Source organism: Nostoc sp. (assembly GCF_036917615.1).
Taxonomy (GTDB): Bacteria; Cyanobacteriota; Cyanobacteriia; order Cyanobacteriales; family Nostocaceae; genus Nostoc.
On sequence record NZ_JBALCZ010000058.1, the window covers coordinates 1 to 57,671 of the forward strand.

Here is a 57,671-nt window from a genome sequence, read left to right on the forward strand (position 1 = left end):
AACAGAATATTAGGAGAACGAGCCGAGAATATTGAATTAGCCATCGCTGCTTATAATCAAGCACTCGAAGTTACAACCAAAAGCGCCTTTCCAGTCGATTGGGCAACGACGCAAAATAATCTGGGGATTGCTTACCGTAACAGAATATTAGGAGAACGAGCCGAGAATATAGAAGAAGCCATCGCTGCTTTTAATCAAGCACTCGAAGTTACAACCAAAAGCGCCTTTCCAGTAAATTGGGCAATGACGCAAAATAATCTGGGGGAAGCTTACCGTAACAGAATATTAGGAGAACGAGCCGAGAATATTGAAAGTGCAATCGCTGCTTTTAATCAAGCACTCGAAGTTATAACCTTGAGCGCCTTTCCTCAATACCATGCAGGAACTTTGTTAAATCTCGGCAGGTTATACCAAGACGAAAACCAGTTTAACTCAGCTTACAATACCTTTGTTGCAGCAATAGAAACAGTGGAAGCTTTGCGGCTTGCAATTGTTTCTGGCGAAGAAGCTAGGCGCAAACAAGCAGAAGAATGGAATCAACTTTATCAACGCATGGTAGAAGTTTGCCTAGCATTAGCAAAAGACACTGAGGCAATAGAATATATTGAACGTAGCAAAACCCGCAATTTAGTCGAACTGTTAACCAAAACAGCATCAGCAAATCAAGAAAATCTGTCTTCAATTCTTAACAGCATCCACTTTGGAGAAATTCAAAACCTTTTAGACAACGAAACTGCGATCGTTCAGTGGTATATCTTCACTGATTGTTTTCGCGCTTTCATCATCACTGACAACAAATTGATCATCTGGCAATCCAAGCAACAAGACTTAGAAAATCTGGAAAATTTGATTGATAATTACCTCCAGCTTTACGGCAGCGATAAACCAAAGTGGCGTTCTCAGTTAAGCGATCTACTTATTCAGCTAACTAAAATCCTCCATCTCAATCAAATAGCTTCCCTCATTCCCTCTGATTGCGACAAGTTAATTCTTATTCCCCATCGTTATTTACACCTCTTATCTTTCCACGCTATTCCCCTATCTGCTAACGACTCCTCAACACCAGAGTATTTATTTGATAGATTTCCTGGTGGTGTGAGTTATGCACCTAGTTGTCAGCTGTTGCGGTTTACTCAATTCAAAGCTAAAAAACTAGATGATTCACAGTTAAATCAACAAAGTTACCTCTTTGCTATTCAAAATCCTACAAATGATTTAGAATTTACCGATATCGAAGTTGAGACAATTGCCGCAGGCTTTCAACCCCAGCAAATTCTCAAACATCACCAAGCCACCAAAACAGCATTAACAGCACAACCAACAAATCAAAATCTCGCCAATTCTCAATGGCTACACTTTTCTTGTCATGGATATTTTAATTTTGGTTTGCCTCTCAAATCAGGCTTACAGCTAGCCGATGCAGTGATTGCTGAAATTCCTGCTTATAGCAACTCATCTCGCTACCTACGAGTTGATGACGAAAAAGCAATAGATTTAGATAAATGCCTCACCCTAGAAGATATCTTTCAATTCGACTTAAATAACTGCCGCCTTGTTTGTCTTTCTGCTTGCGAGACAGGCTTTATTGATTTTGATAAATATATAGGTTTGACAACTGGCTTTATTCGTGCTGGTGCAGCCAATATTATTAGTAGCTTCTGGGCAGTGAGTGATTTTCACACAGCTTTATTAATGATTAAATTTTATGAGCTTTTGCCTAATTATCAATATAATATGCCTTTAGCACTTAATCATACCCAGCAATGGCTACGTCAAGCTAATCAAACACAAATAATATATTGGCTTCAAGGTCTAGATAAAATGGAACTAGCAAAAAAACAGCCAATTATAGATTATTTAAATAAGCAATACAAACCAGAACAACAGCCATTTAAAAAGCCAGAATTCTGGGCAGCATTTGGTGCTATATCACCTGTTTTAGGCAATAAACAATAGGCAATTGCTCATTGCCCATCAAAATCAAATACAATAATATGCAATCAACACAAAAATAAACCAATGGAAGCCGATAAACTCATTCAAGCATTTACCCAAGTTGTGCGAAATCAAGATTATGTTTTCTCATCAGAAGCCATTACAGCCATTCCAGAACTACAAAAAGAACTTGCCGAATTAGAAGCCCAACCACCAGATTCATTTTCCGAAGCAATTCGCCATTGGTATATTGAATATGAAGATGTTAGAGACGCTGTACTAATTGAAGAACGAGAAATAGAGAAAGTTAGTAAAACCAAGCCAGAAATTCAAGAAAATACTCAAGAAAATCGTTACAGAGTTGTGCAAGACGAAATTCAAAAACTGCACCAAAGAAAAATAAATCAGTCTCATCAACCATGAAAATCTATGCACCTAATATTCATTTATTCGCCTTTCAACTTTATAAAAGCGCCAATATTGACGGAACACCAACAGATAAAAACTTTCTTTGGAACACTGGTGATGAAATAGTTGACATAACCTTACACCAAGATTTACATCTCCACCAGCGTATTGATGTAAATAAAGAACCAAATAGCCCTCGTGTAGATTTACTCAAAGAGACAGAAGTTATCGATGATAACTACTCTGTCTCTTTTGACGGTATTACCCTAGACCAAAATCAAAACTTACTAATTAAAGGTTTTGCTCATCCTTTACGACTTTACGACAGCTACAGTTTATGGCTAAATCTACGTCGTCCAGAAAAAGAAAATAACAATCATACAGATGATGTAGATATCTCATTTCTACGTAAATTAAATCCAGACAACTGTCTTACCGTTAAAGATAATCCTTTATTAATCGGTCAAACTCTGCTAATTACTGGTTGGTTAACAGGTGCAAAAGAAAAAAAATTATCCAACAAATAGCAAACGAGTGTTTAAAATCTGTATTTCCTGATAACTATCTTCTACCGCAATTGAATCGCCAAGGTGAATTATTTGGCAGTCCCATATTTGAATATGGTTTATTTAGTCAACTGTCTAACTATCAGCACGTTTTAATTTGGTTATTTGCCGACGAACAAGCAGATGATAAATTTAATCAATGCTATCGAGAATTAGTAGATTTATTTTTCTTCCGCGCTAAAGCCGTAAAAGCTTACAAAGATAGTAGACAAATTTACAAACAACTAGATTTGTCCTATCGCGATATTGAAACAATCATTGAAAAAATACCTAAATTAGATAATACTCAATCTACCAAAACAGTAAATTTAACCTATTTAAAAGACCTACTAAAAGCTTTACCCCAATCGTCATTAACATACACCCGTCTGCTGCGAAATATAGAAGAATATCAAAATACTATTGCGATTAATGCCTCTAACTACGCCGAGAGATTACAGCAGATTCATGATATAACAGGTGAAAACATCAAGTTTCTAGAAATCTTCAGTCAAAGAAACTGCCTCTTCTTCCAACAACAAATCAGTGCAGATTTAGGTTATTTCCGCCACGGTTCGGAATTATTGAGTAAAGCCATAGACTCAATTCGTGGCATAGTAGAAATAGAACAAGCCGAACGCGATCGCTCTTTAGAACGCACCATCCAAGTACTAGGTGCGGCCTTTGGTGGTGGTGCAATAGTTTCTGGTGTAGTTAGCCAATACATAGATAAACCTTTCGCACCAACTAATTTTAAGTACCCAGTTTCTCCCCTAGTATTATCCTTGCTGTGGAGTTTTCTAGCTACCGCCTTTTTTGGTTTAATGGCGTATTTCTTGATTAAATTCAGACGAAGGGGAACTAAAGGAAAGTGAGTGGGGTTAGAACAAGTTATCTTAACTCACGCTATATCAACAGTAGGAATAATTCTGCTGTGCGATCGCACATTTTCGACAACCAGAAAAATTCACGCTATTTTGGGTTGATATGCGATCGCTCTTTTGAGTCAAAGCCTCGAACTATCACTCAAACTCAGTTTCGCAGAAAGTTTTTAACCAATCGATACAATTAGCGATCGCCTTCGTCGGTAGAGACAACCAAAAACTATAATGAATGCATAAAGCAACCAATATAGATAGGCAAGATTAGGAGAATCTAAACAATGCAGGCTCATAGCAGTTCAGAGCAAAGGCTACTTGAAAAAATTCAAAAGCTACCTCCCGAACAAGTTTTGCTAGTTGAAGATTTTATTGATTCTCTGAAGAAGCAAAATACAGACCATAGCCTTACCTTTGCAGCAGCAAAACTTTCTGAACCAGTTCTGCTTAAAATCTGGGATAACCCTGATGATGCAGAATATGACACACTACGAATTTGGTCATGTTAGCTATTTTGGGTTGATATACGATCGCTCATTCGAGTCAAAGCCTCAAACTATCACTCAAACTCAGTTTCGCAGAAAGCTTTTAACAAATCAATACAATTTGCGATCGCTCCTAAATGAGCAATTTCATAGCCATGTGTATTTTGTGTGGGAAACGCCAAACACGCAGCACGCCCAACATGCCCAAATTTCATCGCAATCGAAGCATCACTACCAAACTGGCTCAGTATCGTTAACTGCATCGGCATATCCAACTGTTTAGCACAGTGGCGCAGTTGTCTATTTAGCCCTTCATCATATATCCCATAAGCATCTTGAGATAAAAGTACAGGACTTTCCCCATCTTTAACAGGATATTCCTCGGATAATGGACAAATTTCTAAAGCAATCAAGGCATCCAAGCGTTGATTTTGAGTAAAAAATAGCGCCCCAATTGCCCCCACTTCTTCTTTTGCTGACGCCACCAGATAAACATCAACAACTGGCTGTTTCAGATTTTCAGCCAAAGCTAACAGAATCGCAACAGAGGCTTTGTTATCCAAGGTGTAACCGGCAATATGATCCTTTAACCGAATTGGACGCTTGCGATGTTTACCGATTACCATTTTAGTTCCAGGTCGAATGCCAGCTGCTTCTAATTCAGCAGATGTGAGCTTGGTTTCAATCCAGGTATCTTCCCACTTGAGAGTAGTATCTTCCTGCTGGACTTTTTGAGGAGATTCATGGGAAACATGGCGGGAACCAAAGCTGAGAATACCGCTAATGGTTTGGTTATCTCCGAGTAAATCTACAACTCCTTCGCCGTAAACCCACGGAAAAGAGCCGCCGAGTTTGCGGACTTCCACACAACCTTGATCACCGAGACTCTTGACAATTGCGCCAATTTCGTCTTTGTGTGCTGTGATCGCAATCGCTCGGTCTGGATTTTTCCCTGGAATTTTCGCAATAATATTATCGGCGCGATCGCACCAGACTTCCACACCCAGCGCCGCAAATCGTTGGATCAACAACTGGTTAATCTCAGCTTCTGCACCACTAGGAGAATGGTGCATGACTAATTCTTCAATAATTTCAAATAAGTGATCGTAATCCGACATCAATACAATTAGTTTAATTTTCAACTGTTATATGAAACAATTGTGCATCAACTAACCGACCTGTTGACACAAGTGCTGACCTTTTTTGTTGACGCTTCAGCACTCCTACTGCACCAAAAGCACCAAGGGCTAAAATCCCAAAGTTTATTGAGGGTTCAGGTACAGACTTAGCCTCAATCGCCGCCAGTGCAGTGTCTGCTATCACCTTATGAGCGGCGGTGGTTGGGTGGACACCGTCCCAGATAAGAAACTTGTTGTTTCCTGGGTCACATATATCTGGTCTAGATAGACAAGACTCGGTTACATTTGTAAAACCCAATGCACTAGCCTGATTAAATAAAGAATAAATATCAACAGAGATGATGTTGAGATTCGGGTTTTGGTTCAAAGCGCTCACAGTGTTTGCTAAACCCAAGTCAAACTCGCTACTCGATTTGCTAAGGCTTGTAGGGTTGCGACCATTGATTTTAGCTGCTGGTAGCTGTCCTAAATCTGGCAAGTTAAACACCAAAATATTTTTTGCGCCGGCTCTTATGAGAGTATTCAACGCCACGGATATATTATTGATTGGCTTGGTCGAGTCTTTGGGGTTAGGAAAAAGGAAATCATTCGCACCTCCCCACAATGTATAAAGTGCATCTGGATTAGCAGTTTGATTATTTGCTTTCAAAGTTTCAGCAAAATCAAGGACTTGTTTGAGCACTCCCGGTAAATTTGAATCGGGAAGGACAGCATTACCTAAACCAGAGCTAGCACCACCGATAGCGAAGTTTATTCCTTGGGTAGAAGGTGTGGGAAGAATAGTAGTGAATAAAGTAGGCTTTAACCCTAGCTGATCTCCGATATAATCTACCCAGTTCGGTCCATCAGAAAAACGTCCTTCAAAGTAAGGTGGGTTTGGAGGGAATCCTTTATCAGTAAGATTATATATATTGCCTGTATCGGAAAGACTATCGCCAAATACATAAAGCTGATCAAAACTCGCAGCCGAAGCTTTGGTCGGCAATATGAAAGAAAATAGAACAAATCCTGCTGCGACAGCTTGTTTTTTCATATTTGTTTTATCCATAGTATTTTTGAGTTTGTTTAAAAGTAATCAAAGGGCGATAGTCTAACAATTTGTCTTGTGAGTTACTTCAAAACTAAGTACGTCTATTCAGTTAATTTACGTTATTTTACTTAACTATGCCTTAAAAATTCATCAAACACAGGTAAAAACGCTGAAAATACTTAGATTTATATTTTCTTGATAAAAAATAGGTATATTACAAAGAAATAGCAAAATTTACATGCTAAAAGGTGAGAATTGCCCACTTTTATGCTGTCGATGGACTAACCACAACAGAATGGCGTAATCCTTCATAGACATCGGTTTAACTTCGCTTTAATTTCAAAGCCTCAGCAGCCGATACACCCTCACCTTGAGTGCCGAAATACCACAAAACTGTAGCAGCTTCAGCACGAGTTACTGGTTTTTTGGGTTGAAACAGAGTCGTATAACCAAATACCCGCCGAATATTCGATTGTTCGCCATTCTGGTAATCAGCCAACACTGCTCTTAAAGCCTTAGGGTCAATTCGTGCTGCATCTTGGAAACCCCAGGTTTGTTTGACCGCATCTAAGTTAGCAGAGGGTAAAGCTTGGCGAGTATCTAGGGGTAATTTCCACAGCAGCAACGCCTCCCGCGTTAGGGGTGCATCAGGACGAAACAAAACTACTGTAGAATCTCCAGACAAAGGGCTGGGAATTAAGCCAGCTTCAGCTAATCCCTGAATTGTTGGAAAATCAGGATCTTTTGCTGACACATCACTAAAAACTGGTTGAGTACTTTCTGATGCCAAGCGAATTTGTTTAGCTGGATTCCTGGCATACATAGCATTGTTAGCAGCAATTAGCCAACGGGCGTATTCCCGATTTGTAACGATTTTACTAGGTTCAAACTGGTTAGTTGTGGTAGTAAAGTTGCTCTTAGTTGCCTTTGGTTCTAGAGACAAAACACCTAATGCAGCTAAGTCTTGGATATGTTGCCGCCATTCTGGCGGTACCTTATTTAGATCGTTGAATTCCTGAGATTCAGTTGTGGCTGTAAGAGTTGTTTGGTTATTAGCCGTGCTTGGTGGCTGTGCTGCCAAGTTTGCGGGTGGTACCGGGCCAATGAACTGTGGATTGCCTGGTTGAGGAACGGCGTTAGTAGTTTCGTTAGGACTTATAGTTGGGGTAGGTTGTGCCGTTGCAATACTATTCGGTACGTACTCAATCAGTAATTCAGTGGCTGTTTGGGGTTGATTGGGTGTGGCGTTAGTAACTGATTTAGGCTGAATGGAAACCTTCAACAGCAAATCGTTACGACGTGCCTCAAAAGCACCTCCCGCATCATCTGTTGGCTGTTGCAAAATCTGCCAGTTATTTGTTTGAAACTGGCTGTTATAAAAGCTAGCAATAAAGTTGCTAGGGTCAGAACTCAACCAACGAGTTGAGACTCTGTTTTCTGAGCCGCTAGCAGGTGTAACTTCCTGGAGTTTGGCATTGGAATATAGTGGGATATCTTTGGGAAAATCAGCTGGTAACTGAACTGTTGATTCGTTTTGCTGTGCTTGCGGTTGGTTACTTTGAGATTCTCCAAAGACAACTGGATTGCTTTGCAGCTTAGAATCTGCCGCCAAAGATTGCTCAAGGTTTTTGGCGACTGGACTATTAGCACAGGCTGTTAACGAAGTGAGTAGAACAGCCCAAATTAGAAATACAGCTGGACGTTTACAGGGAAGCACAGGAAATCACAAATTGAGTTTCAATTCTTACCCTAGCGCAGACTGTTGATTAAATGGGGTTGGGGATTGGGTATTAGGAAAGAAAAAGCAGGGAAGCAGGGGAGAATCGAATGTCACCTCTGCTCTTCTGTTCCTCTGCCTCTTCTATCACAAAAAGACACTACCGACTCACGGCGTCTTCTTCGCAAATGTCTCTGGTGGTGAAGATGATATCTCAAAAAATTAGTAAACGGTAGCAAAAGCTACCGTGTTTGTCTTTGTTTTACAGCCATTAGGTTTTATTCCCATGCTTATTTATAGAGTTCCCTAAAATTTTGGCAAACTAACATTTTCAGAAAAAAAACACAAATAAATTTGGAATACCTGCTAGATAAAAGTTTTCTGATTTGGGTTGCTCTAAGCTAGTACTCCACCACAAGGATTATGACTAGTTAAGGGAGTTCGTAGTAAGCACTTTAGTGCTTAGATTAGGGCTAGAGCCACCCATTACTAAATGATCAAAATTAATGTGACAGACTCTAAATTGTGAATCAATTTTTCAGATAGTTCTGGAAATATTCAATTGGTGGAGCGGATAAGTAATTGAGAACTCGTCAAAAAACAGCATAGCTAGCAAAAGCTTTAATCTCCTTCCAGATGCACTAGTTGTAATGCGATGCCTACGGCGGGCAAAGCCTACGCCAAGCAACTCAAATGATAGACTAAGACTAAAGCCCCCCTTAGCCTCACCCAAGGAGGGGAATGGATAAAGTTCGCTAACGCTGGCTTCTAATCGATTCTGGAAATTATTCATCTGAGGATGGTAAGCTGAGTAAGGCAATAACTGGAAAATGCCAGTGTTAAGCAATTCCAGGAACTTAGCGTAAGTTCGTTATTATTGGCGACTGGGGTCATAGGCAAAGCAATCAAGTGTCGCAGCAGTTTCTCTAGTATCTCTAAAGTGATTTTCTGGGAAAAGTGCTACTTGTGCTGTAAGTCAAGAGTTTCTTGGCAGCCTCGAAAACAGTAAGTGCTGACTCTAAAAGTGCGTAGTTTACCGCCGTAGACATCGCCTCTATGTTATCCAAAGCTTTCCCTCAGACAACCCATCCCCTGTTCTTCTGGGATAGGGCAGCGGTTCTTAAAGGACAAAGCTGGGCACAGGGTGCGCTTGGCAAGTATAGAGACAGTACATAGTTAGCTATGACTGTTTTCCCAATCCTACTAATGATTGGGTAGAGGCAAAAAAGACACTTTCTCGGATGCACTGGCGGTTGAGAAAACCCTCTACAAACTTAGTCTGAACAGTTAACAGCTTCCTGATAGATTAGATACAATTAGCATCTGCGTTTGCTTGGGTGATCACTTGTTCAAAGCGAGTACTCGAATTGACATGGTGCTGCATTAGCCGATTTGACATAGTATTAAACCTTTCACCTGCTGGCTCTGGCGGAAATTTTGATTAAGGGCTAATTAAGACTTATATTCAAGGGGCTTGGGTGTTTCTTGAGATGAAGTTAGCCAAAAAGGGGCAAAAGGCTGAAAAAGATATGTCTGATGTCAAAAATGCAGATCTGATAAAGTATGAAAATCTAAAATAGATATTAAATTCAAGAAAAAACAACGGCCATCGACAACCGTCAGTCCATTTTACTTTCTGTAAAGCGTCACCGGGTTGTTACCAGTGCTGAAACACGATTACATGCAAGTTTCCCAGGATCAGCCTATTTATTCTGAGGCTCCACTCCAGCTGTTACTGTTTGTCGATGGACGCCCAAAGTCCCGACAACAGGTACAGCGAATACGTGCTTACTTAAAAGAATTGCAGGCTGAGTATAGTTTTGAACTTCAAACTATCGATGTTGGACAACAACCTTACTTAGCAGAACACTTTAAATTGGTAGCAACGCCAGCTTTAATCAAAATCCATCCGGAACCACGACAGGTTCTGGCTGGGAGTAATATAATAGCGCAATTGAAAAACTGGTGGCCTCGCTGGCAAGCCGCTGTAGACGTCTACTTAAAATTACAGGAAGACTTACAAGAAAGTATAGACGAGAATCCTAAAGTAACATTACCCAAATCCACTATCCGTTCAGTTGCTGTTTCTGCCGAACTAATCCGACTCTCAGACGAAATTTTTCGCTTGAAACAGGAAAAAGATCACCTCCAAGAGCAGCTACAGTTTAAAGACCGAGTGATTGCTATGCTGGCGCATGATCTCCGTAATCCCTTAACTGCTGCCGCGATCGCGATCGAAACTCTCCAATCTAACTACAATTTAGATACAGGTCAATTCCAGCGCCTCAAACCATCCATGACGGCGCATCTATTAAAACAAGCACGCAATCAAACTAAGATCATTGATCGGATGATTGCCGACCTTTTGCAGGTAGGTCGTGGTAAAGATACAGAGTTTCCAATTATACCACAAAAAGTACAGCTAGGGAAACTGTGCTTAGATGTACTGGAAGAATTGGGTGATCGCTACACCGCCAAATCCCAAGAGGTAGAAACGGATATTCCCAATGACTTACCATACGTATATGCTGACCCAGAACGCATCCGCCAAGTGCTGGTAAATTTGTTGGATAATGCGATCAAATACACCCCAGAAGGTGGCAAGATTAGCGTTGCCGGATTGCACCGCACTACTCAAAAAGTTCAGTTTAGTATTGGCGATACTGGGCCGGGTATTCCTGTAGAGAATCGCGATCGCATCTTTGAAAACCACTTCCGCCTGCAACGGGATGAAGGTACAGAAGGTTATGGCATTGGTCTTTGTTTATGCCAACGCATCATCCTGGCACATTATGGTCAAATTTGGGTGGACTCTGCCCCCAATAACGGAGCATCGTTCCACTTCACACTGCCAGTTTATCCTTCTTAGGTATTGGCCAAACAAGGCATTAGATAGGGTGGGACTAATGACAATTAAGAACTTGAGATCAAGCGATCGCGCCCCCCGGCCTTTGCTTGGTAGAGTGCTTTATCTGCCAGCACAATCAAATCTGAAGGTGAGGATTCCCAAGTGGGGACAACAGTCGCCACGCCCATACTGAGGGTGACATGCTGACTCACCACAGATCCGTCATGAACAATTTGCAAATCTTTGATTCCCGCTTGTATCACTTCGGCAACGTGAACTGCACCAGATGCAGGGGTGTATGGCATAATCACAGCAAATTCTTCGCCACCATAACGCGCTACTAAATCCTGATGTTTTTGTGCCTTAAGGCTTAAGACAGCACCCACCTTTTGTAAACAGACATCCCCCGCGGGGTGGCCATATTTATCGTTATAAAATTTAAAAAAGTCGATATCACACAAAATCATTGACAAGGGAGATTCCTTTTGTACGAGATTAATCCACTGAGTATTGAGATAATCGTCAAAGCGGCGACGATTAGCCAACTCAGTTAAGCCATCTACATTGGCTAGGCGCTCTAAAGCTTGGTTTGCTGCCTCTAATTGTTTGTATACTTGCGCTTGCTGTAGCAGTCCGCGCAACCGCTGGCGCAATACTGGCCAGTGAATTGGCTTAGTGACATAATCAGTCGCCCCTGCCTCAAAAGCACGGTTTACGGATTCCTCATCGTCCAAGCATGTGATCATCAATATGGGAGTGCGCTTCCATATGTTGGATATCACAGTATTGTTAAGGGAGGAATTAGTATCAAAGGTTGCAACGGCTGATCTTAAATTATTCTTGGCAATTTGGCGCAAGCGCTCACAGCAGGTAAAGCCATCCATCATAGGCATTACAGCATCTAGCAAAACTATATCCGGTTTGATAGTCTGGTATGCATCTAAACATTGCTTACCATCATTGACCTCTATGACTCGATAACGTTCTTTTTCCATAACTTTACGCAAGAATACTCGGATGTTCTTGTCATCATCAGCCACTAGAATCAGTGGCCGTTGCTCAGAACCAGAAGATGGGCTTATGCCTGACATGAGTTGCCTTCCACTTGCGGGACTATCCTGAAAAAGGCCGTGCAACTTAATCGCATGGGGGCGATCGCTCTTTTCATCAATGCCAGGATTTGCGGCAAAGGTGTGTCTGGCTTCACAATCAACTGTTTTTTGACAATAGACTGCTCAATGTTAGTGAGCCAAGCAAGCGGTAGATAACTAAGTTGCATAGACAATCTATAATTGGAACACGAAGGCAATTGTTACCTTTTTGTTCGGCTATGGTTATGAGAGGAGATGTTACTTTTATATTTCCCCATTGTTAAAGTCAAATTGCAATTTTTTTGAAAATTGCAAATGCACACCTTAATTATTTAGTTCTGTAGTTAGTTTAGAAACCTAGTGAAACAAGGCAAAATAATTGCCAAAATGCACTCAGAAGATAACTAATACTGAATACTTATATCATTTGGCTTAAATTTATTTAGTTTATTCGGCAAGGGTTGCTGAGGTTTAGTATAATTACATAAAATTTAGATTAAACTTCATGCAAAGCTTTATTTTCAAGTGAATCTGGGTTAATAAATTAAGTAAAAATTCTTATTCAATTCTATTCAGAATATTCAGTGTAATTAAAAAATAGGTTATTTTTTCGGAAAGACAGCAATTTAGTAGCTAAGGTTAGATAAATATAGATATATTAAATTAAGATTAATATTTTGAACAACTAAATCTATAATTACTTCACAGACAGAACATAAAACCGCTAGATTTTTGACTACATAAACAACTAAAAGTTATTACAAAAAAAATAAACCCTATTTACATTTACTAAATATTTAAAATGCCAGACCCCTTAATGTATCAGCAAGATCACTTTGTAGTTCTAGAAACAAATCAACTAGAACAATTTCTGACCCCATCAGAGTTATTAGAAAAGCTCAAAACAACTCTCCAACAACTCATAATTCAAGATTTGCCGCCTGACTTACAAAAGTTTGATACAGTGGAAGCTCAAGCACAATACTTACTTGACACCAGTTGCAAATTAGATATTGCTCCTGGGGAATATTTGCAGTGGTATGCAGTTCGTTTAGAAAAGTAACTTTTTGGTCAGTAGTCAAGAGGAAAATGAGTTAACGAAGAAGCAAGGAGAAGTATGAGCAAAGCGCAAAGTCAGATCTGAGGCAATACGGTTCGGGTAAGACTCGATCCCCCCAACCTCCCGATAAATTGGCTTACTCAAAATGGCTATATTTCCCCCTTTTTAAGGCAATACAGTTCAGTTAAGGCTAAAACTCTTTGCCAAAGTCAATTTTTTTAACGAACCGCCTTCTCTACGAGAGGCTTCCGCCAACGCGCAGCGTCTCGTAGAGAAGGACGCAAAAAGAAGAAAGAAATGCTTAACTGAATCGTATTGCTTTTTAAGGGGAGCCAGTCGGCATCACCAGTGAAAGTGAAATATTGCACTCCACGCTTAATGGATACAGAGCTTCATTCCCCCAGAACTTAAGTTCTGGGGGAATGTCGATTAGCGCTGCACTTTGAGTGTTACAAAAATGTGGGTAACGACAAGCCATAAAGGCATGGAGTTTAGGTAACGATAATTTTTGTTCTTGACTATTGACTAATGACTAGTGACTCTTTTTGAGTATTGATCAGCGCTAGCTCAATTGTATTTTCAGATGGCTGCGTTATTTGAATCTCCAATCCAGGACCAAAATAGTTGGTCATTTTTTCCTGCTTTTTTTGCCACACATCAATTGGTATTAGCGGTGAATCAAATTCTAAAATTAGGGTATAGTTCCCATTAACTTCTGTTTCTCGCAACCCTGTGACTATTGGGCGTTCCTGGTCTGTGGGACTCAAACCCAGAAAAGAAAGTGTTGTATCTAGATGAGCATCTTGACCGTAGCAATATCGGGTGATGTCTTTGCGAATTTTATTTTGAGTAACAGTTGCTTGCTGCTGGCGCAGTATTAATGCTGAGGGTGCCGTAGTTTGGCTAAATGGTACTGGCTTAAGTTCATTAGCTTTCAGCGCCAGCCCTCCCAACAATAGAGGAATCCCGTAAAAAAATCCGACAAGATTGAGTGTGGCATTATTAGCAGCATAGGCGACGAAGCCAATGATGGTTAATATGCTGCCGAGAGTTAAACCGAGTGTTCCCAAAGAGATTTGGCGTAACATGAGCTTAAATTAGTATAAAGTCTGAATACCTCAGTTTTATTATCATCGGGTATGAGTAACAAATTAGGGAAGAACATCGTCACCAGGCGGTAGTATTCAACCAACTCAAAATTGCCAGGTTAATACTGACACAAAGAGAAGTCAGGAGCTTCTGGCTTCCTTAGTTCAGAACTTCTCCGATCGCAGACGCTGCACCTAAACTTGCTTTAAGAGTAAGGGTATGGGAGACATGGAAAGTTTCTCAGGCAGAAAAGTTAGTGTAGTGGACTACTAAGAGCGTATAGTGCCCCAGAATGTTGGGTTTTGAGTTAACTTTAAATTTAAAGGTAGTTAAAGATTAGGAAAAAAATAATGGATATACAGACTATAAAAGAACGAATTGTTGCAGTTCAAAGTAAACGCGAGTACCTGTTAAGCCTACTTGAGCAACCAAACCTGGGAACTTTGAGAGTTGACGTAAATCAGGCTTTGGAAGAACTAGATGAGTTAATTGATGAATTTAGACGAACCATTCCGGTAGAGTAGAAATTATCAAAAACTGCGTCGGTCTAACCGTCAAGTTCAGGCTATACCGACGCTCCTCAGTACTATCATGTCCTCAAATCCCCAGAATTGAAATAAGCCTGAGTTGGCGAAGCAACATAGCTGTATCATTTATCCTGCAAGTGAACCATCTGCTGCACGCTCACCTAACTGCCTAACTAAGGCAATAAGTTCACTTGTCGGTACATCTTTTTTGCAAACGTCATCAAAGCTAGACATTGCCTTTGTCCCTGGAAAATTTACGTCTTCCACTGAGGAGTAAGCAAGGATCTGGGTGTTCGGAGATATAGCTTTAATGTGACTAGACGCACTCCAGCCATCCATGACTGGCATCTGTAAATCTAGAACAATCACGTCAGGATGGCAACGTTTAACCATTTCTATAGCTTCTTCACCATTACTGGCTAAACCTACTACTTGAATATTTTCCTGGCAAGAAAAAACTAATTGTAAGGTTAAACGAGTCAGTTCATGGTCATCAACTACTAGAACACGCAAGGTAGAAAGCTCACAGGATAACATTAACATTCAGGGGAATGATAAATTTATTCAGAATAACCTTTCCAGTTTATGGGAACAAGTGCCAGCACTTACTCTATCCTATGGTTGAATAACTTGTGTGAACCCATGACAAACAACTTAGATAACTTCTCAAAAAATTCAAGTTTTCTAAAAAAAACTAATTTGAGCTAGTAGTTATCAAGGTATAAGTAACTTATTTTTTAATCAATCCGGTTTGAGGCTACACCAGTTGAGCGTAATGCCATATTCATCAGAATTTTTTGTGAATTAGCCTCTGGAGAATCATCATAGGGACGTCGTTGAATGTAAGTGCCATCGGCTTGTAATTCCCAAGCTTGGCGATTATCTGCGAGCATAATTCCCATGATTTCTTGCAAATCTTTGGCAATATCAGGGTCTTTCACTGGGGTAATTACTTCCACTCGGCGATCTAGGTTGCGGCGCATCCAGTCAGCACTACCGATATAGATTTCCTCCTGTGTATTGTTATGAAAATAATAAATCCGAGAGTGTTCTAAAAAGCGACCGACAATGCTGATTATGCGAATGTTTTCACTAATGTCTTTGAGTCCTGGGCGCAAACAACAAACGCCCCTGATAATTAAGTCGATTTGCACTCCGGCGCGGGAAGCTTCATATAAAGTAGCGATAATTTCTGGATCGACTAGGGCATTCATTTTGGCAACAATGCGCCCAGAAAATCCATTTTGAACATTTTCGATTTCGCGGTGAATTAGTCCCAAAAAGCGATCGCGCATATTCACAGGCGCAACCAGCAACTCTCGATAAGACTTTTGTCGTGAGTATCCTGTCAAGAAATTAAATAAATCTGTGATGTCAGCAGCCAATTCTTCACGGCAACTAAACAATCCCAAATCTGTATACAGCCGTGCCGTTTTCTGGTTATAGTTACCTGTGCCAATATGCACGTAGCGACGTATCCGGTCTTTTTCCCGCCGTACCACCATGACGGTTTTACTGTGGGTTTTCAGTCCCACTAGACCATAAACAACATGAACTCCAACTCTTTCTAGTCGTTTTGCCCAGTAAATATTATTCTCCTCATCAAATCGCGCTTTTAATTCCACCAGTACAGATACCTGCTTACCATTTTCGGCAGCGGCAATTAAGGCGTTGACAATGGGCGAGTCCCCAGAAGTCCGGTAAAGGGTCATCTTGATGGCTAACACATTCGGATCGTAGGCAGCATGGGTAATAAAGCGCACCACTGTAGCCGAAAAGGATTGATAGGGATGGTGTACTAGCAAATCCTTTTCCCGAATCACAGCAAAAAAGTCTTTTCCTTCGTCCGTTTCCAGGACATCTCGATTTAAACTTGGTTCCCTGAGTCGTTGCAGGCGTAATGGTACAACAGATTGGCGTGGTGGATCTTTGAGTTCCGGCAATGGCAAGGCCATAAAAGACATCAAATCCCGCAGTCCCAAAAGACCGTCTACTTCATAAAAATCACTTTCTGTTAATTCCAAATCATGTAATAATCGCGATCGCACTATTTCAGGAGTTTGGGACTGAATTTCTAGCCGGACTGGACTCCCACCCAGCCGCTGTTTTCGCAATTCCTGTTCGATCGCTAACAATAAATCATCTGCCTCATCTTCTTCTAAAACCAAATCGGCGTCACGGGTAATGCGGAACGGATGATATTCTTGAATGTTCATTCCTGGAAATAGAGATTCCAAGTTATGAGCGATCGCTTGTTCTAAAGGTACTCCAATCCAGTGGGCAGGTTTTTCGTTGTTCTGATCTCCCAATTCCGGCGGTATCGGTAAAAATCGTGGCAGAACACTGGGGACTTTAACTCTGGCAAAGAATTCTTCTTCGGTGTCTGGGTTTTTGACCACAACAGCCAGATTCAGACTGAGATTAGAAATAAAAGGAAAGGGATGACTAGGATCAACAGCCAGGGGAGTCAAAACTGGAAAGACTTGTTCCTCAAAATAACTGTTGAGATGAGTCCGCTGTTTTTGATTCAAATCTATGTAATTCAGGATATGAATGCCATGATTTACTAGTAAGGGACGAAGTATTTGCTCAAAATGTTGATGCTGTTTCTTTACATGAGGAGTGAGGGTAGACCTAATATCATCTAGTTGTTGTTGTGGTGTTCGACCATCGGGAGTTAACAGGCTGACTTTCGCCTCTACTTGTTGCTTTAAACCAGCAACGCGCACCATGAAAAACTCATCCAAATTAGAGCTGAAGATTGCTAAAAACTTCAGGCGTTCCAGAAGAGGCGTGCGATCGTCGCAGGCTTCATGTAACACCCTGGCATTAAATTCTAGCCAGCTTAACTCTCGGTTAAGATAATGTTGTGGATCGTTAAGATTGATGGGGGTAGCGCTTTTCTTAGATTTTGCCATAATACCTAAGGGCAGGCAGATGTGGGCCATTTAACTGGGGGACAATAAACATAGTAAGTTAAATGGTGCTTGAGGCGAAGGAGCTTTTCGGCGAGTAGGAAAAGGGAACTTCATTTGTCCTTAGTTTCCTTGGTTGTTGTGGCAAACGGCAATTGCAGATTTTGGTCGTAGAAGAAATCTTTTTCAATAGACTTCTTGCAAAAGTTGGAAAAAGGTGAAAGGTACTTTGGCAAGAGGTCTAGGACTTACGCAAAACTATACGCGCTTTGGGGCAATTGATGAATTGCCCCTACCTGAAAATCAGAGTTTTAGCTATTGTTTGCCTAAGTCCTCAGGTCTAATGATGAATTTACAGTCATTGCGTTGGCGCAGCCTTCCGGTAGGGTGCGGAATATAATCAAGCGTACTCCTTCTCTACGAGACGCTCGGCAAACAAAGAAGCAAGCTACGCTGCGATATCCAAAGCGAAGCGAAAGCTTCATTTGGCAACTCTTGGAGACGCTACCGCGTAGCTTGCTTCTCCAAAGGAGTACGCTTCATACCCTACGGGAAGGCTGCGCCAACGCAATTACGTTGTGTAATTATATTCTGCCCGACTACTTATTTGTGATGCCATCTTGAGACGAAATTCGCAAAATCTACTTACCAACCAAAACTGGATTTAGACGATAAAGACCAAATTCGTCAATTGCAGATGCAGAAATTATTTAACCCTCAGCATTGATCAGTTCTACCTCTATTTCTGGTATTTGCTTACCTGCGGTATCCGTAATTAGCCTTGCTAAATTGTATTATAAACTTTAGAGTTTTTACTGGACTTTTAGACTACATATTGCTGTATGTTTAATACATAGACCCAGGGAAATGATAAGTACGATTCCTACTTAATGCCGTGTCAGATACCTTTAATTTTCTGCCAATCTACCCCGTAAAAGCCACTCTTTGTCTTAGTTAAAAGAAGTTCTAAAGAGTTAGGGTTGGGTGTTATCAATTTTACGGACACGGTATTAACAATAGATGTCAATTTTTCAGCAAGTACATCAACTATTTGGAGAATTAACTATATGATGTTACGTCGTTTTGCTTTAGCTTCTGTTTTACTAATTGCTAGTTCAGTTACTCCGGCAATGGCAGCACCTCTAAATACTTCTAACCTTTATGTCTCAGCTAATGTTGTTGCTAATTGCATTATCAATACCAATGCCGTCGTTTTTGGCGACTATGATCCAATAGTAGGTAATAGTTCTGCTTTTGGTGCTGATTTAGATCAAACTGGAACTGTGACAACACTTTGTACATCTGGTTCTGAAGCGAGCATTAGCTTAGATCAGGGTTTAAATGATGCTACTGGTACTCTTACTGCCCCTGAACGTCGCCTGAGTTCAGGAAGCAGCAACTACTTATCGTACAATCTGTACTCAGATTCAGCTCGTGGTACTGTTTGGGGAAGCACAGGTGTGGCACCTGCTGGTGACGACGGTACACTGCAAACCACTACTGTTTTTGGTCGAATTCCGAAAGGCCAAAATGCAGTTAAGGGTAATTACTCTGATACCGTGGTAGCTACTGTCAACTTCTAACACCAAATACTTTCAGTGTTATTCCTGAGGTGCAGTACCACCCCACAAGATTGGATAATTTATTTCTTGGAGTTGCCTAAGTCCTGATAAGATTGCAATCCTAAATTATTCGTGAACAATCAAATCCCCGACTTCTTAAAGAAGTCGGGGATTTCAACGTTGCGATTTTCACAAATCAAATAGGATTGCTATAGCTTTACCTGAGTGGAAGCATCTCACCTGACTTTTCACGGTATCTGGAAAACCTCTCTCTAAATTCCTCTCCTTATAGGAGAGAGACTTTAAATTTTACCCCTTGTCGGCACGGGAAGGGGGTTAGGTTTTTCGTGGGCTTTTCCATAGAATCTGAATTGTCAAAGATGTTCGCCGCCTGAGTTTCGCTAAGGCGGAATATTTCAACGATTCATTGATTCTTTATAAAAGCTCGAATTTATAGAGTGTTTTTATTGATTTTTCAGTATTACTACTAATGTCAATTTAGTATCTCCTTCATTAAATTACAGACTTGGATGAGGTAAAAATTCAGCGTTTTATTCCTTGTGAGGAGGCAAATGGGAGTATCCAAAATTGCTACAGCTTTGCAGTGTTAAATAAAATTGTTAATCAATTGTTATGTTTTTCTTTAACAAAAAAAATTCAATATTTTTGAGTTTCATGCTGAGTTTGGGGCTAATTGTAATAGAAAAAGCTGGCGCGAGTACCTTCGGAGTCTTTCCGATTCAAGTCTCATTTTCTTCCAAGGTATCGAGTCAAGTTCTCACTGTACGCAATAACAGTAATGAGACTTTACGCTTTCAACTTCACACCTATATTTGGAAGCAAAATGCTAAAGGTGAGATGCAGCTTGATACTACTGAAGACATAGTAGCTTTTCCCGGCTTATTTTCCTTAAAACCTGGACAACAGCGCCTCGTGCGAGTTGGGACATTAACCCCTGTCAGTTCCATCGAAAAAACTTACCGTATTTTTATTGAAGAACTTCCTCCCGAAGCAAAACCTAATCAACAGATGAATGGAATCCGCATTTTAACAAAAATAGGAATTCCTATATTTATTCAACCTAGCAACCAAGTTTTAGAAGGAGGTGTGGAAAATATTGTTATTAGCAAAAATCAGATAAATTTTCAGATCAAAAATAGAGGAAACGTTCACTTAATTGCTCAGAAAATACGGGTCAAAGGTCTTGGTGAAGCAGATAAAAGTATTTTTGACCGCCAACGAAATGGTTGGTATGTTCTTGCTGGTTCATCTCAGCCCTATGACATGAAAATCTCTCAACAGGAGTGTAGCAAGACTCGAACTTTAGTAATTGAGGTCAAAACAGATAATAAAGTTTTTACAGAAAAGCGTGAAATGCCCAAGGATGCTTGTAGTGCCTGAAATTAAATGTGAAGTTAAACACTTTTAAAATCCAGAGGCTAACACAGTAGACATAAGAGTGATCACGTAGGCACAATTCATGAATTGTGCCTACTAAAGATTTCGGGCAACGCATAATTAATTTCTGGAAATGTCTAGTTAAATCCTCAAAAGATGGCTCTAATTTTTATGCTTTCCACGTAGGTCAACTTTGTTTGTGTATTAGCGAATTATATTTGCTAAAGACTTTTAAAACATCTTCTTAAGGAAAGTTATTTAGTTAATGAAAAATTGGCATTCCCTACAATTCCTTGGGAGCCTCACTTTTTGTTTAGGTTATAGCCTTGTAATATGCCATAAAGTTGTAGCACAAGACCAAAAAGCTATCTTAGAACTGACTGTTAACCAGGTTTCCCAAGGAGAAGTTTTTGTTATATTACGGCAGAACGATATTCTCGTTCGTCCCTCAGACTTACAAAAAGCCCGATTGCAAGGTTTCTCCGGTATTCAGGAAACCATAAATAATGAAATTTATGTCTCTCTGGCTTCACTAGCTCCCAATGTTAGCTATAAATATGATGAGAATAGCCTAACTTTGAGCATAACAGCCCAACCTCAATTACTAGGTTCTACCTCAGTAAACTTAGGAAATGAGCCACCAAAAAATATTGTCTATAGCAAAGACACGAGTGCTTTTTTAAACTATGCCTTTAATGTGCCGCTCAACGGGCAAGCATTTGATAACTATACCTTCTCTGGGGAGTTTGGGCTAAGTTTGAAGGGCAACCTACTCTTTAGCAGCTTTTCGCGCCAAGGAGACGGCTCCTTTCTGCGAGGATTAACAAATTTTACTATAGATGATCCCAAAAAATTGAATCGATGGGTAGTTGGGGATAGCTTTGCTAATACTGGGAATTTAGGCGGCGGAGTGTTTTTCGGAGGTATTAGCTTATCACGAGAATTTGGACTTAATCCTTATTTTATTCGCCAACCAACCTTTGCACTATCTGGTGCTGTTCTCAACCCTTCTACAGTAGAGGTTTTTGTCAATGGTCAACGAGTTAGTCAGCAACAATTGCCCCCCGGTCAGTTTCAACTAAATAATCTAGTATTACCTGTGGGTAATGGTTCTACAAGTCTTGTTATCCGCGATTCTTTTGGTCGAGAACAGGTAATTAACTCACCATTCTATTTTTCTACAGGGCTTCTCAAGCCAGGGCTATCTAGCTACAGTTTTAACCTGGGTTTTCGTCGGCAGAATTTGAACTCTGATAGTTTGAATTATGGATCTCCTGTCTTCCTGGGTCAGTATACCCAAGGTATAAGTAAATCCCTAACCTTAGGAGGGCGTTTAGAAGCCTCGAGTAATTTAATCAGTGGCGGTTCTACTATCACAACTGCACTGCCTTTTGGTGCGCTAGAACTATCTTTAGCCGCCAGTAGTGAATCAGGAGTTCCGGGTGCAGCTGGATCAATAGCTTATAATTACTCTGGTCGAACTTTAGGTTTCGGTAGTTCCCTGCGCCTATTCAGTGACAAATATGCCAACTTAAGCTTAAGTGCGTTAAACGATAGACCAAGGTTAGAAACTAATGCCTTTATATCTGCAACGCTAAGTCGTAACTATAGCTTAGGTTTACAGTATGCCTTATCTGAATTTTCGCGATCGCGGACAAAGGAATCGAATTTTTCTATTTAATACTATTCGACTGAGCGATCGCTCAAACTTATCTATAAATCTTAGCCATTCTTCTCAAGCTACAGAGTCTTCAATAAATGAGATATTTATTGGGTTTAATTATTCTCTGGGTAACGCCACTAGTGCCAACCTAACTGAGGGCATTAGTAATAAAAAAGCTGTAACTACGTTATCTTTGCAACAATCTCCTCCTCTTGGGGAAGGCTTTGGCTACCGCTTGCAGTTAAGTCCCAGCGAAGAACAACTGCCAGGTAACGGTACTTTAAGATATCAAGCTCCCTTTGGTATTTATGAGTTAAATTATGATCACAACCGCAACGGCGAAAATGCAACTACTCTCGCCTCCGGTAGCATTGTAGCAATAGGAAACAATATCTTCTTTACCCGTCCTGTCACAGGAAGCTATGCACTCATTCAAGTGCCAACAGTTGGTGGAGTGCGGGGTTATATGAGTAATCAGGAAATTGGGCGAACTAATTCCAGGGGCAACCTTTTAATACCAAACTTGCTACCATACTATGGCAATAATATCAGAATTCAAGATGAAGATATTCCACTAAATTACAGAGTTGATGCTAACGAAAAAGTAATTGCGCCTAGTTTCCGAGGTGGAGCAATTGTTCGCTTTCCTATACAACGTATTCAGAGTATCATCGGCAATATTTTTATAGAAGTATCAGGAAAAATTATAATTCCTGTTTATGGTCAGTTAACTGTAAATGTAAATGGCAATCAAATAAATTCACCTATTGGTAATCAGGGAGAATTCTATTTAGAAAATATTACTCCTGGCCGCTATATAGCTAATGTAGAATATGCACAAGGTATGTGTACTTTTGATTTAAATATTCCACAGTCTGAACAAAAAATAGTTAAGTTAGGAAGCTTAAAGTGCATACATAATTAGGGAAATTAAATATAAACTATGATAAGTAATAAATTTATATTAATGTTAGGAATTATTTTTAACTGCACTACTGTCTTACCTGCTTTATCCGAATGCAATGTAACCATTAGTAGTGTGAATTTTGGTTCTTACGATGTTTTTGATGGTAGTAACGAAACATCTACTGGCAGTATATTTTATAATTGTTCTTCGGCAACTCCAGTTCCTACCTCAATTACTATTGACCTCAGCCAAGGTAATGGTCTTTCTTATACTCCCCGGAAATTGACATTTGGAAGTAATTATCTTAATTATAATCTTTATTTAGACGCAGCAGGATCACAGATTTGGGGCGATGGAACAAACAGCGATCACTATATCAGTTCTACTTTAACGGATACTGTAACTATTTATGGCATAATTCCAGCTCGGCAAAATGCCAAGGTTGGAAATTATACAGATTCCATTACAGCTACAGTTAATTTTTAACATCAGCACTGAAGTAGTAATTGGTAAAACTTGCGCCGTCACTCTCCCACTCGAAGGTAAGTCTTCAAAGTATTTAGGAACCAAGTAATATTTCTGTTTTACGTAGTGTTGAAGCCAACGTGGAGAGATTCCAGTGACGCGGGCGATCGTCGCCAATGAAACTCGTTAAAGTAAGAGTTTATCAATACTACTGATAAAATATTATACCTACGCAATAATTTTTCCGGTTATATCTAAATCCGCTTGGGTTAAGGATTTTTGATATTGATTTTAGGTATGTAAAGACGTTGCAATGCAACGTCTTTACCAAGGATTTTGGGTTTAACTTAACGGTATTGGGTTATATCTTAATTAAGAGTATTTTCTTTGAAAATAATTGATAATATCATATCTCTTTTCTTCTCTGCTAACTCGCTTACCCAAAGCATTTTTCGCGGCATTGCAATATGTTTCAAGCTACTCGTCGCCGTCTTGCCGTCTGGTATACTACCATCACTGCTGTATTACTACTATTATTCGCCAGTGGAGTATATTTATATGTCCGCAGTACATTGATCGAGCGGATTGACGATACCCTCAATCATGTGGTGGAAATTGTAGAGCGATCGCTTGTAGTTGAGCCGATCAATGGTGATGTAGACAAGTTTCGCATTAATGTAGAAGCCAGTTTTCGTGACAATACCGACACCGTAGAAGATGACCACATCGACCTAGAATGGTTTAGTCCGACTGGTGAATTACTTTGGTCAACGCTATCCGAACCACTAAATATTCCCATTCATGCCAACCGCACTGGTGAAACTGTGCGCGTAGTCAAGGAAGAGAGGAAAAATTCAAAATTCAAAATTCAAAATGACGCTCTCTACGAGACGCTGCGCGAACGCAGACTCGCTAACGCTGCGCTAACAAAATTTAAAATTCCTGATTCAGCACTCCTTACTCCTCACTCAGTACTGTTGTTGCGACAAGTCACACAACGGGTGCAAATGGGACGGCAAGTATTAGGATATTTGCGTGTAAGCCATCCCTGGTTTGAAGTCACTAAACCCAGTCGCCAGTTAATTTTTGATTTGGCGCTAGGTATTGGGTTAATGGTGCTTTCTGTAGGCGCAAGTGGCTGGTTTCTTTCGGGTAAAGCGATGGAACCTGTAGGAGAGTCTTACCAACGCCTCAAACAATTTACTGCTGATGCTTCCCATGAACTTAGAAGTCCGATTACTTTGATTCAAACCAATGTGCAAGTCGCCCTTGCTGACTTGGATTTAGCAGACGTAGAAGCGACTACTTCTTTGCAGTATCGGCAACAGTTAAAAGTGGTGGAACGGTTAACGCAGCGTTTGGGTAAATTAGTCAATGACTTACTGTTCCTCGCACGGCAGGATAGTGGTATTAGCAAAGATATCTTTTCACCTTGTCCACTGGACGCTTTGCTGATGGAGGTGGTTGAAGAACAACAATTGTTAGTCCCTGAAAAAGAAATTACCCTTTCTCTAGATTTAGTTGATCCTCCCGCCTGGGAAACTAGCCCCGAATTACTGGAAAATTGGTTTACGCTTATGGGCAATTGGGATCAACTGGTGCGGCTGTTCACAAATCTAATTGCTAATGCCTTACATTACAGTTTTGCCGGTGGACGGGTGAAAGTGGAATTGGCGCGGATAGAGGGAATAAACCGCGTTTCTGGACTACGTTACACGAGTGCCCAGTTGCAAGTTAAAGTGAGTGATACCGGAGTTGGAATTCCAGCAGAAGCATTACCACGCTTGTTTGACCGGTTTTATCGGGTAGATCCGGCACGGACTCACAGGATTGGGAATACAGCTACAGCCAGCGCTACGGGTTCAGGATTGGGATTAGCGATCGCTGCTGCTATTGTCGAATATCATCAGGGTCATATTCAAGTTGAAAGTATCCAAGGCATTGGCACCACGTTTACTGTCACTTTACCAATAACTCTTGAGTCTTAATTCGGCAAGAAATATTTATCTCCTGTGATAGATGTAAAATTTCAGTCCACTCAAGTTAAGTTTAACTATTACCCAGGAAATTTATTTTCTAGCGGGATGTTAAACAAGACAATTTGACTGTTAAAAAATGTGGCTAATCACAATGATTAAAGCTGTGGTCTTATTTAATGATGAGGTTTTCAGTCTTGAGAATGAAATATATTTATTTTTTTAGATGATTTTAGCCTCCTTGGCTAGATACGAAAAATGGAGTGGTTTGTTAAATAGTAGAAATAAATGTACTCAACGACTGATAAGCCCTAATTTAATTTACTGCTTGAGAAATCATTTAAGAAAGAAAAGTTTGAGTTTTCTAGGAGTCAAGAATGAATATAAAGTCTCAAAAGTTCCGCAAATCTGCTGAGTTATTTGGCGCTATTTTGGGGGGATTAGTGATTAGTCTGCCAGCCATTTCTCAAGCAGTAGCACAGGAGTCTACTTCCAAGATTAACCCTTGTCCTAAGATTTTCTACGAAGAACCACATAACAGTCGGGTTATAGTGCCGCAGGGATGTCCTCCCAACGCGCTAACAAAAAGACTAGCTGATCAAGGGCTTCTTCCTGCCCCTGCGACCCCATCACAAGAGCAAACAAGATTGGGTGTCGGTGGTGAAGCTGCACAACCAAGTGTTATACCAGCACGCCCAGTTTCTGGTGATCAAGCCCAACAGCCCTCACCAGGGGCGGCTTCCACTGACCAACCACCACTACTACAACCACCCCAAACCCCCAGTGCTACGATCACACTGGCAAATGGTAAGCTTAATATCAAGTTGATAAATGAGACTGCCGCTAATGTAACTTTCCAAGTGATTGGCGATACGGCACCGCGATCGCTAGCAGGTAAGTCAGATGTAACACTGCAAGCTCTAAGCGCACCAATAACGGTGACATTTGAACGAGAAGATCACGGGCAATTGATAGTGACTCCACAAGCTTCTTCAGAGCCAGGAAGCTTGGAAGTTACATTTAAGGAAGCCACTGAAGCAGCACAGGGTAGAAGTACTATGAGAATTGAACGAAACGGTTCAGTGTTCTTGAATTAGTAGGGGCAAGGCGTGGGTTAAATTTTAGCTGTTTTCAATTCAGTAGGGTAGTACAGCTAGCTGTGCTACCCTACTTTCAACGATACAAAAGATTTCCGATGCCGTACTCCTACTTTCGCTGAAGCATTTTAGTCAGCTTATTCAGCAATTGCACTTTTTGTTTGCTGTCTTCCAATGTCCGTGCCAGTATAATCGCCCTTTCGTAAAAATTGCGGGCAGTTGGGTAATTACCTTGTTGCTCGTATAATTTAGCATAGGACTCAAAAGATTTTAATTGTTCTGGCAAATTTTGCAATTCTTTAGAGAGTGTTAAACTTTGTTTTAGTAAATCAAAGACCCGTTCGTAGCGTCCTACAGGACTGTGAATTGTTAGGCCTCTGCTGCATGTCCTTCACCACACCTTTTATGCCAGATAAACCTGCACCAGAAATTGAACTGATACGCGCGGCGTACGCTGCCTTCAACGCGCGAGATATTGACGCCGCCCTCGCCACAATGACTCCTGACGTGGCTTGGCCAAAAGCGTTTAAAGGCGGTTATGTGCATGGACATCAAGCAATCCGCGCTTATTGGACGGAGCAATGGTCCGAGATCAATCCGCACGTGGAGCCGGTTGCCTTTTCCTCGGAGGATGCCGGGCGTATTTTAGTCGATGTGCATCAGGTCGTGCGCGACCTGGCTGGAGCCGTTCTTGCCGATGAGCACGTTGGTCATCGTTTCACCATTAAGCATGGCTTGATTCAAACCATGGAAATCTGTCCACCTCCATTGTCCGGCCACTGAGCCTAACAAGGCGCTGCAACGAACGGCGGGGTGGTGTCTGTCGCAAAGAGGTTGCTTTTCCTCCCACTACGTCTCGCCACAGTAGAGTTAACACCACTGCTACCATCAACGGTAAATTGAGAATTCTGTCTCTTAAAATTACCCGTAAAGTTGCGGGTTTAAGTAGAAGGTTTAAAAAGAAGTTTTAATTTTTTAGATTTAAGACAAGCACTATACAAGTTTATACTTAAGTTACGATTTAGCAAAATCTTCCCCAAAGTATATGGCACGGATATCTGTGGGTAATTTGTCCTCTAGCAGACGATAGCCTTCGTGGAGTAAATTGGCTACTTCACTTGGAGCGATCGCTTCTCCTTCGGCTTGCAGATAAGCAGCAATTCTAGTTTCGCTCCAGTGGAAAGTTTGAACCATTAACACGATCAATCGCAAAACTGCTGGTAGTTGGTCTAACGCCTGTTCTACATAGCACCATAGCGGTGGCGAAGTCGCTTGGAGAGAATAATGAATTGCTTCTGTAGGTGGTAACTTAATCTCATTAATACAGAAAGCCGTCATATTAATTAACCAATTTTGCATGGTTAAGGCTGACTCGTCTGATTCCGAGTCAGTTAAATTTAGTCCACCGAGTTCGTAGTAGATATGCCGCCAGGTGAGGGCAAACAGATAATCTGCCTGCACAGGTGATCGCGCCGAATGCCGAATTAAGGTATACACTATGGGACTATAGCGGCAAAAAATCACCGTAAAGTACTTTCCAGCATCTGGATAGCGCTGAAACAGAGTCAGTAGTTCATGGTCACTGTGATGAAACAGCGACTTCACCAGGGGGTGATTAGCTTCGGGAAAATGAGGAATTTGCACAAGCCTTTGAGTTGATAGTTGTTAAAATAGTTTTGGGAATTGCACTCCCGTAGTTAATCGCATAATATCTTGGTGTTGCTCAGTTTGTAGATGAGACTCAGACTACTTGAGTATTGATAAACTAGAAACAAAGACTTAATTTTAGTCTGAATTGACAATCATAAAATTGACTCCCTTATAGAATCCTTATTTGTTCATGGTTATAGCAGTTAGTGTGATATCGTTCCTGCTCAGTCCCCTTACTTTAGGCTCCTTTCTGCCTTCTCTGCCCTTAGATAGCCTGTTCTCCACTCAAGGCATTATGGTGATGCTGCTAGCAGCTTATGCTGGTGCCATGTGGATGTTTCTCACCAGTGCCCCAAAAGTACACACTGTAATGGTGTCAGATTTGGAGATTGCCCGACAGTTGTATGAAGGGCTGCTAGATTTGCCAGCAGCTGAGGTGCCCTTGCACTACTACTACAACTACGAACAAACTATAGGCGCAACTGGCATTGATCCACTATATATGTCTACTGGGCCGAGCTTGTCTAGTAAAATGATGAATAATGCCAACGATGGGCTGTGGTATCAATTGAAGAAAAACACTCAGCTACACGTCATTACAGGCGCGAGTTTAGGTAACAAAAATCAGCAACGCCACGTTTGCTTTGACAAGGACTGCCTGGAAATGATTTTAATGCGAGTCGAAATGCGCGGTTTGAAATTCAAGATTCGTAACCAAAAGCCGCTGAATTTTTTAGTCAAGGACTATGAAGGGCGGGTTATTGAGGTGGCTGAAGTAGCGAATTAGTGATTAGATTTTAGATTATTTTAGGTTGGGTGGTGCGTAGCTTGCCGTCGTAGGCATCGCACCACCCAATATTTTTTTATATAGCTAGGCGTAAATAAATTCTAGTTTGTAGTAAGGACTTTAGTGCTGATAAACTTTGTTATGAGCGATGAATCGCTCACTACGAACCTTTAATTATTTACGCCGACTTACTTAATTACCCCAATACTGTTTTATCAGCGTAAACCTTGGCAAATAAAAGCAGCCCAGTAAACTGGATGCGAAAAGGGAAATTCATTTTCTTTTACTGTCGTTTGACCATATATTTCAAGGTCATCTTTTCTGAGTTCGCGTAGCTTAATTTGAGCTTGTTGTAAAGCTTTGGGACGGCTTTTACCTTCTTGTCGCTGCTGATAGTAGAAAATGGAAAACAGTGCTGTTGCTAATTCCTTGACTGACCACAGTGAACTGACAACGCTTCTAGCAGCTGCACATAAAAAGCCTGTGGAAAGAGTGAAAATATTATCAGTTAAGTCTGGTGTGCACAAATTAGTTTCACAGCAAGAGAGAAACACTTCTACAAGCTGAGGCAAACGCCAACCGGGTGTCATCAATTCCCCCAAAGTAATATCACCATCTGCTAATTTTAAATAAGATTCTAAAGGATTATCGAGGCGAGATACAGCATGGTGGCAAGAATGGAGTACATTAACTTGTTTTGCTAATTGCCGATAGTTATTACAAGTGCCTTGACTGGTACCGATTAATCTTTTTTCTTGGGGAATGTTGAATAGTTCGGCAATTTGTTCACCTTCAAACCTAGTTAGAGGTAAGTCATCCTTTGTATCTTCCACAGTGCCATATTCTAAAGAATTTGCATACAAAGTTTCTACACTTGGGCGTTGCTGACAAAATTCTAAAATTTGACAACTAGGAGTGTAACGGATTAGAAATTTATCTCCTAAATATTCCTGATATTCTCCTGTAGGTAAAGCAGCAAAGGGAATCTGATGCAGTAACAGGTGAGGTACTAAAATTAATTCTTCTATTCCTTCAAGATGTTGGGATATGAGTTTAGGTATTTGCAGGCGTTCAGCTAATTCGCGGAGAATACTGTCAATTTGAGTTTCCCATTTTTGGGAATCATTCATATAAGGCAATAACCAATTCTGGTTAATCCAGCCTTGCAACGTATTTAACCCTTGTCCTGTGCAGGTGTGGAAAGTAATTTTGTTTTGCTGGACGATAAAAATATGGGTGTCGCTGTTAGTAGTGTAGAAACTGAGGATAGCTGTATTGGGTTGGTCAATTAGCTTTTGAATTTCTGACAAGCTGAGGGGTTTAACTTGAATTTCTCCTGCTAATACGGGGTCTTCGCGTCTGAGATTTTCCCAAACTTGTTGTTTTTGGGTTTCTAAAAGTGCGATCGCTTCATTATAAGCTTGGAATGCAGCGCGTGTTTCACTGCGATTATTTTCAGATTTATGGCTTTGGCATTCTTGGTCAATTTGTCGTTGCAGTTCTTCACACTGCTGCAATAATTCTTGGACTTTTGGGGGAATTTCTTCGCCTTGAAAGAGGTTGTAGCTTGCCATTAAGTCTACCAGACGTTTGGAACGCGATCGCTCTGAATATTCAAAAGCTTTTTCTATTTTTCCAGCATTGATGCAAGCTTGCACCATGCTTTCGTAAATGCCGATAGATTCTTCTAAAATATTTTGACGACGTGATTCAGATTTTACCCAACTCCGGCTAGTCTCTACTGCTTTAATCGCAATACTATAGCCTTTAATAGCTTCGTCCCAGTATCCAGATTTAAAAGCTGTATTACCAAGATTGCGAGAAGCCCTAAGTGATTCATTAGGGTAAGCTGTGTGTGTATTAATTTCTAAGGCTAACCAATAATAATTTATTGCAGAAGTTGCTAATCCTTGATCACGATAAGCATTACCTAAGTTATTCTGAAGTATGGCATATGTAAATGGATAATTCTCACGAGTATAAAATTTTAAAGAATTCTGATAAGCTTGAACTGCTAAATTAAAATTTTCTTGCCGATCTCCCTGAAGCCTTTTATCATATGCAATACCCATATTAAGTTGAGTATTTGCCCATTCTTCAGGAAGTGATTCTTTTTTCAATACACCTAATAGTTCATTGTAAATATCTATAGCTAATTCCAAATTATTTGAGCGTTTATGATGTGGAGTATCACAGTAAAGAAATGCGAGATTACTTTTAATAATAACCCATTTTTCAGTAAAACTATCTCGTGTAAAAATTTCTAATACTGCATTACAGATTGATACTAATTTATCTAAATTTACATAATTATAATCTTTTTTTATATTTTTGATTTTTGCAGAGTAAAGAAGAATCAAATTAGTTTGTGTTTCTGCCCACTCTATAGGATATTCTTCACGAGAATAAATTTTTAAAGCATCCTGATAAGCTGTGATTGCCTTTTCTCGATTCTCTATAGGATCGCCATAAATGCGATTACCATAAGCATTTCCCAAATTAAGTTTAGATGTTGCCCACTCTATAGGATATTCTTCGCGAGTAAAAATGATTTCAATAACCTCAAAGCATACAATTGCAATATCTAAGTTGTTAGCTATGTTTCCCTGTGGAAACTGTCCAATTAATGTACCAAAATTACCAATAGCTGCTGCTACTGTTTGTGCCTTATATAGACTTTCTCCAGCAAAGTAATTTTTAGACCAATAGCGCAACGAGTCAGCAAAATTTAAATCTAGTTTGTCTAAATTATCTTGCAGTAAAGGATAAACTGTCTTCTTATCACCCGAACTTTGTGAGGTTTTCACCAATATTTCCAATAAAAAATCTATAACTTCCTCTCTCATAATTAATTTGCCAATAGTTAATTAATTGAAGGTATTTTGCTATTTACCAAAAAAATAACACTTATAAGAATCATTCCAAAACATGTATTAACTTCTCCAGCAATTCTTCAGCTAAATCCAACAATTCAATTTCATCAATTTCATTACTGGTTCCGCGATTACTTTCTCCACACGCCACATTAGCAGCTAAAACATTTTTGACAGCAAAAATCCTGTCTTCTTCCGAAAGACTCAAACATTTTTCTAACTCAGCCGCAATTTCTTGGATTGTCCTTGAACCCAAACGCGCTCTCACTTTCACCGCTACCGAATCGTCACTTTCCAGCAGTTTTACCAAAGCTATTCTCAGTCCATCATCCTCGCTGGAAAACTTTTCAATCGCTACACGCACATATTCCCGCACGCTCATGTTTGCCGCTAATGCCTTTTGTGCAACTACATCTGGTACATCTACCAGCAATACACCTTTGTTATCACTAGCTTGATATAATTCATCCCCTTGTTTGACGGCTATCAGCAAATCTGCACCCAATGCGTGTAAATAGTGCAACACTGATTCCAACTCATGTTCCTTTAAGGCTGACTCCAGTTTGGACACCGCCGCTTGCTTTACTCCTAGTTTTTCCGCTAGCTGCGCCTGAGTCAATCCTGCTTTATTACGTATTTCCCGCATAGCATCTGTGAGATAAAGACGCAAGTACTCTAACTTTCCCGACAGAATCACCTCTGGTTCGTCGCTGACTTTCTGCTGCAACCAAGCTTGAAAATTAGGCTTTTTCATGATTGTTCCCTCTGCTGCAATTCATGCAATCTCACTCTTGCAGGTTCTTTGTCTCTATATTTGATAGCGTTGTCGTATTTCTTCATAAAGGCGTGCAGCACCACAAACCTCTGAGGAGTAGCAGCCGTTAAGAGAAACCGTGGATTATGTTCGCTCTTAGTCATACGTAACTCATACAAATCATCTTCCAGTTTCTCAAAGATGCCACTGGTAAGTGATGCGAGTGCTTTGTTGCACAGGTAGCCAAGATTAACTTGCAGACGTTTGGTTTCGGAAGCACTCAGTAATGGTTTTGGTGGATTTTCTGGTTCTTCCTTTTCGGGAATCATCCTGATGAAAAAAGCCAGCAAATCTTTGGGGATTTCCCCATTGACATTTAGATAAAGTTCCCAAGTCCAGATCACTTCCTACCTCACAGTATAGTATTCCTTATAAAGAATGTCAATCCTGTTATTCCTTTAAAGGAATATCATATAGATTACGGGAGTGCAACTTAGGCAATAAAAATGGTGCGTTAGGCAAAGCCATAACGCACCCTAGTTGTTTATATGCTTAAGTAGGTCAACTCAATTGTTCAAATTTAAATTTCCCTTTAATAAATTTGTTAAAATATTGACCTTTAGACGGTGCATTGTCTAAGTCTTCCTTGACACTAGGAGGTACTTTGAAATATTCGTAAACACTTCCACTATCAAATTCAATAGTCAGTGTTTGAGTTTTTGGATCGTGGCTAAATTGCTTAATAACGCTGCCTTCGGGCTTGAGGAGAGGGAAGGCGATCGCATCCCGAATACTGGCACAATCAGTTAATAACATTACCAACCGATCAATCCCAATCCCTAAACCACCTGTAGGCGGCATACCGTATTCTAAAGCTGTCAAAAAGTCTTCATCTACACCTTGGGCTTCCAAATCGCCAGCAGCTTTTCTTTCAGCTTGGGCTTCTAAACGTTCTCTTTGCTCAATGGGATCGGTAAGTTCTGAGAAGCTATTGGCAGTTTCTCGCCCTACTATAAATAACTCAAATCTTTCCACCAAACCAGGTTGAGAACGGTGAGGTTTTGCTAGGGGCGAAATTTCTACAGGGTAATCAATTACAAAGGTAGGTTGAATTAAATTAGCTTCTACCTTTTCTTCAAAGGCTAAATTTAGTAACTTACCAATTGATTGGGCTTCATCTATGCCAGGAATGCCAACATTTTTACTTGCTGTTTTTGCTTCTTCCAAAGTTTGGAAAGAATTAAAATCCAAACCCGTAAATTCTTTAACTAAATCGTGCATTGTCAACCGCCGCCAAGGTGGTCTTAAATCTATAGGTTCCCCTTGGTAGGTGATTTCCAGCGTGCCAAGTACCTCTTGGGCGACAGTAGTAATAATCCCTTCTGTCAGCGCCATCATATCGTTGTAATCGGCGTAGGCTTGGTAAACTTCAATCGTTGTAAATTCGGGATTGTGTCGAGTCGAAATTCCCTCATTGCGGAAAACCCGCCCCAATTCAAACACCTTTTCAAAACCACCCACAATCAACCGTTTGAGATGAAGTTCTGTGGCAATTCGCAGATACAACTCCATTTCTAAAGTGTTGTGGTAGGTGATAAATGGACGCGCATCTGCACCCCCAGTCTCACTTTGCAAAACCGGTGTTTCAATTTCCAGAAAATCCCGTTCTTCTAAATAGCGACGGATACCAGCAGTAATTTGGGCGCGACGGCGGAAAGTTTGCCGCACTTCCGGGTTTACAATCAAGTCAACGTAGCGCTGACGGTAGCGCTTGGCAACATCCGTTAATCCATGCCACTTGTCGGGTAGGGGCAACAGGGATTTAGTCAGGATAGTATATTGTTTAACGTAGACAGATAACTCGCCCTTTTCAGTCCGTTTAATAGTACCTTTGGCTCCCAGGATGTCGCCTGCATCTGTAAGTTGTTTCAAGTGATTGAAGGCATCAGCATCAATATCTGCCATACCTTCTTGGATGCGATTTTTATCCAGATAAAGCTGAATTGTGCCGGTTTCATCTTGCAAGGTGAAGAAAGCCAATTTACCGAAAACGCGACGCGCCATAATGCGTCCGGCTATAGCAACTTCTAAATCAACTTCTTCACCGCTGGCTAAATCAGCAAATTGTTCTTGCAATTGGGCTGCATGATGGGTGGATTCCCAACGATATGCATAGGGATTCGTGCCTAGCTGCTTGAGCTGGTCTACTTTTTCCAGCCTAGCGGCACGGATATCTTCTTCCGACATGGTAACGAACTCTCATAGGGCAAGATTAATTATAGATGCTGCAATCAAGTGGGGCGATTATCTGCAATCTTTACAAACTTCAGATTTGGTGTCGCCATCAAACACTACCAAAAATTTGCCATCGGGTATTAAGCGTTGAATAACCTGCAAATACCCATCAGCATCCGATTGTGTTCGGAAACGAGCCACAACAACTCGTTGCATGTTGGCAAGTAAACGCACAACTAACCACCTATTGAGATCGTCTCGATAGGGCATAATAGATTAAGTCTCCATTGAGTTTGGAGCAACAGCCAGTGCCGAACTTTCCACGGGACGCACTGGCTTTTTGCTTTAGTCAAATCTTATAAAATAAACCACAAAAGATACAAAAAAGTTTCATATATCTATTTTTAAAGCTATTTTTACTCAAAAAAGAAACAAAAATATGCCAAAACGGTTTCCAATCGCCCCCTTAAATGAACATGATGATGACTGGCTAACCGTTTGGGCATGGTTAAACGATTGCAGCAAGGCGGCTCAAGGTGCTTCAGTCATCAGCTTTGGAATTAGGGAAAGGAAATCTGAAATTGAAAGAATGCTGGAGTATATAGCGAAAAAGCGAGGGATGACTCCTGAGGAACTGTTCAAAAGCATTCTGGATGGAACTGCTGACAGCAGTGGTAATGAGCCAGGTAGTCAGGAATGAAGGTGTCGAAAGTAATATTGCTCAGTTAACGGGTAGCCGTCATGCTCAATAGGACAAGATTAATTTATAAATGCTGCAAAAGTTGGCAGTGAGAAATATTTGTCCTTGAGGGCGCGTGCGATCGCCACTCAAAAATAATTAGGCGATCGCTTCTCTTAAGGACAAATTGCAGAAAACATATCATTGATTATCTTTAACTATAATTAAAGATTTTACTCTGCAATTCCAAGCTTTATTTTTGCTTCAATTTTAGCGAATGCCTAGATGAAACAGCCTTCATTTTCAAGTTAGTAAATTGCACGATCGCCTTTACCAACTCTTGCTGTTCTGGTTTCAATTTCAATTTTTCTAGGGCTTGATTGATATTATTACCAGCCCGGAGATTGTGAGTAAGTTGGGCACGTTGCGATGTATTTAAAACTGCCTCAATTTCCCTGTTTCTTCTCTGACGCACAGCCTGGAGTTGTTGGCTTTGTAAGGGAGTCAGGTTAATCTCCGACGAGGTGGAGTAGGTTGCAGTTTTAGTAGTTTGGGTGAAAATAACACCAGAAGTAGTATGGAATTGAACGGGTGCAGCTAAGGCAATTCCCGGCATGAAAAGGACAAAAGCTAGAATAGCAGCGAACACAGAAAGCCGTTTTGTCAAGTGAATTGCCATATTCAGAAATGCATACATCTAATTTAATGCTGAGATATAGTTAAGCAATTTTCAAGTCTTAATTTTGAATCTTGGACTTGTCCCACGCCAAGAGGATGGTAGTCCAGCTAGAAAGTATTATCCGCTTTCAGGGAATCCAAAAAAAACTAGAGTGGCAAAGTTAACTGGATTAGCAGTACTTTCAGTTTATCCAAGTAAGCAAAAGGAGTTTTACTTTTGCCAAAATCTAGAATCAAATCCAAGTTTGTACAAAATTATCGTTTGACTATTCATTTCTGTTAATCTGTCAATGCATAAGTCCTGATAAAATTTGGTTGCTGGAATTCTTAACAACCAAAGAGATATCAGAAAATGAAAAAAATAACTAAAATCTTTGTAACTACCTTGGCATTTTATCTATGCTTTGGTGGAGCAGCACAGGCTCGTAGCATTACTAGCATAAGTCCGCCTACGGGGCAAGGTCAGGGCGATATATTCTGTACACAAGTTCAAACTCCCGTTAATACGCCATTTCCTAATAACGACAACAGCACAGCTGCAAGCCAGAATCAGATTCTCAACTTCCCTGGCTTATCTTGTACACCTAAAACCTTTCAAGCTATAGCCCCGATTGATACTCAATTGTTCGTTGAACCTTCAGGAGGGACAACAGAGTATTTTTTTACTGAAACAGCCGTAAATAATACTAACTCTACTTGGAACGGGTTTAGTTTTAAGATTGGCCTTGGAGTTAATGATAACTTTGGACCGCCTGAGTTAATTCTTGTCCCCTTTGGCACTGTAATTCCAGTTTTTGACTTCAACGGTTCAAGCTCTGACCCTCAGCCTACCTCGTCTAAATTCACGCAACTGCTCCAAGACGGCTCTTTCGATTTGGTGTGGTCTGGAGGATCTGTCGCTCCTGGTGAATCCGTAGATTTCACTTTTTCTGTTGATGTTGGCGATAATTTAAACGCAAACAATTCTTCTGGTTCCTTCACAATTCGTGAACTTCCTAGTGCTAAACCTGTTCCTGAACCCACTTCGATTCATGGCGTTCTAATTCTACTAGGTATACTCAGTTCAAGGTTAGCTCTTAAACATAAAAGAAAGTAGCAATCACCGAACAAAGATAGTGTTACGGAGCGTGTAACCTATTGAAGAAGCTGGATGTGGTGCGTTAACCTTGTCTAACGCACCCTAAAACAATTTACTCAGACCTTCTGATTCTGTCGATTTCTCGTTGTAATTCTTCAATTTGACGGCGCAAAGTTTCTGTTTCATTTGCGGAAGATTCCGATGCAACATTTACAGAGCCGGAAGCAGGCGATCGCTGATAATTTCCTCGGCGAATTTGCTGATATTCTTCGGATACTGCCCACGCCCGTAAGTAATGCAAGCGTTCAACTGGGAAAGGATGGCTCAACATCATACCTTGAGCGCCATTGTACATTAGGAATTTATACACTTGATTCAATCCATCTTCATCCAGTGCCTGATAATTTTCTGACTGCTTAATAAACTCTTGTAAACTACATTCATTGGCATATTTGCTACTACCGCCAGAGAGTTTCATCATCGTTGACATCACGGGATTTAAGTCATCCATCACCAGTAGTGCGGCACGATCTGACGATAACTCGGCTTTCCGCCGCCACTCAAAAAAGGCGTAAATCAAGCCTTGTGTTACAAGATTACCGATGCCGAAGGTCAACTCTCCCAAGGCAGAAGCAGCACTCATCGCCCACATGGCCATTTGAATTAAAATAGTATGACCACATTTAATATGCCCCAGCTCATGGGCTAGCACCACCCGAATCTCGGCTTCGTCTAGTAAGTCTAGTATCCCTGTATTTATGACTATGTAAGGATTCTCTTGCCCCAGTGCATAGCTATTTGCTTGGGGATTTTGCGAGACAAACAGTGTCGGTTCTGGGTAAATGTCCAAATCTCGGACGCATTCTCGAAACATCTGGTAAATAGTGGAATACTGACGCGGCCCGACTTGGATGGTGTTACCCATTAGATAGACTAATTGAGGGCGTTCGTAGATAAATTCCACAAATTTACGAGCGATTAAATCAAATCCCGGTAAATTTCGTAAAGCTTGCTCGGCTTGGCGATCTAGTGGATGCCTGAAGGCTTCGCTGGAAATTCCTGTGTAAGTTGGCATAATTCAGGGTATTGGGTGATTGGTCATTAGTCATTGGTCAAAAACAAATGACTAATGACAAAGGACAACATAATAGAAATGGGGCAATTGGAAGTAAAAGTCACTTTGTATGGAATTAAAAGCGTGTGATTGAGGCAGAAGTTCATTTGTCACTACATAACTTTTTGCGATCGCAGGCGGGGTTCCCTTCCTGGCCCCATCATTTGACGATGGCACGGTTGGTAGCACGCGCCTTGCGCCTGGGACGTAGCGCCCTAATTCAAGTAGGGGCAGTTTGTGGCTATCAAGGGCGGTATCGTACTAGTTTCGTAGCATCAGCCCTGATGTGGCATGGCCCTGTGATTATTGTTGCTCAAGAAGCGGTGCAGCAACTTCTGCTGCGGGTGGAAATTCCCCGCCTACAGCAATGGCTACCAGCCAACAAATCGATTAGGACAGGTGACGCTTGGCCTGGTGCCCAGTTCCAAGGGCTACTGTTGACCTCCCCAGAAGCTTGGTTAAGAGGACAATTTGCTGGTGGCGATCGCTTTCCCCCAGGCATCCCCACAATTATTGATGGGGTAGATGATCTAGAAGATTGGGTGCGTGATCAACTTACCCAAGATATTCAACCCGATGATTGGGATCAACTCATGCTAGCTTGCCCAAACCAAGCTGAGGCAATTCGCGAAGCACGGATACAACTAACACACGAACTTTTTCAGCATCCTGTCAATCCCTATGAGTGCTATCTAATTTCTCAACCAGAAATAGAAATTTTAAGCCGTCTCTATTCTGCTTTAGAGTCAGTACAAGCACTGCCAGAACCTTGGAAACAATTCTGGCAACAATTTCAAACCCTCGCCGAAAATCTCTCTTCCCCTGCTCCCCCTGCCTCCCCTGCTCTCTTCTGGGCGACTATTGCCCATCGACAAGGTTTATTTTCTTTGCACTACGCCCCAATGGAATTAGGGGAAATCCTCTCGCCCATTTGGCAGCGACAACCAGTAGTTTTAATTGGCAGCGCTATAGAACCGGAAACTGAGGCTCCTCTTTTCCGACAGCGCTTGGGTTTGGACGATTTAACTTGTCTGAATTTCTCTTCGGAAAGTCAAGCGGAAGCAATTCAATTGTATGTACCCTATAAGTTGCCCCTACCTAACACGCCAGAATTTCAAGCGGCATTTATTCACAAAGTCCGCACACTGGTTTGTCTAAGTGCTACAGCACCAGGATTAACGGTTGTCTTAGTGGGGGATGTACCACTCAAGTCTCAAGTTGCGACAATTCTAGCCTCAGAGTTTGGTTCGCGGGTGCAAGTAGAAAAAACTTGTTTGGATGAAAATGGGATTTTGATTAGCGGTTGGGAATTTTGGCGAGAACATCAACGAGTCTTGCCGGCACCTCATCTGTTAATTATTGCTACTTTGCCCCTACCATCTTTGGAAAATCCTCTGGTAGCTGGTAGGGTAGCTCGTTATAAGCGATCGCATCAAGATTGGTTTCGTTTATATTTGTTGCCAGCAGCTTTGAATGAATTACAACGGGCGATCGCTCCACTAAGAGAAGGTCAAGGTATTGTGGCTTTACTTGATAGTCGCGTAGTTAACCGCAGCTACGGCGCTCAAATTCTCACTGCTTTAAGTCCTCTGGCACGCATTAACTATCTCGATCCCAGTCTATTTTCTAACACTGGTGAAGAAAATTCAGCTTAAGGTCATTTGTCAATGCCCAATTTAAATTTTGTCAACCAAAGTGCGATCGTCTAAAAGCAAGCACTATTATCAGCTTATGAAGGTGATGCGATTCATCGCCTCTGGAGTAGCCATCATTCCTGGCAAGATAAATTTAAAACCTAAGTAAAATTTGAGTTGCTGATTATGGGTGAAGCAAAGCGTCGTAAAACCACACAAGGGGAAACATACGGTCAAGAGACTCGGATCTTGCCTTGGCTTCCCATCACAAAAATTCAAGCCGAACAATTTGTCAGTTGGACAACTCGTGGTGCCTGGATAGGCATTATCCTTATGGTTGTAGGATGGGCAACTATCCGTTTTATCGGCCCAGCCTTCGGTTGGTGGCAAGTAGTCTTCTAAATCCTGCTGTTAGTCTTCGACTCGGAAAGCCACTGCCCAAAGAGGGACTGGGGACTAGTATTTTGCCTCGTTCTCAGTCTCCGACTTCTTAATGCCTAATGGGAGGCTTTGCCTGTTGACTTGTAGCAGCAGCCCAATTAGGAGCATTAAGAGCCAGAGACTGGAGTTCCACGTCTTGGGTCTATCTTTGTAGTATGTAAAGAAACACTTTTGACCTGAGATTATGCCCTCCTTTGAAAAACCCCTCGCCTACCCATCCAGCCACAAGAGCAATCAAGTCGATAACTACCACGGTACTTTAGTCGCCGATCCTTACCGTTGGTTAGAAGATCCTGACTCTGAAGAAACAAGGACTTGGATTGAGGCACAAAATCAAGTTACTTTTGGCTACTTGAGTGAAATTCCTTGCAGGGAAAAAATTAAACAACGGCTCACCAAACTTTGGGATTATGAAAAATATGGTATCCCTTTTAAAGAAGGCGAATCTCTGCCAGACGGTTCCACCGAACGCTACTTTTATTTCAAAAATGACGGACTGCAAAACCAAAGTGTCCTCTACACCCTAAAAACCCTCGACGACCAACCCAAAGTTTTACTCGACCCTAATAAACTTTCAGAAGATGGCACTGTTGCTCTTTCAGGATTGTCTATTAGCGAAGATGGTAAACTTTTGGCATACGGTTTATCCGCCTCTGGTTCTGATTGGCAAGAGTGGAAAGTCCGTGATGTTGAAACTGGTGAAGACCTGCAAGACCACCTGAAGTGGATTAAATTTTCTGGTGCATCGTGGACACATGATAATCAAGGTTTCTTTTACAGTCGCTACGATCAGCCGAATGAAAAAACTCAATTAGAAGATGTCAACTATTATCAAAAGCTCTACTATCATCAACTAGGTAAACCCCAATCAGAAGATGTACTAATTTATCATCGTCCTGACCAAAAGGAATGGGGTTTTAGTGGCGGTGTTACTGAAGATGGAACCTATCTAATAATTTCAATTTGGCTGGGAACTGACCCCAAGAATTTATTTTTCTACAAAGATTTGACTAACCCTAATGCGGAAGTCGTAGAACTAATTAACCAGTTTGAGGCAGATTACAGCTTTATTGACAATGATGATAGCCTGTTTTATTTCCGCACGGATTTAAATGCACCACGGGGACGAGTTATTGCGATTGACACCAAAAACCCTACGCCAGAAAATTGGCAAGAAATCATCCCCCAATCAGCAGAAACGTTGGAAAGTGTAGGCATACTTAATAACCAATTTGTTGCAGATTACCTCAAAGATGCTCACAGCCAAATTAAAATTTTTGACCTTAAAGGTGTGTTTATTCGCGAGGTAAAACTACCTGGACTCGGTTCAGCCGGAGGCTTTGGAGGGAAGCGTTATGATACCGAAACTTTTTATATTTACACCAGTTTCACCACACCAGGAACTATCTATCGCTACGAGATGATAACTGGTAAAAGTACTATTTTTCGCCAGCCAGATGTAGATTTTAATCCTAATAATTATGAGACTAAACAAGTCTTTTATGATAGCAAAGATGGTACTAGAGTCCCCATGTTTATTACTCATAAAAAGAGCATTAAATTAGATGGAAATAATCCCACTTATCTCTATGCTTATGGTGGTTTTAATGCCTCAATGACACCTGGTTTTTCTGTAAGTCTTTTGGTATGGATGGAGATGGGTGGTGTCTATGCTATGCCCAATATCCGCGGCGGTGGAGAATACGGCGAAGAATGGCATCAAGCAGGAATGAAGGATAAAAAACAGAATGTCTTTGATGACTTTATTGGCGCAGCTGAGTGGTTAATTGCTAACAAATATACTAAGACTGATAAGCTGGCGATCGCAGGTGGTAGTAACGGCGGCTTATTAGTGGGTGCTTGCATAGCACAACGTCCCGATTTGTTTGGTGCAGCTTTACCAGCAGTCGGGGTGATGGATATGTTGCGCTTCCACAAATTTACCATCGGTTGGGCTTGGACTTCCGAATATGGTTCAGCAGATAATCTAGAAGAGTTTCCAGCGCTGTATGCTTATTCGCCACTACACAACATCAAACCAGATACAGCTTACCCAGCAACCTTAATTACCACAGCCGATCATGACGATCGCGTTGTCCCTGCTCATAGTTTCAAATTTGCCGCCGTTTTGCAAGAAGCTCACGTAGGTGATGCACCAACGCTAATTAGAATTGAGACTAAAGCAGGGCATGGTGCAGGTAAACCCACGGCTAAGATTATTGAGGAAGCCGCAGATAAATGGGCTTTTTTGGTGCGTACTTTGAATGTTGAAGTTTAGAATAATGTAACTGATTATCTCACGCAAATACGCCAAGCCGCTCAAATAAACTTTGCGTTTTTGCGTGAGTGTTTTTGCTATCAATCAACGGTAAATGTCAGCAATGAGAGGAGGAGACTCGATATTGATAGATGAGTTAAAATTAAATCAATCACTCTAGCCAAATATTAACTATGAGATGGGAAGAAGTTTGTGAACACAAACAATTACAAGATTTACCTTTCAAAATTGAATTAAATAAATGGGGTCAAATTGTAATGAGCCCAGTCAAAATTAAACATTCTTTTTATCAAGGAAGAATCCAACGTTTATTAGAATCTTGCTTGAATACAGGAGAAGTAATGCCAGAATGTGCTATCAACACATCAGACGGTGTGAAAGTTGCTGATGTTGTCTGGTGTTCAGAGGAACGATTTTCTCAAATTGAAGATGAAGTATCAGCATCTATTGCACCAGAAATTTGTGTAGAAGTTAAATCCAGTGGTAACACTTTGGAAGAAATGGAATTTAAAAGAAATTTATATTTAGAAGCTCAAGCTGTTGAAGTATGGTTATGTAATGAACAAGGTAAAATGAAATTCTATAATGAGCAAGGTGAATTAAAGCAATCTTTGTTAGTTCCTAATTTTCCTAAGTACATTAAACGGTAATTGTAGAGAAGATGAAAGAGAGCGTAGTTTACCGCCGTAGGCATCGCCTAGACTATCTATTTTTAAAATACATTTTCAAATTATTCATAAACTCTACTTCGATGCTGAATTAAAATAATAGTTACTTGATTTAAGTCATCATCTATTTGATAAATAACCCGATAGTCACCTACGCGATAACGATAATAACCTGATAACTCACCTTTCAAAGGTTTTATATTAGGATAATTACGAGTATACTGCTATATTTCCCCTATTTCTCGGAGATAAGCAAGTCTGGGTGTGAGTTGCCTAACCAGTGCAGCATCAGCCGTCCAAAACTCCGCAGACGCACTCTGGGTGCAAGCAAGAAATGCCGCATCATAAAGGGTAGATAATCCATATTGCTCTGCAATTTCCCAACTTCTTGCCCTAATAGCCTCTTCTTCAATGTAATCAATAGGCAGTTCGCAGAAGTCTTCAAAAAAACCTTGTGCTTCCTCTGTTGTAATTACTCCCATGCGGGTTTTCTTTCTGAGCACAGAGCCTACTTCTGCCCAAGCAAAAGCTGGAGCCACTAAGTGTATACTCAAACTTAAGGCTTCTGTTACTAGTTTTCTGAACTGAGATTGATAAACTTCTGGTACAAGATAGGGAATCCAAACGCTGGTATCTAAACACAAAACTCTAGATGTGTTAGAATTTCCGGCGGAAAATAAAAGGAGAATCTCATGGCCGTTTTCGCTGTCTTCACTTACTTGGTCAAGCCGGGCAGAATCAACGATTTCATGGCCAAACTGGCAGAAGCAGCCAGCCCCAAGTTCAACAGCGCAGTCATGCCCAAGTCGGTGCGTCTGTTTCGCAATGCTGTTCCAGGCCCAGATACGGATTCCCTCATCTTGGTCATTGAATATGAAGATATGGCTGCCTATGGCGCACGCACTACATTTGAGAATAGTAACTCGGAATGGAAGGAATTATTCAGCAGCCAGCCAGATTCACCTGAAGTTTTGCGTTCGGTTCAACTGCTTACGGAGTTTCAGCCGTGAGTACTCAAGATTGGCACAACAAGGCGCTGCATCCGACCGCCAAAGGGAGTGAGGAACGAGCTCTCTTTGGGCGGGTTAGCTTGGTCGTTAAGTCATCTAAAGCCTATTTAATCCCTATACCTTACAAAGAGAATCAGCTTAAGCGGTAAGCGTGAAGGTAAATAATTGTTTACCTTCACCCTTACCGCTTTGCTCCATCTGAGCAAGAAGTTTAATATCTTTATCCTTCTTGTGTGGTTAAAACAGAAGAGCTTGGGCTGTACCAGTCAAAGGGATTATTGTATAAGTTTGTGTTTGCCCCTGGTTTAATTTAGGGTTCACAGAAAAGCGGTTTATTGTTGTGATTCCTTCAGTTTGAATTTTAACTTGGTTGCCTAGTATCAGGTTTACAGCGGGTAAGAGGAAGGTAAATGAGGTGTTGCCAGTATCTACTGTCTTACGGATAGTCACAGTCACTAGTGTACCAATTTCTGTTTTTACACTACGTATCTGCTGATTACCTACAAAGTTTAATGTCTGTTGCTGGTCTTTATAGTTTAAACGGGGCTTGCCATCAAAGCTTGTCGTTGTGTAAGTAATGCTGACATTCTTCCCTTGAAGCAGGTAGGAATTCGGTACTACTTCCGAGGCATTAGATAATACAGGTATTGTTGTTAATGTTATACCTAGTGTGAATGATGCAATTAAGTTTCTTGTTTGCATGTCTCAAAAAGTTATTGCTAGTTTGACAGAGATACCTTGTATTGATGGGATAACAATAGGAATTGAACCAATTCTAGAGGTAGATATTCCGAAAAGCTAGTCAATTGGAAGACATTGCAACCATTGTTAATATACTTGCAATAATTTGTGATCGTGCGTAAAGTCACATCTGTATTGAAAAAATGCTAAGTAAAAAAATATTAGTCCCAAGTGCCTAGTCTTTAGTACTCAACAGCAGAAATAAAGCTACCATTGAAAATGGTGAAAAAGCTAAAAATGTAAGTCTTTTGACTTTTTCAAACCGGCACTAGAGTTTTGTTTTATAATTAGAGATTTTGAATTTTGCATTGCTTATGAAGTTACGCTTATATATGCTTATCGGGTTTTTATTTAGCCTTCTGCTAAGTATTGTGCCTTTTTCGGGCAATTTCACGAATGCTGCAACACCGACAGCAGTCACACCTGTATCTGCTCTCTCATTCACCCAAGGGGTACAAAAAAAGGTATTGGACAACGGCTTAACAGTGCTAACTAAGGAAGTCCATACCGCTCCAGTAGTGAGCGTACAAGTTTGGTATAAAGTTGGTTCACGTAACGAGGTTAAGGGAGAGAATGGCATTTCTCACCAGCTAGAACATTTGATGTTCAAGGGTACAACTGACCGTCCAGTGCAGTTTGGAAGGTTGTTTAGTGCCTTGGGTAGCCAGTTCAATGCCTTTACTAGTTATGACGAAACAGCTTACTTTGGCACAGTGCAACGAGACAAACTCGAAGCATTGTTGACACTAGAAGCCGATCGCATGGAAAACTCCTTAGTTGGGCCTGAGCAACTGACAAGTGAAAAGCGGGTGGTGATCTCCGAGTTACAGGGGTACGAAAATTCACCAGGCTATCGTCTGAATCGGGAAGTGATGCGAGATGCTTTCCCTACCAGAGCCTATGGCTTACCTGTGGGAGGCACAAAAGCAGATGTAGAAAAATTCACGGTAGAGCAGGTGCGGAATTATTACCAAACCTACTACAGCCCAGAAAATGCCACGTTGGTGATTACAGGGGATTTTGCCACAGAACCTGTACTCAAAGTAGTGAAAGAAACTTTTGGTAAGTTATCGCAACGAGTAAAAGAGGACAAGGTACTTGATGAGGCAAGGAAAGCACTTGATAATTTCTCTGCATCTTCTTCCCTCGCCGACGCTTCCCCAGCTACCCCTGTTGCGAAAAAAGCACCGATTGTTCTCAAGCAGCCTGGAAGTGCAGCATTGCTACAAGCTATCTATCCTTTACCAGACATTAAGCATCCCGATGTGCCAGCAATTGATGTGATGGATGCCATCCTCACAGGCGGACGCAGTTCCAGACTTTACCAGGCTTTGGTGGAATCTGGACTTGCCAGTTCAGTGAGTGGCGGTGCTGCCGAACTGATCGAACCAGGTTGGTATGAAATTAATGCTACGGCGGCTCCGGGTCAAGAGTTAGGGAAAATTGCCCAGGTGCTCCAGGAATCTTTAGCAAAATTGCAACAGCAGCCCATCACCACAGAAGAGTTGAACCGAGCGAAGACGCAACTGCAAGCCTCCTTAGTCTTGGGTAACCAAGACATCACTAGTCAAGCTAGCCAACTGGGATATAACCAAACTGTCGCGGGCGATTATCGTTTTATTGAAAAGTATCTGGCAGCGATCGCTAAAGTCACCCCAGCCCAGGTGCAGCAAGCAGCAAAAACTTACCTCAATCCGGCTAAACAAACCATCGGCTTCTTTGAGCCAACTCAACCAGATGGTAAACCAGGAACTTCCAGCGCTGGTTCTGGTCGCACGGTGGAAAATTTCAGCCCCGGTAAGCCTGTAGATCCAGCAGAACTGGCCAAATATCTCCCACCGGCCACATCAGCTACAGATTCGGGCAAACAATCATTACCAGAAGAGTTTACCTTAAATAATGGTTTGCGGGTTTTGCTGTTAAGCGATCGCAACCTCCCCACGATTAACCTGAGTGGACAAATTGACGCCGGTACTGAATTTGACGGCAATCAAAAAGCTGGATTAGCGAATCTGACTGCGAACAACTTAATGAACGGGACGCAGACTAAAAATGCTCTTACCCTAGCAAAAACCTTAGAAGACCGAGGAGCCGATTTGAACTTCGGTGCCAGCCGCGAGGGAGCTAGTATTAGTGGTCAGGGACTTTCAGCAAATCTGCCGATATTGATTCAAACTCTGGCAGATGTGTTAGAAAACGCCACTTTCCCAGCCGACCAGTTAGAACTGAGTCGCCAGCGGGCACTGACAAGTCTCAAAGTCCAGTTAGATGACCCCAGAGGACTGGGACGACAAGTATTTCAGCAAGCAATTTACCCAGAAAATCATCCATTCCACAGCTTTCCCACCTTCGAGAGCTTAAAGAGTATTACTCGTGATGATTTGCTTGGCTTTTACCAGACACACTACCGACCAGATAACACGACGATCGCCTTAGTTGGAGACTTTGATCCAGTTAAGGTCAAAGCTTTGCTCAATCAGGCGTTTGGCAAGTGGCAAGCCACAGGTAAGCCACCTGTGCTCAAAATATCAACCGTGCCATTCCCGCAAACTTTGACACGTTTAAATAAAGTAATTCCTGGTAAAGCAGAGGCTGTTACCTACATCGGCTACAACGGCATCTCTCGGAAAGACCCGCATTTTTATGCAGCCCTAGTGCTAAATCAAATTTTGGGTGGTGATACCTTATCGAGCCGTTTGGGTACGGAAGTGCGCGATCGCCAAGGTCTGACCTACGGTATCTATAGTGGTTTTGCCGCCGGAATCAATCCTGGCCCGTTCTTGATTCAGATGCAGACTGCTCCTGGAGATACCCAAAAAGCGATCGCCAGTACTGTGGCTTTACTCAAACAGTTGCGCGAACAAGGTGTAACTGAGGCTGAATTCAACGCGGCAAAACGCTCTATTACCAATAGCTACCCCGTGGATTTAGCTAATCCCAGTGATGTATCAAGCATCATTTTGGATAATGCTGTCTTGGGACTTTCACGATCAGAAATCCGAGACTTCCCGCAGCGGATTCAAGCAGTCACTATGGCTCAAGTACAAAAGACAATTGAGGATTTTATTAAGCCGGAAAATCTGGTAATTGTCACCACCGGACCTGGAGATACTGTACCCAAGGTTGGATCGTAATTTCATATAAAGGCGCAAAGATATGCTTTGCGCCTTTACATGTTGGCTGAGATTAGACCTTTTGCTTTTATTCGGATTTTTCTTAGCAGTCTATTGAGCAATACCGTTTAGGGTAAAGCTTGACCTAAGTGTATTGCCATATATTACTAATTGCGATCACCGAAAATTTATCAAAACTTTTTTTAGATTAGACTTTAGGGAAGAATGAAAAATATATTAAGTAAATTCATCTCTAAAATTAAGTAATTAAAGCGTAAACCAATAATTTATATTAAGTTATCAATTGATAACTTTTAAGTGAAAATATCAAAGACTGAGCTATAAAATTGTGTTACTTTTAGAATGTCCGCATCCAGTATACCACAATTATGAAAAGTCGAGAACATATTGATCCTATTTTTGAACAACTTTTTTCTCAGATTAGTCCGGAAGTAGCAGACTCTTTCACTGATGAGCAACTAAAAGCCATACAAAGAGGTTTCGGCTCTCAAGTTGGGGCTCGTCATTTTTTAGATATAAGATTTTCACTCCCTATTCCAAGGCTACGATTTTATCTAGTTTTATTAGCAGGTTCGGAACGTCGTTCGCAACAGCGCTTGCGAAATGAAAAAGCTAGATATCCTCTTTTCAATACAGGCAATATCATATTCTTAATAGGATTTTTAACTATTCTATTGAGTTGTAGCTTCACTATTTTCTCTTTTTTCTGGTCTTCACTTTCTTCCATCTCCACTTCGCCTTACCCTACATCTATTCCTTGGATTGTTGATAAATCTGAATGCGAACACACTAACAGAACTTGGCATGATGAAAAGTGTTGGGATGATGTACACAGTCCGATGTTTTAAAGCCTATTCACACCGATAATAAAAACAATATGCCTAGAAACCGTTTAACTAAACATTCGTCCAAAAATGACACTTTTCTACAACAGTTTTTCGTCTGCATTCCTCCTCAAGTAGCAGCTACCTTTACCGATGCCCAATTGACAGAATTACAAAAGGTATTTAGTGAGCGGGTTAACAAGCGTCATGCTGTGGATATCAGGCTTTCTATCCCATTCATTAAAAAGCGCTTTTATCTAGTTTTTTTATTTGGCAAGGAAAAGAAGTTAAGACAGAACTGAAAAGATCCAATTTTTACACCTGTAAATAGTATCTTACTAATCAGATATTGTCTGGTATTAATAACTTTTTTGCTTGGTGTGCTCTACATAATTGAAGTGATGTTGGGAATTAATACTTTTCCCAAGAAAGAAATCCAAGAGTTTGTCAAATATTTAATGGGCAGTTTTTCGATTTAGTATCGGTGCATCTACCTTATGATATAAATATTTTATATATTATCTATATAACACATAAAGAGGATAATAATAATTATTTTAATTATGTTTTTCATCTAAAATTCAAAATTCTGAATTTTAATTCCTTATTTATATTTAAAAGATATCCACCTTAAATTGCTGAGAGATATATAAATTAACATATTAATAATATATTTTTCTAACTAATGGAGGAATTGAGAAAGATAGGAACAAGAAAAAAGGAATAGATATTTCGATCACCTGACGAACTTTAACTCATATTTCCCCATTTATAGATAGCAATGGGGATTTATTTTAAGCTAAGAATATAGAATTTCAATGAGATATTTATCTGTCTTAAGCAGGAATAAGATAAAGTCTATAAATAATAAAGACTTAAGTAGCCCGATTACCATACCAGACTTTAGTTCTAGCTCTCCCCATATTTTATCTAACGGGGGAGAGTTTATTTAAAAAAGCGATAATATCTAGCTTCTAGTGATCGTAGATGAGCTTGATCCTCCCTAACGCAATACAGTTCAATTAAGGAAAATTATCTGTTGAGGCAAGCTGTTCTTGAGCAAGGGAAGTAGGGGGAGCATGGGGAGAGAAGAAAATGCCTAACCCAAGCGTATTCCTCCCTAACCGTCCTTAAAAAGGAGGGAAGTAGAGCAAATCTTACTCCAAATTCCTGCTGTATATTGTTTTCCTGATTTTATTTTTCCTCTTTCTTTTCTTCCAAATTGGTTATCTTTGTATTTGGTATCACCATATAGTTTTCCTGACTCTGTTGTTCTTCTTTCTTTTCTTGTACAACTTGAGTGGCATATATTTCCACATCTCGTTGAATAATATCTTCTACCTGACCTGCAAAAAGATTAAATGCCTGTTCGTGATTTGTATAATTACGATAATGCCCTGTCAACTGCGAAAATTGCCACCCTTGGGTTTTCAAAGATTCGACTGTACGGCGATAGTGTCGCCAACGTTCTCCATAGTGAAAAAACTCTTCAATGGCAGCACTAATAGCAACTACTTGGCTCAAACCAAAAGTTGACCAGATAATGACATCCCTGAGTCTAGTATTAGTTTCAATATTGTTAACTTTTAGAGTAGTGTTAATGTTTAGACTTACTAATGCTGGGAGAATTACACCACCAACAATAGTTGTTATTCGCAAAAAATAATGGCGATTGCGTGACAAATTCGCCTTAGCTTCCATCCAGAGTACTTGGTCTAACCAGCGCGATCGCAAAAAATGTCTTTGCACATCGCCTAACTTGATCCCTTCAAATAACTTGTTAAAATCGTGCTTTAAAAATTCATGATAACTATCTTTTTTGGCCATTATTAACTCCTAATTAGAAAGCAAATTCTTAATTATTTTGCCTAAGTTTTCAACTTCCTTCTCTATGTCGATTAAGTCGATGTATTGTAATGTACCAGATTTAGCTAACTTTTTAGCTCGCTCATTGGTAGTCTTTCCACGCAAGGCATCTGCAAGTATATCTGCGGTTCTACCACTACCAGCAATAACAACAACTAACCTTCCAGTATTAACGCTAGAAAATGCATCCTCAAAGGTAATCTCACCACCGTTCAAAAGTACAGTCAGGGAAGCTGCGTTATTGGCCAGCACAGTTGCAACGCGAGATATCCAAGCAGACTCGTCGCCCCAATTATTGCCAGGAACCAGTACAAAATGAGTATGGTTTTGCTCTAAAGGTGTCAAATCAGCAGTAGATTCTTGTTGATTAGGTAAAGCCACTTTGCTTTCGGGTGTTACACCAATCAAAGCAAACTTAGCACCTATCTGGGTACGAGCCTCACCCATCAATTGCATGACTCCCGCATCCGTACCCCCATCCACAACATAAGTCCCCAAACTTTCGGCGATGGGGGCTAAAACTTCCGTAAACAACCGTTGAATGCGGAGAAAGTCGGCTTCACTGATGTTACTTGCACCCCCCACCACTACTAAAACAGAACGCGAACTGCCAAGCCCTATAGCCTCAAGAGCATCTGGTAATTCGGCTTCTTGCTCAACTCGAATAGCTAATGCTGTTTGTCCACTGTCAAAGGTAAGTTCCAAACAATTTTTCATTTGTCAAAAATACTGACTGCTTAAGTTTTCCAGCGTAGAACTTCGCAGTCATATTCCGCAAGCGTTGTATTACGCACAGTCAATTGCCGAGGCGTTCAGCTTTTTCTCGCTTTTTGTCCTCACACAAACCGCAGAAAAGCGGGTTTTCAACACAGAACAAAAGCAATCGATAATGCATTTAGTCCCCGTGCGGGCATTGTCTATTAGCCGATTCCAGCAATTTCATTGTATGCCAGCTATAGTCGAGCATTTAACCCGGTAACTGGAACTGCCTTTGATGGCAGTGCATTTCAACCAGAACGCGGTACTCAGTATGAAGTCGGAGTCAAGGCAGATTTAAATGATCGACTGTCTGCGACACTTGCCTTTTATGACCTAACGCGCTCAAACGTCTTGACTAATGATCCTGTACTGAGTATGATAGCAGCCGATCGCATGACGTGAAGAGAGCGATCGCTATATTACTCACTAAGTATATTATCAGAGTCGATGCTAAGCGATGTCTAACGACAAGCCGCAACTCTTGCAGACACTCCGCGTAGCTTGCTTCAGCGCAAATACCACGCTAACTTTTCTGTGCGGATTCTTTCTTGTTCTGCCTTTTCTTCTGGTGTCAAATAGCGTAGGCATAGCCCACCGCAGCGAAAAGTCGGAGCGGCGGAAGCCGCCGCTCTGAACTTTTCAAGACAGGCATCGCCTCTCAAATTCTGGAAGTGAAGAACCAATACGGTGCGGATAACAACAGTGAAGGTGAAAGATTAGGGGTATGAGGAGAAAAATCTGAGCGCCGGCTGACGGCGTTGGTGCCGCAGCGAAAAGTCGAGCCAGTGCGTTTTTGTCGCCTTGCATCGGAATATTCTGGCGTGGAGCGGCGGGAACCGCCGCTCTGTTAGCGCAGCCTCTTCTCTACGAGAGGCTACGCCAACGACGCAGCGAAAAGTAAAAGTGTATCGCGTCGTTTCCCGCCGTTAGCGCAGCGGTAGCGAGTCCGCGAGCGTCTCTGAACTTTTCAAGACAGGCATCAGAAGCTGCTACACCGGCTTGAAATATATGGTTTTTAAGATTGCTCGACCATCTGTCGTTATTTCTGCATTCTTACAGGTCGCCAGAAGGGTTGACGAGCTTGATTCTGGATTGGCTTGGTTGCTTTCAATTTCACCGATGAAGTATCCAGACTCCTTAAGACGATTTAGTAACTCAAGCAATTCTTCTCGATTAACCTGTTTCCCCTGGAAGTCCTCAGCAAAAAAGCTAACATCTCGCTGCCCTTCTTCATCGTGTTTAATCTTATCGAGCAAGACGTAGACGATTTGATCCGGCAGGTTGTCTGTTGGTGTCAGATCAAGTGACATAGAATACTCCTAAAAATCCTAAACTAAATATTATTGTATAGTTGTTAATAATCTTTATCAACAAACGACTTATTATTAGCCAAGAATCTAAGCAGCATCTACCTCATAAACCAATTTATGATTGAAGAAAATTGTCAACAAACACTAAAACGTTGAGTTGAGCTTACTAACGAGAAGCAGCCACCACCAACTTCCTCCCTTTGCAAATAGGAATTGAGCGATCGCTCTGAACAGAGGAGCGATGGCCCAGATGATAAAAGCGATCGCTTAACAATGGCGCAAGAATTCTATGAATTGGCACTTTGGATTTAAACTTTACCCACAAGACTTAGCTGCTCTGCCTGTTATTGTTTTTTAGTTCGTCGAACTCACGTTAAACTGACAATCCCACCACCAGCCCACTTTTTTACACCGTCCCTTGTCTTTGTATATTCCCAACTTCTGACTCAGAATTTCCTTTGCTGTTATACTGAAACGCTCAACTTTGTTTGACAGAGGAGCGATCGCAGAAAACTTCAACTAACGCAGGTTCAAAAAGCAAGGTTATGATCATTAATGCATTAATCGAGCTTGAGTCTAATAATAAATAAGTTGGCACAAATAAACCTCCATACTGCAAAGACGATTAATTGCCGCTCTAAAGCAGTCAAAAACCATTGAACTATAGACTTTGGGCATGGACACTTGACTGTAACTTGGGTGCTACATCCAACCAAAATCAGCCGTTGTACAAACTTCTATAAGGATAATTGAAGTGACTAAGACTAATTCAGACTTTCTTTCCTCCAGTGATCCGGCGATCGCAGAGTTAATCAACGACGAACTACAGCGTCAGCGAGACCACTTGGAGTTGATTGCTAGTGAAAACTTTACCTCCGCCGCTGTACTGGCGGCTCAAGGTTCGGTACTGACAAATAAATATGCTGAAGGATTACCTGGTAAACGCTACTATGGCGGTTGTGAGTTTATCGACAAAATCGAGCAACTAGCGATCGACCGGGCTAAACAGATATTTGGTGCAGCTCATGCGAATGTGCAACCCCATTCTGGCGCACAAGCCAATTTTGCAGTCTTCCTATCGCTGCTAGAACCAGGGGACAAAATTATGGGGATGGATTTGTCTCATGGGGGACATCTCACCCACGGTTCACCTGTAAATGTTTCAGGTAAATGGTTCCAAGTTAGCCACTACGGTGTCAGCCAACAAACAGAACAACTTGACTACGACCAAATTCGGGAGCTGGCGCTGAGGGAGCGTCCTAAGCTGCTGATTTGTGGTTATTCGGCTTATCCCCGGATAATTGATTTTGAAAAGTTCCGTAGCATTGCTGATGAAATCGGCGCTTACTTTCTTGGCGATATTGCCCACATTGCTGGTTTAGTTGCTAGTGGTCTTCATCCCGATCCCATTCCTCATTGTCATGTAGTAACAACAACTACCCATAAAACTCTACGCGGCCCTAGAGGTGGCTTAATCTTGACCCGTGACGCAGAATTAGGTAAAAAGCTAGATAAATCTGTTTTTCCTGGCAGCCAAGGCGGGCCATTGGAACACGTAATTGCAGGTAAGGCAGTAGCTTTTGGAGAAGCCCTGAAGCCTGAGTTTAAAACCTATTCTGCCCAAGTGATTGAAAATGCTCGTGCTTTGGCAGAACAACTGCAAAACCGGGGTTTAAAACTAGTGTCAAATGGCACTGATAACCATTTAATATTGATAGATTTACGCTCTATCGATCTAACTGGTAAGCAGGCGGATCAGCTAGTCAGTACTGTGAATATTACTGCTAACAAAAATACTGTTCCCTTTGATCCACAATCGCCATTTGTTACCAGTGGACTGAGATTAGGTTCGCCGGCAATGACCACGCGGGGCTTGGGAGTAGCAGAATTTACCGAGATTGGTAATATTATTAGCGATCGCCTGCTTTCTCCAGCTTCCGACGTAGTAACCCAAGATTGCCGGCAACGGGTAGCAGCATTGTGCGATCGCTTCCCCTTATATCCTCACCTAGAAATTCCTGTACCAGCCCTAGCCTGAGATGAGAGTTAGGAGTTAGGAGTTAAGAGTTAGGAGTGATGAGTTTTAAGTTTTGAACTTCTAACTCTTAATACCAATTCTGTATGAAGATGTGCCTATGGGACTTACGCAAAACAACACCCTGTAGGGGCAATTCATGAATTGCCCATAATACCTTAAACAAAGCGCAACCTCAACATAGAATTGCTATAACTCCAAACTCCAAACTCCAAACTCCAAACTTCCAACTCCTAACTCCTAACTTCCAAGTCCTAACTATTCCTTCCAATGAGTGCAGAAATTATTTGTGTTGGTACTGAACTGCTGTTAGGAGATATCCTCAACGGCAATGCTCAATTTTTGGCGCAACAATTAGCGCAACTAGGTATCCCCCACTACTATCAAACAGTGGTTGGGGATAATCCAGAACGGTTGAAGCAAGTTATAGAAATTGCTATTTCCAGAGCGCAAATTCTCATTTTCACTGGTGGACTCGGCCCGACACCAGATGATCTCACCTGTGAAACAATCGCCGATTTTTTTAAAGTCCCGTTGGTAGAACGCTCTGACATCATCGAAGACATAATCCAGAAATTCGGCCAACGTGGTCGGGTTATGTCACCAAGTAACCGCAAGCAGGCTTTGATTCCCCAAGGTGCAGAAATTCTACCCAACCCCACTGGAACAGCACCCGGTATCATCTGGCAACCCCGTCCTGAAATCACGATTTTTACCTTTCCCGGTGTTCCCAGTGAAATGCATCCGATGTGGGAAGAAACAGCCGTCCCATTTCTCAAAAGTCAGGGTTGGGGTAAAGAAATTATTTATAGCCGGAGTTTAAAGTTTTGGGGTATTGGTGAATCTGCTTTGGCGGAAAAGGTTGCTTCCTATTTGAAGTTGCCAAATCCCACAGTAGCCCCTTATGCAGGTAAGGGGGAAGTAAGATTGCGAGTTTCTGCTAAAGCGAATTCAGAAGCAGCAGCAGAAGCCTTAATTGCGCCCATTGAGAAACAAATTAAAGAAATCGCCGGACTAGATTTTTACGGCATCAATGATAATACCCTTGCTTCCGTGGTCGGTCAGTTGTTGCTTGCATCAAAAGAAACGCTTTCAGTGGCAGAATCTTGCACTGGTGGCGGACTGGGGCAAATGTTAACTGAGATTTCTGGGAGTTCTGATTACTTTTGGGGTGGAGTAATTTCTTATGACAATTCGGTGAAGGTTGGGCTGCTGGGGGTTAACCAGGAAGATTTAGATAAATTTGGGGCGGTAAGTGCTACCGTTGCAGAGCAAATGGCAATTGGAGTTAAAACCCGCCTTGCTACAACTTGGGGATTGAGTATCACTGGTATTGCTGGCCCAACTGGAGGTACAGATACTAAGCCGGTGGGTTTAGTTTACGTTGGTTTGGCTGGGTCAAAGGATGAAGTAGCAAGTTTTGAGTATCAGTTTGGTACAGTGCGAGGACGCGCTCTAATTCGTCATGTGAGTGCAAATGCAGCGTTGGATAATCTGCGCCGGAAGTTGTTGACGAGGTAGCAGATATGTTAGTCTTGTCATACAAATGTATGACAAGAGAGCATAACGATGCGAATAAATGCCCGATTAGATGACGAGTCTGCTGACAAACTAGCCTATATTCAACAGCAGACTAATCAGGCAGTAACAGATGTGATTAAGTCTGCCCTTGAATTGTACTACCAACAACTTCAGCAGCAGCAAAAGAATCCTTTCTCAATGTTGACCCAAACAGGCTTTATTGGTTGCGGTGAGGCACATCCGGATCTGTCTGTAAATTACAAATCAATTTTGAGAGATGGCTTAAAAGCTAAGTATGGTTATCGTTGATACTGGCTTTTGGTTAGCATTGGCAAATCGCAATGACTCGTACCACACTCAAGTAATAATGGTACTTGCTAATCTCAATGAACCTCTGATGACGACTTGGCCTGTTGTTACAGAAACTTGTTATTTACTCTTAACAACAATGGGCGATCGCGCCCAAGTAAGTTTCATTAATAACTTATTTTTAGGGGTCTTTACGGTTTTTGATTTGCAACCCCATCATGGTAAACGTATTTGTGAACTGATAAAAAAATATGCGAACTTACCAATGGATCTTGCCGATGCTTCGTTAGTGGTTTTAGCAGAACATCTGGGGCATGGAAGAATTTTGTCTATAGATTTTAGAGATTTTAATGCTTACCGATGGAAAAACCACCATTCGTTTGAAAATCTGATTGAGTTGGAGGTTTAATCATGCAGCTATGAGCAAAACTCCCATCCTGCAACCAAATCACTCATATACTTTCAGAAGCTATTTTGAGATGGCATTCGAGCCAGAAGACATACTGGCTGAATTTGGCTATTCTTTAAAACGTTCCTCTCTCAATCAACAAAAGTCCA

At 41.2% G+C, this 57,671-nt stretch carries 56 protein-coding genes and 2 pseudogenes (1 of these 58 running past the window's edge); 33 read left to right on the top strand and 25 right to left on the bottom strand.

Annotation, left to right across the window (positions count from 1 at the left end; translation table 11 throughout):
- The 5 genes from V7K85_RS19440 to V7K85_RS19460 all read left to right on the top strand — a co-directional run.
- Positions 1–1,956 (top strand): CHAT domain-containing protein (locus V7K85_RS19440; RefSeq protein ID WP_334815630.1); only part of this gene is annotated, 1,956 nt, incomplete at its 5' end.
- Between the two features lie 63 nt (positions 1,957–2,019).
- Positions 2,020–2,358 carry a hypothetical protein gene (locus V7K85_RS19445; RefSeq protein WP_334815631.1) on the top strand — a complete coding sequence of 113 codons (339 nt, stop codon included), beginning with the start codon at positions 2,020–2,022 and terminating at the stop codon, positions 2,356–2,358.
- The gene (locus tag V7K85_RS19450) at positions 2,355–2,870 is read left to right on the top strand and encodes a hypothetical protein (RefSeq protein WP_334815633.1); all 516 of its coding nucleotides are present in this window, start codon (positions 2,355–2,357) and stop codon (positions 2,868–2,870) included. Before V7K85_RS19445 ends, V7K85_RS19450 begins: the two co-directional genes overlap by 4 nt.
- A gap of 50 nt (positions 2,871–2,920) precedes the next feature.
- Positions 2,921–3,763, top strand: a complete 843-nt coding sequence (locus V7K85_RS19455; protein WP_334815635.1) for a hypothetical protein — start codon at positions 2,921–2,923, stop codon at positions 3,761–3,763.
- Between the two features lie 287 nt (positions 3,764–4,050).
- Positions 4,051–4,275, top strand: coding sequence for a toxin-antitoxin system, antitoxin component, Xre family protein (locus V7K85_RS19460; RefSeq protein WP_334815638.1), 225 nt, complete (start codon positions 4,051–4,053; stop codon positions 4,273–4,275).
- A 50-nt stretch (positions 4,276–4,325) separates the two neighbouring features.
- Here V7K85_RS19460 and V7K85_RS19465 read toward each other — a convergent pair whose 3' ends face one another.
- The 4 genes from V7K85_RS19465 to V7K85_RS19480 form a co-directional block, all read right to left on the bottom strand.
- Positions 4,326–5,369: a M42 family metallopeptidase gene (locus tag V7K85_RS19465; protein WP_334815640.1), complete on the bottom strand. Its 1,044-nt coding sequence runs from the start codon at positions 5,367–5,369 to the stop codon at positions 4,326–4,328.
- A gap of 13 nt (positions 5,370–5,382) precedes the next feature.
- Complete coding sequence (locus V7K85_RS19470; RefSeq protein ID WP_334815642.1) at positions 5,383–6,438, bottom strand: SGNH/GDSL hydrolase family protein; 1,056 nt, start codon at positions 6,436–6,438, stop codon at positions 5,383–5,385.
- A 304-nt stretch (positions 6,439–6,742) separates the two neighbouring features.
- The gene (locus V7K85_RS19475) at positions 6,743–8,137 is read right to left on the bottom strand and encodes an S-layer homology domain-containing protein (protein WP_334815644.1); all 1,395 of its coding nucleotides are present in this window, start codon (positions 8,135–8,137) and stop codon (positions 6,743–6,745) included.
- 538 nt (positions 8,138–8,675) lie between these two features.
- Positions 8,676–8,984, bottom strand: coding sequence for a hypothetical protein (locus V7K85_RS19480; RefSeq protein WP_334815646.1), 309 nt, complete (start codon positions 8,982–8,984; stop codon positions 8,676–8,678).
- Positions 8,985–9,800: 816 nt separating this feature from the next.
- On the opposite strand from V7K85_RS19480, the gene V7K85_RS19485 reads away from it, so the two are divergent.
- The gene (locus V7K85_RS19485; protein WP_334815648.1) at positions 9,801–11,006 is read left to right on the top strand and encodes a histidine kinase; all 1,206 of its coding nucleotides are present in this window, start codon (positions 9,801–9,803) and stop codon (positions 11,004–11,006) included.
- Between the two features lie 44 nt (positions 11,007–11,050).
- Here the strand turns inward: V7K85_RS19485 and V7K85_RS19490 are convergent, their stop codons facing one another.
- Together V7K85_RS19490 and V7K85_RS19495 are read right to left on the bottom strand one after the other, a co-directional pair.
- Positions 11,051–12,076, bottom strand: coding sequence for a PleD family two-component system response regulator (locus tag V7K85_RS19490; protein WP_334815650.1), 1,026 nt, complete (start codon positions 12,074–12,076; stop codon positions 11,051–11,053).
- On the bottom strand, positions 12,064–12,264 hold the full coding sequence (locus V7K85_RS19495; RefSeq protein WP_334693443.1) for a hypothetical protein: 201 nt from the start codon (positions 12,262–12,264) through the stop codon (positions 12,064–12,066). Before V7K85_RS19495 ends, V7K85_RS19490 begins: the two co-directional genes overlap by 13 nt.
- A gap of 614 nt (positions 12,265–12,878) precedes the next feature.
- Between V7K85_RS19495 and V7K85_RS19500 the strand changes: the two genes are divergently transcribed.
- The gene (locus V7K85_RS19500; protein ID WP_334815652.1) at positions 12,879–13,139 is read left to right on the top strand and encodes a chlororespiratory reduction protein 7; all 261 of its coding nucleotides are present in this window, start codon (positions 12,879–12,881) and stop codon (positions 13,137–13,139) included.
- Positions 13,140–13,654: 515 nt separating this feature from the next.
- On the opposite strand, the gene V7K85_RS19505 is transcribed toward V7K85_RS19500, so the two are convergent.
- Positions 13,655–14,224 (bottom strand): DUF2854 domain-containing protein, encoded by a 570-nt coding sequence (locus V7K85_RS19505; protein WP_334815654.1) that lies wholly within the window; start codon positions 14,222–14,224, stop codon positions 13,655–13,657.
- Between the two features lie 351 nt (positions 14,225–14,575).
- On the opposite strand from V7K85_RS19505, the gene V7K85_RS19510 reads away from it, so the two are divergent.
- Positions 14,576–14,749 carry a hypothetical protein gene (locus V7K85_RS19510; protein WP_229463280.1) on the top strand — a complete coding sequence of 58 codons (174 nt, stop codon included), beginning with the start codon at positions 14,576–14,578 and terminating at the stop codon, positions 14,747–14,749.
- 129 nt (positions 14,750–14,878) lie between these two features.
- Here V7K85_RS19510 and V7K85_RS19515 read toward each other — a convergent pair whose 3' ends face one another.
- Both V7K85_RS19515 and ppk1 read right to left on the bottom strand, forming a co-directional pair.
- Positions 14,879–15,295, bottom strand: a complete 417-nt coding sequence (locus V7K85_RS19515; RefSeq protein WP_334815656.1) for a response regulator — start codon at positions 15,293–15,295, stop codon at positions 14,879–14,881.
- Positions 15,296–15,489: 194 nt separating this feature from the next.
- On the bottom strand, positions 15,490–17,670 hold the full coding sequence (gene ppk1 / locus V7K85_RS19520) for a polyphosphate kinase 1 (RefSeq protein ID WP_334815658.1): 2,181 nt from the start codon (positions 17,668–17,670) through the stop codon (positions 15,490–15,492).
- 1,064 nt (positions 17,671–18,734) lie between these two features.
- On the opposite strand from ppk1, the gene V7K85_RS19525 reads away from it, so the two are divergent.
- From V7K85_RS19525 to V7K85_RS19560, 7 genes are all read left to right on the top strand, one after another.
- The gene (locus V7K85_RS19525) at positions 18,735–19,250 is read left to right on the top strand and encodes a Csu type fimbrial protein (protein WP_334815660.1); all 516 of its coding nucleotides are present in this window, start codon (positions 18,735–18,737) and stop codon (positions 19,248–19,250) included.
- 612 nt (positions 19,251–19,862) lie between these two features.
- Positions 19,863–20,630, top strand: a complete 768-nt coding sequence (locus tag V7K85_RS19530; RefSeq protein ID WP_334815662.1) for a fimbrial biogenesis chaperone — start codon at positions 19,863–19,865, stop codon at positions 20,628–20,630.
- A 262-nt stretch (positions 20,631–20,892) separates the two neighbouring features.
- On the top strand, positions 20,893–22,308 hold the full coding sequence (locus V7K85_RS19535) for a fimbria/pilus outer membrane usher protein (RefSeq protein ID WP_334815664.1): 1,416 nt from the start codon (positions 20,893–20,895) through the stop codon (positions 22,306–22,308).
- A complete protein-coding gene (locus tag V7K85_RS19540) occupies positions 22,253–23,215 on the top strand; it encodes a fimbria/pilus outer membrane usher protein (RefSeq protein ID WP_334815666.1) in 963 nt (320 codons plus the stop codon). The genes V7K85_RS19535 and V7K85_RS19540 overlap by 56 nt, the downstream gene beginning before the upstream one ends.
- Positions 23,216–23,233: 18 nt before the next feature.
- Complete coding sequence (locus V7K85_RS19545) at positions 23,234–23,683, top strand: Csu type fimbrial protein (protein ID WP_334815668.1); 450 nt, start codon at positions 23,234–23,236, stop codon at positions 23,681–23,683.
- Positions 23,684–24,129: 446 nt separating this feature from the next.
- Positions 24,130–25,650 (top strand): sensor histidine kinase, encoded by a 1,521-nt coding sequence (locus V7K85_RS19555; protein ID WP_334815670.1) that lies wholly within the window; start codon positions 24,130–24,132, stop codon positions 25,648–25,650.
- 365 nt (positions 25,651–26,015) lie between these two features.
- Positions 26,016–26,735: a hypothetical protein gene (locus V7K85_RS19560; RefSeq protein ID WP_334815671.1), complete on the top strand. Its 720-nt coding sequence runs from the start codon at positions 26,016–26,018 to the stop codon at positions 26,733–26,735.
- Positions 26,736–26,844: 109 nt separating this feature from the next.
- Here V7K85_RS19560 and V7K85_RS19565 read toward each other — a convergent pair.
- Positions 26,845–27,108, bottom strand: a pseudogene (locus tag V7K85_RS19565) (tetratricopeptide repeat protein); the annotation flags it as partial.
- Between the two features lie 32 nt (positions 27,109–27,140).
- Here V7K85_RS19565 and V7K85_RS19570 point away from each other — a divergent pair.
- The gene (locus V7K85_RS19570; RefSeq protein WP_334815673.1) at positions 27,141–27,518 is read left to right on the top strand and encodes a nuclear transport factor 2 family protein; all 378 of its coding nucleotides are present in this window, start codon (positions 27,141–27,143) and stop codon (positions 27,516–27,518) included.
- Positions 27,519–27,749: 231 nt separating this feature from the next.
- On the opposite strand, the gene V7K85_RS19575 is transcribed toward V7K85_RS19570, so the two are convergent.
- Positions 27,750–28,379, bottom strand: coding sequence for a sigma-70 family RNA polymerase sigma factor (locus V7K85_RS19575; protein ID WP_334815675.1), 630 nt, complete (start codon positions 28,377–28,379; stop codon positions 27,750–27,752).
- A 196-nt stretch (positions 28,380–28,575) separates the two neighbouring features.
- On the opposite strand from V7K85_RS19575, the gene V7K85_RS19580 reads away from it, so the two are divergent.
- A complete protein-coding gene (locus V7K85_RS19580; protein WP_334815677.1) occupies positions 28,576–29,172 on the top strand; it encodes a glyoxalase-like domain protein in 597 nt (198 codons plus the stop codon).
- A gap of 215 nt (positions 29,173–29,387) precedes the next feature.
- Here the strand turns inward: V7K85_RS19580 and V7K85_RS19585 are convergent, their stop codons facing one another.
- The 5 genes from V7K85_RS19585 to V7K85_RS19605 all read right to left on the bottom strand — a co-directional run bounded on the left by V7K85_RS19585 (position 29,388) and on the right by V7K85_RS19605 (position 35,304).
- The gene (locus V7K85_RS19585) at positions 29,388–32,018 is read right to left on the bottom strand and encodes a CHAT domain-containing protein (RefSeq protein WP_334815679.1); all 2,631 of its coding nucleotides are present in this window, start codon (positions 32,016–32,018) and stop codon (positions 29,388–29,390) included.
- 70 nt (positions 32,019–32,088) lie between these two features.
- On the bottom strand, positions 32,089–32,799 hold the full coding sequence (locus V7K85_RS19590) for a helix-turn-helix domain-containing protein (protein ID WP_334815681.1): 711 nt from the start codon (positions 32,797–32,799) through the stop codon (positions 32,089–32,091).
- On the bottom strand, positions 32,796–33,203 hold the full coding sequence (locus V7K85_RS19595) for a type II toxin-antitoxin system RelE/ParE family toxin (protein WP_334815683.1): 408 nt from the start codon (positions 33,201–33,203) through the stop codon (positions 32,796–32,798). The genes V7K85_RS19590 and V7K85_RS19595 overlap by 4 nt, the downstream gene beginning before the upstream one ends.
- Positions 33,204–33,360: 157 nt before the next feature.
- Positions 33,361–35,046: a lysine--tRNA ligase gene (gene lysS, locus V7K85_RS19600; RefSeq protein ID WP_334815685.1), complete on the bottom strand. Its 1,686-nt coding sequence runs from the start codon at positions 35,044–35,046 to the stop codon at positions 33,361–33,363.
- Positions 35,047–35,103: 57 nt separating this feature from the next.
- The gene (locus V7K85_RS19605) at positions 35,104–35,304 is read right to left on the bottom strand and encodes a hypothetical protein (RefSeq protein WP_334815687.1); all 201 of its coding nucleotides are present in this window, start codon (positions 35,302–35,304) and stop codon (positions 35,104–35,106) included.
- A 169-nt stretch (positions 35,305–35,473) separates the two neighbouring features.
- Here V7K85_RS19605 and V7K85_RS19610 point away from each other — a divergent pair, with 169 nt between their 5' ends.
- Positions 35,474–35,734, top strand: a complete 261-nt coding sequence (locus V7K85_RS19610) for a hypothetical protein (protein WP_334815689.1) — start codon at positions 35,474–35,476, stop codon at positions 35,732–35,734.
- A 232-nt stretch (positions 35,735–35,966) separates the two neighbouring features.
- Here V7K85_RS19610 and V7K85_RS19615 read toward each other — a convergent pair whose 3' ends face one another.
- Positions 35,967–36,392, bottom strand: coding sequence for a hypothetical protein (locus V7K85_RS19615; protein ID WP_334815691.1), 426 nt, complete (start codon positions 36,390–36,392; stop codon positions 35,967–35,969).
- Positions 36,393–36,743: 351 nt separating this feature from the next.
- Between V7K85_RS19615 and V7K85_RS19620 the strand changes: the two genes are divergently transcribed.
- On the top strand, positions 36,744–37,487 hold the full coding sequence (locus V7K85_RS19620; protein ID WP_334815693.1) for a PEP-CTERM sorting domain-containing protein: 744 nt from the start codon (positions 36,744–36,746) through the stop codon (positions 37,485–37,487).
- A 94-nt stretch (positions 37,488–37,581) separates the two neighbouring features.
- On the opposite strand, the gene V7K85_RS19625 is transcribed toward V7K85_RS19620, so the two are convergent.
- Positions 37,582–38,544 (bottom strand): M48 family metallopeptidase, encoded by a 963-nt coding sequence (locus V7K85_RS19625; protein ID WP_334815694.1) that lies wholly within the window; start codon positions 38,542–38,544, stop codon positions 37,582–37,584.
- Positions 38,545–38,669: 125 nt separating this feature from the next.
- Between V7K85_RS19625 and V7K85_RS19630 the strand changes: the two genes are divergently transcribed.
- The 4 genes from V7K85_RS19630 (at position 38,670) to V7K85_RS19645 (ending at position 43,586) form a co-directional block, all read left to right on the top strand.
- Positions 38,670–40,238, top strand: coding sequence for an ATP-dependent DNA helicase (locus tag V7K85_RS19630; protein ID WP_334815696.1), 1,569 nt, complete (start codon positions 38,670–38,672; stop codon positions 40,236–40,238).
- Positions 40,239–40,403: 165 nt separating this feature from the next.
- Positions 40,404–40,619, top strand: a complete 216-nt coding sequence (locus V7K85_RS19635) for a DUF2839 domain-containing protein (protein ID WP_334815698.1) — start codon at positions 40,404–40,406, stop codon at positions 40,617–40,619.
- 223 nt (positions 40,620–40,842) lie between these two features.
- Positions 40,843–42,936 carry a prolyl oligopeptidase family serine peptidase gene (locus V7K85_RS19640; RefSeq protein ID WP_334815700.1) on the top strand — a complete coding sequence of 698 codons (2,094 nt, stop codon included), beginning with the start codon at positions 40,843–40,845 and terminating at the stop codon, positions 42,934–42,936.
- 173 nt (positions 42,937–43,109) lie between these two features.
- Positions 43,110–43,586 (top strand): Uma2 family endonuclease, encoded by a 477-nt coding sequence (locus V7K85_RS19645; protein ID WP_334815702.1) that lies wholly within the window; start codon positions 43,110–43,112, stop codon positions 43,584–43,586.
- An 80-nt stretch (positions 43,587–43,666) separates the two neighbouring features.
- Here the strand turns inward: V7K85_RS19645 and V7K85_RS19650 are convergent, their stop codons facing one another.
- A complete protein-coding gene (locus V7K85_RS19650; RefSeq protein WP_334815704.1) occupies positions 43,667–43,795 on the bottom strand; it encodes a type II toxin-antitoxin system RelE family toxin in 129 nt (42 codons plus the stop codon).
- 33 nt (positions 43,796–43,828) lie between these two features.
- The gene (locus V7K85_RS19655) at positions 43,829–44,248 is read right to left on the bottom strand and encodes a type II toxin-antitoxin system VapC family toxin (RefSeq protein WP_334815706.1); all 420 of its coding nucleotides are present in this window, start codon (positions 44,246–44,248) and stop codon (positions 43,829–43,831) included.
- A gap of 105 nt (positions 44,249–44,353) precedes the next feature.
- Here V7K85_RS19655 and V7K85_RS19660 point away from each other — a divergent pair, with 105 nt between their 5' ends.
- On the top strand, positions 44,354–44,614 hold the full coding sequence (locus V7K85_RS19660) for a hypothetical protein (protein ID WP_334815708.1): 261 nt from the start codon (positions 44,354–44,356) through the stop codon (positions 44,612–44,614).
- Positions 44,615–44,851: 237 nt separating this feature from the next.
- On the opposite strand, the gene V7K85_RS19665 is transcribed toward V7K85_RS19660, so the two are convergent.
- On the bottom strand, positions 44,852–45,316 hold the full coding sequence (locus V7K85_RS19665) for a hypothetical protein (protein WP_334815710.1): 465 nt from the start codon (positions 45,314–45,316) through the stop codon (positions 44,852–44,854).
- A gap of 353 nt (positions 45,317–45,669) precedes the next feature.
- Here V7K85_RS19665 and V7K85_RS19670 point away from each other — a divergent pair, with 353 nt between their 5' ends.
- From V7K85_RS19670 to V7K85_RS19680, 3 genes are all read left to right on the top strand, one after another.
- Complete coding sequence (locus V7K85_RS19670; RefSeq protein WP_334815712.1) at positions 45,670–48,489, top strand: M16 family metallopeptidase; 2,820 nt, start codon at positions 45,670–45,672, stop codon at positions 48,487–48,489.
- Between the two features lie 368 nt (positions 48,490–48,857).
- Positions 48,858–49,337 (top strand): hypothetical protein, encoded by a 480-nt coding sequence (locus V7K85_RS19675; protein ID WP_334815714.1) that lies wholly within the window; start codon positions 48,858–48,860, stop codon positions 49,335–49,337.
- A 29-nt stretch (positions 49,338–49,366) separates the two neighbouring features.
- On the top strand, positions 49,367–49,615 hold the full coding sequence (locus tag V7K85_RS19680; protein WP_334815716.1) for a hypothetical protein: 249 nt from the start codon (positions 49,367–49,369) through the stop codon (positions 49,613–49,615).
- A gap of 892 nt (positions 49,616–50,507) precedes the next feature.
- On the opposite strand, the gene V7K85_RS19685 is transcribed toward V7K85_RS19680, so the two are convergent.
- Positions 50,508–51,140, bottom strand: coding sequence for a DUF4231 domain-containing protein (locus tag V7K85_RS19685; RefSeq protein WP_334815717.1), 633 nt, complete (start codon positions 51,138–51,140; stop codon positions 50,508–50,510).
- A gap of 9 nt (positions 51,141–51,149) precedes the next feature.
- A complete protein-coding gene (locus V7K85_RS19690) occupies positions 51,150–51,896 on the bottom strand; it encodes a hypothetical protein (RefSeq protein ID WP_334815719.1) in 747 nt (248 codons plus the stop codon).
- Between the two features lie 151 nt (positions 51,897–52,047).
- Between V7K85_RS19690 and V7K85_RS19695 the strand changes: the two are divergent.
- A pseudogene (locus tag V7K85_RS19695) lies at positions 52,048–52,304 on the top strand (TonB-dependent receptor domain-containing protein); the annotation flags it as partial.
- Positions 52,305–52,444: 140 nt separating this feature from the next.
- Here the strand turns inward: V7K85_RS19695 and V7K85_RS19700 are convergent.
- Positions 52,445–52,600: a hypothetical protein gene (locus V7K85_RS19700; RefSeq protein WP_334815721.1), complete on the bottom strand. Its 156-nt coding sequence runs from the start codon at positions 52,598–52,600 to the stop codon at positions 52,445–52,447.
- A gap of 327 nt (positions 52,601–52,927) precedes the next feature.
- The gene (locus V7K85_RS19705; protein ID WP_334815723.1) at positions 52,928–53,248 is read right to left on the bottom strand and encodes a hypothetical protein; all 321 of its coding nucleotides are present in this window, start codon (positions 53,246–53,248) and stop codon (positions 52,928–52,930) included.
- A gap of 754 nt (positions 53,249–54,002) precedes the next feature.
- Between V7K85_RS19705 and glyA the strand changes: the two genes are divergently transcribed.
- The 5 genes from glyA to V7K85_RS19730 form a co-directional block, all read left to right on the top strand.
- On the top strand, positions 54,003–55,286 hold the full coding sequence (gene glyA, locus V7K85_RS19710; RefSeq protein ID WP_334815725.1) for a serine hydroxymethyltransferase: 1,284 nt from the start codon (positions 54,003–54,005) through the stop codon (positions 55,284–55,286).
- Between the two features lie 267 nt (positions 55,287–55,553).
- A complete protein-coding gene (locus V7K85_RS19715) occupies positions 55,554–56,804 on the top strand; it encodes a competence/damage-inducible protein A (RefSeq protein ID WP_334815727.1) in 1,251 nt (416 codons plus the stop codon).
- 48 nt (positions 56,805–56,852) lie between these two features.
- Complete coding sequence (locus V7K85_RS19720; RefSeq protein ID WP_334734290.1) at positions 56,853–57,113, top strand: CopG family transcriptional regulator; 261 nt, start codon at positions 56,853–56,855, stop codon at positions 57,111–57,113.
- Positions 57,100–57,522 (top strand): PIN domain-containing protein, encoded by a 423-nt coding sequence (locus V7K85_RS19725; RefSeq protein ID WP_334815729.1) that lies wholly within the window; start codon positions 57,100–57,102, stop codon positions 57,520–57,522. Before V7K85_RS19720 ends, V7K85_RS19725 begins: the two co-directional genes overlap by 14 nt.
- Positions 57,523–57,532: 10 nt before the next feature.
- Positions 57,533–57,671, top strand: partial view of a hypothetical protein gene (locus tag V7K85_RS19730; RefSeq protein WP_334815731.1) — the beginning only. It continues 473 nt past the right edge of the window; 139 of the gene's 612 nt are visible here — the first part of the coding sequence; its start codon is at positions 57,533–57,535; its stop codon lies beyond the right edge, outside the window.

Coding starts and splice junctions, on each gene's coding strand:
- V7K85_RS19445 (WP_334815631.1), top strand. CDS start 2,020: ATGGAAGCCGATAAACTCATTCAAGCATTTACCCAAGTTGTGCGAAAT.
- V7K85_RS19450 (WP_334815633.1), top strand. CDS start 2,355: ATGAAAATCTATGCACCTAATATTCATTTATTCGCCTTTCAACTTTAT.
- V7K85_RS19460 (WP_334815638.1), top strand. CDS start 4,051: ATGCAGGCTCATAGCAGTTCAGAGCAAAGGCTACTTGAAAAAATTCAA.
- V7K85_RS19465 (WP_334815640.1), bottom strand. CDS start 5,369: ATGTCGGATTACGATCACTTATTTGAAATTATTGAAGAATTAGTCATG.
- V7K85_RS19470 (WP_334815642.1), bottom strand. CDS start 6,438: ATGGATAAAACAAATATGAAAAAACAAGCTGTCGCAGCAGGATTTGTT.
- V7K85_RS19490 (WP_334815650.1), bottom strand. CDS start 12,076: ATGTCAGGCATAAGCCCATCTTCTGGTTCTGAGCAACGGCCACTGATT.
- V7K85_RS19495 (WP_334693443.1), bottom strand. CDS start 12,264: ATGCAACTTAGTTATCTACCGCTTGCTTGGCTCACTAACATTGAGCAG.
- V7K85_RS19500 (WP_334815652.1), top strand. CDS start 12,879: ATGCCAGACCCCTTAATGTATCAGCAAGATCACTTTGTAGTTCTAGAA.
- V7K85_RS19505 (WP_334815654.1), bottom strand. CDS start 14,224: ATGTTACGCCAAATCTCTTTGGGAACACTCGGTTTAACTCTCGGCAGC.
- V7K85_RS19510 (WP_229463280.1), top strand. CDS start 14,576: ATGGATATACAGACTATAAAAGAACGAATTGTTGCAGTTCAAAGTAAA.
- V7K85_RS19515 (WP_334815656.1), bottom strand. CDS start 15,295: ATGTTAATGTTATCCTGTGAGCTTTCTACCTTGCGTGTTCTAGTAGTT.
- ppk1 (WP_334815658.1), bottom strand. CDS start 17,670: ATGGCAAAATCTAAGAAAAGCGCTACCCCCATCAATCTTAACGATCCA.
- V7K85_RS19525 (WP_334815660.1), top strand. CDS start 18,735: ATGATGTTACGTCGTTTTGCTTTAGCTTCTGTTTTACTAATTGCTAGT.
- V7K85_RS19530 (WP_334815662.1), top strand. CDS start 19,863: ATGTTTTTCTTTAACAAAAAAAATTCAATATTTTTGAGTTTCATGCTG.
- V7K85_RS19535 (WP_334815664.1), top strand. CDS start 20,893: ATGAAAAATTGGCATTCCCTACAATTCCTTGGGAGCCTCACTTTTTGT.
- V7K85_RS19540 (WP_334815666.1), top strand. CDS start 22,253: ATGCCTTATCTGAATTTTCGCGATCGCGGACAAAGGAATCGAATTTTT.
- V7K85_RS19545 (WP_334815668.1), top strand. CDS start 23,234: ATGATAAGTAATAAATTTATATTAATGTTAGGAATTATTTTTAACTGC.
- V7K85_RS19555 (WP_334815670.1), top strand. CDS start 24,130: ATGTTTCAAGCTACTCGTCGCCGTCTTGCCGTCTGGTATACTACCATC.
- V7K85_RS19560 (WP_334815671.1), top strand. CDS start 26,016: ATGAATATAAAGTCTCAAAAGTTCCGCAAATCTGCTGAGTTATTTGGC.
- V7K85_RS19570 (WP_334815673.1), top strand. CDS start 27,141: ATGCCAGATAAACCTGCACCAGAAATTGAACTGATACGCGCGGCGTAC.
- V7K85_RS19580 (WP_334815677.1), top strand. CDS start 28,576: ATGGTTATAGCAGTTAGTGTGATATCGTTCCTGCTCAGTCCCCTTACT.
- V7K85_RS19585 (WP_334815679.1), bottom strand. CDS start 32,018: ATGAGAGAGGAAGTTATAGATTTTTTATTGGAAATATTGGTGAAAACC.
- V7K85_RS19590 (WP_334815681.1), bottom strand. CDS start 32,799: ATGAAAAAGCCTAATTTTCAAGCTTGGTTGCAGCAGAAAGTCAGCGAC.
- lysS (WP_334815685.1), bottom strand. CDS start 35,046: ATGTCGGAAGAAGATATCCGTGCCGCTAGGCTGGAAAAAGTAGACCAG.
- V7K85_RS19605 (WP_334815687.1), bottom strand. CDS start 35,304: ATGCCCTATCGAGACGATCTCAATAGGTGGTTAGTTGTGCGTTTACTT.
- V7K85_RS19610 (WP_334815689.1), top strand. CDS start 35,474: ATGCCAAAACGGTTTCCAATCGCCCCCTTAAATGAACATGATGATGAC.
- V7K85_RS19615 (WP_334815691.1), bottom strand. CDS start 36,392: ATGGCAATTCACTTGACAAAACGGCTTTCTGTGTTCGCTGCTATTCTA.
- V7K85_RS19620 (WP_334815693.1), top strand. CDS start 36,744: ATGAAAAAAATAACTAAAATCTTTGTAACTACCTTGGCATTTTATCTA.
- V7K85_RS19625 (WP_334815694.1), bottom strand. CDS start 38,544: ATGCCAACTTACACAGGAATTTCCAGCGAAGCCTTCAGGCATCCACTA.
- V7K85_RS19635 (WP_334815698.1), top strand. CDS start 40,404: ATGGGTGAAGCAAAGCGTCGTAAAACCACACAAGGGGAAACATACGGT.
- V7K85_RS19640 (WP_334815700.1), top strand. CDS start 40,843: ATGCCCTCCTTTGAAAAACCCCTCGCCTACCCATCCAGCCACAAGAGC.
- V7K85_RS19645 (WP_334815702.1), top strand. CDS start 43,110: ATGAGATGGGAAGAAGTTTGTGAACACAAACAATTACAAGATTTACCT.
- V7K85_RS19660 (WP_334815708.1), top strand. CDS start 44,354: ATGGCCAAACTGGCAGAAGCAGCCAGCCCCAAGTTCAACAGCGCAGTC.
- V7K85_RS19665 (WP_334815710.1), bottom strand. CDS start 45,316: ATGCAAACAAGAAACTTAATTGCATCATTCACACTAGGTATAACATTA.
- V7K85_RS19670 (WP_334815712.1), top strand. CDS start 45,670: ATGAAGTTACGCTTATATATGCTTATCGGGTTTTTATTTAGCCTTCTG.
- V7K85_RS19675 (WP_334815714.1), top strand. CDS start 48,858: ATGAAAAGTCGAGAACATATTGATCCTATTTTTGAACAACTTTTTTCT.
- V7K85_RS19680 (WP_334815716.1), top strand. CDS start 49,367: ATGCCTAGAAACCGTTTAACTAAACATTCGTCCAAAAATGACACTTTT.
- V7K85_RS19685 (WP_334815717.1), bottom strand. CDS start 51,140: ATGGCCAAAAAAGATAGTTATCATGAATTTTTAAAGCACGATTTTAAC.
- V7K85_RS19690 (WP_334815719.1), bottom strand. CDS start 51,896: ATGAAAAATTGTTTGGAACTTACCTTTGACAGTGGACAAACAGCATTA.
- V7K85_RS19705 (WP_334815723.1), bottom strand. CDS start 53,248: ATGTCACTTGATCTGACACCAACAGACAACCTGCCGGATCAAATCGTC.
- V7K85_RS19715 (WP_334815727.1), top strand. CDS start 55,554: ATGAGTGCAGAAATTATTTGTGTTGGTACTGAACTGCTGTTAGGAGAT.
- V7K85_RS19720 (WP_334734290.1), top strand. CDS start 56,853: ATGCGAATAAATGCCCGATTAGATGACGAGTCTGCTGACAAACTAGCC.
- V7K85_RS19725 (WP_334815729.1), top strand. CDS start 57,100: ATGGTTATCGTTGATACTGGCTTTTGGTTAGCATTGGCAAATCGCAAT.